Annotated in this window: 45 protein-coding genes (2 of these 45 cut by a window edge); 17 read left to right on the top strand and 28 right to left on the bottom strand. The window is 39.3% G+C overall.

The features are described from left to right. From FRX97_RS02580 to argS, 5 genes are all read right to left on the bottom strand, one after another. Positions 1 to 762: the 5' end (the start) of a GEVED domain-containing protein gene (locus FRX97_RS02580; protein ID WP_147013081.1), read on the bottom strand. Its footprint begins 2,415 nt before the window's first position; 762 of the gene's 3,177 nt are visible here — the first part of the coding sequence; its start codon is at positions 760 to 762; the stop codon falls past the left edge of the window. A gap of 237 nt (positions 763 to 999) precedes the next feature. Then, entirely contained in the window at positions 1,000 to 2,439 is a 1,440-nt protein-coding gene (locus FRX97_RS02575; RefSeq protein WP_147013079.1) for a DUF389 domain-containing protein, read from the bottom strand. Continuing rightward, positions 2,439 to 3,314 (bottom strand): bifunctional methylenetetrahydrofolate dehydrogenase/methenyltetrahydrofolate cyclohydrolase FolD, encoded by an 876-nt coding sequence (gene folD, locus FRX97_RS02570; RefSeq protein WP_147013077.1) that lies wholly within the window; start codon positions 3,312 to 3,314, stop codon positions 2,439 to 2,441. Before folD ends, FRX97_RS02575 begins: the two co-directional genes overlap by 1 nt. 8 nt (positions 3,315 to 3,322) lie before the next feature. Continuing rightward, positions 3,323 to 4,657, bottom strand: a complete 1,335-nt coding sequence (gene ffh / locus FRX97_RS02565) for a signal recognition particle protein (protein WP_147013075.1) — start codon at positions 4,655 to 4,657, stop codon at positions 3,323 to 3,325. Between the two features lie 26 nt (positions 4,658 to 4,683). Then, positions 4,684 to 6,564, bottom strand: a complete 1,881-nt coding sequence (gene argS, locus FRX97_RS02560; RefSeq protein WP_147013073.1) for an arginine--tRNA ligase — start codon at positions 6,562 to 6,564, stop codon at positions 4,684 to 4,686. Positions 6,565 to 6,711: 147 nt separating this feature from the next. Here argS and FRX97_RS02555 point away from each other — a divergent pair, with 147 nt between their 5' ends. The 4 genes from FRX97_RS02555 to FRX97_RS02540 are packed head-to-tail and all read left to right on the top strand — an operon-like array spanning position 6,712 to position 11,321. Continuing rightward, entirely contained in the window at positions 6,712 to 7,491 is a 780-nt protein-coding gene (locus FRX97_RS02555) for an enoyl-CoA hydratase/isomerase family protein (protein WP_147013071.1), read from the top strand. Next, positions 7,485 to 8,117, top strand: coding sequence for a hypothetical protein (locus tag FRX97_RS02550; RefSeq protein ID WP_147013069.1), 633 nt, complete (start codon positions 7,485 to 7,487; stop codon positions 8,115 to 8,117). The genes FRX97_RS02555 and FRX97_RS02550 overlap by 7 nt, the downstream gene beginning before the upstream one ends. Then, the gene (locus FRX97_RS02545) at positions 8,117 to 10,645 is read left to right on the top strand and encodes an FtsK/SpoIIIE family DNA translocase (protein ID WP_147013067.1); all 2,529 of its coding nucleotides are present in this window, start codon (positions 8,117 to 8,119) and stop codon (positions 10,643 to 10,645) included. The genes FRX97_RS02550 and FRX97_RS02545 overlap by 1 nt, the downstream gene beginning before the upstream one ends. Before the next feature lie 7 nt (positions 10,646 to 10,652). After that, entirely contained in the window at positions 10,653 to 11,321 is a 669-nt protein-coding gene (locus tag FRX97_RS02540; protein WP_147013064.1) for a LolA family protein, read from the top strand. 2 nt (positions 11,322 to 11,323) lie between these two features. Here the strand turns inward: FRX97_RS02540 and hemF are convergent, their stop codons facing one another. The 10 genes from hemF to FRX97_RS02490 form a co-directional block, all read right to left on the bottom strand. Further along, complete coding sequence (gene hemF / locus FRX97_RS02535) at positions 11,324 to 12,223, bottom strand: oxygen-dependent coproporphyrinogen oxidase (RefSeq protein WP_147013062.1); 900 nt, start codon at positions 12,221 to 12,223, stop codon at positions 11,324 to 11,326. Beyond that, positions 12,223 to 14,109, bottom strand: a complete 1,887-nt coding sequence (locus FRX97_RS02530; RefSeq protein ID WP_147013060.1) for a PBP1 and LysM peptidoglycan-binding domain-containing protein — start codon at positions 14,107 to 14,109, stop codon at positions 12,223 to 12,225. The genes hemF and FRX97_RS02530 overlap by 1 nt, the downstream gene beginning before the upstream one ends. 11 nt (positions 14,110 to 14,120) lie before the next feature. Beyond that, positions 14,121 to 15,641, bottom strand: a complete 1,521-nt coding sequence (guaA, locus tag FRX97_RS02525; protein ID WP_147013059.1) for a glutamine-hydrolyzing GMP synthase — start codon at positions 15,639 to 15,641, stop codon at positions 14,121 to 14,123. A gap of 67 nt (positions 15,642 to 15,708) precedes the next feature. Then, complete coding sequence (gene bshC, locus FRX97_RS02520) at positions 15,709 to 17,340, bottom strand: bacillithiol biosynthesis cysteine-adding enzyme BshC (RefSeq protein WP_147013057.1); 1,632 nt, start codon at positions 17,338 to 17,340, stop codon at positions 15,709 to 15,711. Then, a complete protein-coding gene (rimO, locus tag FRX97_RS02515; protein WP_147013055.1) occupies positions 17,321 to 18,631 on the bottom strand; it encodes a 30S ribosomal protein S12 methylthiotransferase RimO in 1,311 nt (436 codons plus the stop codon). The genes bshC and rimO overlap by 20 nt, the downstream gene beginning before the upstream one ends. A gap of 10 nt (positions 18,632 to 18,641) precedes the next feature. Continuing rightward, positions 18,642 to 19,586 (bottom strand): signal recognition particle-docking protein FtsY, encoded by a 945-nt coding sequence (gene ftsY / locus FRX97_RS02510; RefSeq protein ID WP_147013053.1) that lies wholly within the window; start codon positions 19,584 to 19,586, stop codon positions 18,642 to 18,644. Positions 19,587 to 19,674: 88 nt separating this feature from the next. After that, positions 19,675 to 19,827 (bottom strand): DUF4295 domain-containing protein, encoded by a 153-nt coding sequence (locus FRX97_RS02505; RefSeq protein ID WP_147013051.1) that lies wholly within the window; start codon positions 19,825 to 19,827, stop codon positions 19,675 to 19,677. Between the two features lie 8 nt (positions 19,828 to 19,835). Then, positions 19,836 to 20,024 carry a 50S ribosomal protein L33 gene (rpmG, locus tag FRX97_RS02500; protein ID WP_147013049.1) on the bottom strand — a complete coding sequence of 63 codons (189 nt, stop codon included), beginning with the start codon at positions 20,022 to 20,024 and terminating at the stop codon, positions 19,836 to 19,838. A gap of 12 nt (positions 20,025 to 20,036) precedes the next feature. Next, the gene (gene rpmB / locus FRX97_RS02495; protein WP_147013047.1) at positions 20,037 to 20,273 is read right to left on the bottom strand and encodes a 50S ribosomal protein L28; all 237 of its coding nucleotides are present in this window, start codon (positions 20,271 to 20,273) and stop codon (positions 20,037 to 20,039) included. A 52-nt stretch (positions 20,274 to 20,325) separates the two neighbouring features. Then, positions 20,326 to 21,582 (bottom strand): competence/damage-inducible protein A, encoded by a 1,257-nt coding sequence (locus tag FRX97_RS02490; RefSeq protein ID WP_147013045.1) that lies wholly within the window; start codon positions 21,580 to 21,582, stop codon positions 20,326 to 20,328. 171 nt (positions 21,583 to 21,753) lie between these two features. Between FRX97_RS02490 and FRX97_RS02485 the strand changes: the two genes are divergently transcribed. The 5 genes from FRX97_RS02485 to FRX97_RS02465 all read left to right on the top strand — a co-directional run bounded on the left by FRX97_RS02485 (position 21,754) and on the right by FRX97_RS02465 (position 25,449). After that, positions 21,754 to 22,452 (top strand): DUF4197 domain-containing protein, encoded by a 699-nt coding sequence (locus FRX97_RS02485; RefSeq protein ID WP_147013043.1) that lies wholly within the window; start codon positions 21,754 to 21,756, stop codon positions 22,450 to 22,452. 69 nt (positions 22,453 to 22,521) lie between these two features. Then, entirely contained in the window at positions 22,522 to 23,070 is a 549-nt protein-coding gene (locus FRX97_RS02480) for a hypothetical protein (protein WP_147013041.1), read from the top strand. 68 nt (positions 23,071 to 23,138) lie between these two features. Next, complete coding sequence (locus FRX97_RS02475; protein ID WP_147013039.1) at positions 23,139 to 23,993, top strand: phosphorylase family protein; 855 nt, start codon at positions 23,139 to 23,141, stop codon at positions 23,991 to 23,993. Positions 23,994 to 24,068: 75 nt separating this feature from the next. Next, complete coding sequence (locus tag FRX97_RS02470; RefSeq protein ID WP_147013037.1) at positions 24,069 to 24,899, top strand: transglutaminase-like domain-containing protein; 831 nt, start codon at positions 24,069 to 24,071, stop codon at positions 24,897 to 24,899. A 25-nt stretch (positions 24,900 to 24,924) separates the two neighbouring features. Beyond that, positions 24,925 to 25,449, top strand: a complete 525-nt coding sequence (locus FRX97_RS02465; RefSeq protein WP_147013035.1) for a hypothetical protein — start codon at positions 24,925 to 24,927, stop codon at positions 25,447 to 25,449. Here FRX97_RS02465 and FRX97_RS02460 read toward each other — a convergent pair. Together FRX97_RS02460 and FRX97_RS02455 are read right to left on the bottom strand one after the other, a co-directional pair. Continuing rightward, on the bottom strand, positions 25,446 to 26,399 hold the full coding sequence (locus tag FRX97_RS02460) for a phosphoribosylaminoimidazolesuccinocarboxamide synthase (protein WP_394348723.1): 954 nt from the start codon (positions 26,397 to 26,399) through the stop codon (positions 25,446 to 25,448). The two genes, FRX97_RS02465 and FRX97_RS02460, sit on opposite strands and share 4 nt — an antisense overlap. Continuing rightward, the gene (locus FRX97_RS02455) at positions 26,389 to 27,333 is read right to left on the bottom strand and encodes a PhoH family protein (protein ID WP_394348722.1); all 945 of its coding nucleotides are present in this window, start codon (positions 27,331 to 27,333) and stop codon (positions 26,389 to 26,391) included. Before FRX97_RS02455 ends, FRX97_RS02460 begins: the two co-directional genes overlap by 11 nt. A 93-nt stretch (positions 27,334 to 27,426) precedes the next feature. Between FRX97_RS02455 and FRX97_RS02450 the strand changes: the two genes are divergently transcribed. From FRX97_RS02450 to dnaN, 6 genes are all read left to right on the top strand, one after another. Next, entirely contained in the window at positions 27,427 to 28,239 is an 813-nt protein-coding gene (locus FRX97_RS02450; RefSeq protein ID WP_147013033.1) for an SAM hydrolase/SAM-dependent halogenase family protein, read from the top strand. Between the two features lies 1 nt (position 28,240). Then, on the top strand, positions 28,241 to 28,516 hold the full coding sequence (locus tag FRX97_RS02445; protein WP_262711303.1) for a putative quinol monooxygenase: 276 nt from the start codon (positions 28,241 to 28,243) through the stop codon (positions 28,514 to 28,516). 3 nt (positions 28,517 to 28,519) lie between these two features. Beyond that, positions 28,520 to 29,251 (top strand): gliding motility-associated ABC transporter permease subunit GldF, encoded by a 732-nt coding sequence (gldF, locus tag FRX97_RS02440; protein WP_147013029.1) that lies wholly within the window; start codon positions 28,520 to 28,522, stop codon positions 29,249 to 29,251. Beyond that, entirely contained in the window at positions 29,251 to 30,948 is a 1,698-nt protein-coding gene (gene gldG / locus FRX97_RS02435; RefSeq protein WP_170226997.1) for a gliding motility-associated ABC transporter substrate-binding protein GldG, read from the top strand. Before gldF ends, gldG begins: the two co-directional genes overlap by 1 nt. Further along, complete coding sequence (locus FRX97_RS02430; protein ID WP_147013025.1) at positions 30,945 to 31,967, top strand: hypothetical protein; 1,023 nt, start codon at positions 30,945 to 30,947, stop codon at positions 31,965 to 31,967. Before gldG ends, FRX97_RS02430 begins: the two co-directional genes overlap by 4 nt. 86 nt (positions 31,968 to 32,053) lie before the next feature. Next, entirely contained in the window at positions 32,054 to 33,175 is a 1,122-nt protein-coding gene (gene dnaN, locus FRX97_RS02425; protein WP_147013023.1) for a DNA polymerase III subunit beta, read from the top strand. 2 nt (positions 33,176 to 33,177) lie between these two features. On the opposite strand, the gene FRX97_RS02420 is transcribed toward dnaN, so the two are convergent. After that, positions 33,178 to 33,939 carry a rhomboid family intramembrane serine protease gene (locus FRX97_RS02420; protein ID WP_147013021.1) on the bottom strand — a complete coding sequence of 254 codons (762 nt, stop codon included), beginning with the start codon at positions 33,937 to 33,939 and terminating at the stop codon, positions 33,178 to 33,180. 35 nt (positions 33,940 to 33,974) lie between these two features. Between FRX97_RS02420 and FRX97_RS02415 the strand changes: the two genes are divergently transcribed. Beyond that, complete coding sequence (locus FRX97_RS02415) at positions 33,975 to 34,247, top strand: hypothetical protein (protein ID WP_147013019.1); 273 nt, start codon at positions 33,975 to 33,977, stop codon at positions 34,245 to 34,247. Here FRX97_RS02415 and FRX97_RS02410 read toward each other — a convergent pair whose 3' ends face one another. The 5 genes from FRX97_RS02410 to htpG are packed head-to-tail and all read right to left on the bottom strand — an operon-like array spanning position 34,248 to position 38,681. Further along, on the bottom strand, positions 34,248 to 35,003 hold the full coding sequence (locus FRX97_RS02410; RefSeq protein WP_147013017.1) for a TerB family tellurite resistance protein: 756 nt from the start codon (positions 35,001 to 35,003) through the stop codon (positions 34,248 to 34,250). A gap of 9 nt (positions 35,004 to 35,012) precedes the next feature. After that, positions 35,013 to 35,801, bottom strand: a complete 789-nt coding sequence (locus tag FRX97_RS02405) for a TPM domain-containing protein (RefSeq protein ID WP_147013015.1) — start codon at positions 35,799 to 35,801, stop codon at positions 35,013 to 35,015. Beyond that, the gene (locus tag FRX97_RS02400) at positions 35,782 to 36,222 is read right to left on the bottom strand and encodes a TPM domain-containing protein (protein WP_147013013.1); all 441 of its coding nucleotides are present in this window, start codon (positions 36,220 to 36,222) and stop codon (positions 35,782 to 35,784) included. Before FRX97_RS02400 ends, FRX97_RS02405 begins: the two co-directional genes overlap by 20 nt. A gap of 3 nt (positions 36,223 to 36,225) precedes the next feature. Continuing rightward, positions 36,226 to 36,801, bottom strand: coding sequence for a LemA family protein (locus tag FRX97_RS02395; protein ID WP_147013011.1), 576 nt, complete (start codon positions 36,799 to 36,801; stop codon positions 36,226 to 36,228). Continuing rightward, positions 36,801 to 38,681, bottom strand: coding sequence for a molecular chaperone HtpG (htpG, locus tag FRX97_RS02390; protein WP_147013009.1), 1,881 nt, complete (start codon positions 38,679 to 38,681; stop codon positions 36,801 to 36,803). The genes FRX97_RS02395 and htpG overlap by 1 nt, the downstream gene beginning before the upstream one ends. A gap of 84 nt (positions 38,682 to 38,765) precedes the next feature. Here htpG and FRX97_RS12245 point away from each other — a divergent pair, with 84 nt between their 5' ends. Further along, complete coding sequence (locus FRX97_RS12245) at positions 38,766 to 39,665, top strand: WD40 repeat domain-containing protein (protein WP_170226996.1); 900 nt, start codon at positions 38,766 to 38,768, stop codon at positions 39,663 to 39,665. A gap of 185 nt (positions 39,666 to 39,850) precedes the next feature. Here FRX97_RS12245 and FRX97_RS02375 read toward each other — a convergent pair whose 3' ends face one another. The 5 genes from FRX97_RS02375 to FRX97_RS02355 all read right to left on the bottom strand — a co-directional run. Further along, positions 39,851 to 53,326 carry a T9SS type B sorting domain-containing protein gene (locus tag FRX97_RS02375; RefSeq protein ID WP_147013007.1) on the bottom strand — a complete coding sequence of 4,492 codons (13,476 nt, stop codon included), beginning with the start codon at positions 53,324 to 53,326 and terminating at the stop codon, positions 39,851 to 39,853. Positions 53,327 to 53,356: 30 nt separating this feature from the next. Further along, positions 53,357 to 55,495 (bottom strand): OmpA family protein, encoded by a 2,139-nt coding sequence (locus FRX97_RS02370; RefSeq protein ID WP_147013005.1) that lies wholly within the window; start codon positions 55,493 to 55,495, stop codon positions 53,357 to 53,359. Then, complete coding sequence (locus FRX97_RS02365; RefSeq protein WP_170226995.1) at positions 55,482 to 56,507, bottom strand: PorP/SprF family type IX secretion system membrane protein; 1,026 nt, start codon at positions 56,505 to 56,507, stop codon at positions 55,482 to 55,484. The genes FRX97_RS02370 and FRX97_RS02365 overlap by 14 nt, the downstream gene beginning before the upstream one ends. A gap of 144 nt (positions 56,508 to 56,651) precedes the next feature. Continuing rightward, a complete protein-coding gene (locus FRX97_RS02360; RefSeq protein ID WP_147013001.1) occupies positions 56,652 to 57,560 on the bottom strand; it encodes a zinc dependent phospholipase C family protein in 909 nt (302 codons plus the stop codon). Continuing rightward, positions 57,560 to 57,671, bottom strand: partial view of a 2-phosphosulfolactate phosphatase gene (locus FRX97_RS02355; protein ID WP_147012999.1) — the 3' portion only. It continues 611 nt past the right edge of the window; only the last 112 of its 723 coding nucleotides appear in the window; its start codon lies off the right edge, out of view; the stop codon is at positions 57,560 to 57,562. Before FRX97_RS02355 ends, FRX97_RS02360 begins: the two co-directional genes overlap by 1 nt.

The raw sequence follows: 57,671 nt of genomic DNA, 5'->3' as shown, positions 1-57,671 counted from the left end.
ATTCCAATCTATGAACACCCAAGACAATACCCCGACAGTGGTGGTTCTATAATTGGTAAGAGTAACATCATAGGTATTTCCAGTACTCCAAAAAATCTCCTTATTTGTAAAATCTCCATAACGCTCACAACCCGAAGAATTATTGAATGTGGGCCCATCGGTTTGTGCCCTTACATTGGCTATCCAGTAAAATCCACAGTAATATGAAGATCCTTTTGCTTCGCAATAGGTTCCTCCACCTCCTGGAGCAGGAATATCTTCGGTAACTTTTAATGTAATATCCACATAGTGATATGCTCCATTATAACATGGTCCACCACCATCTAAGTAGTGATCCAAACTATATATAACCTGCATTCTTAATCGGTAAGTACCTGAGTTTACTCCAGAGGGTGTAGAAAGCAAATACTTATGGCCTGTTGCATCTTGGTAGGAGCCAGTAAGTTCGTAGGTTTCATTTGAAGAGAACGAATTACTCTTATTCCAGTCGACATAGGCAAAGACAAGGACATCCTGATATTTCAAGATTTTAGCAGAAAGCAATCCTCCTTGTGATGGAGATACGTACAAGGTATCCGTTGCCGTTCTGTCGTCCACCCTCCAACTGTAACAATTCGATGGAAGATTAATCTTATGCTGACCCAGACTAATCCATTCAAATTTCGTGTCGCAATAAGTGTAGGGATCGCAGTATTGCGAATACACCAAGACGGAAGACAGGAACAGGGAAAAAAACAGGGAAAGGCGTTTGTTTAAAGGCATAAACAATGAGTTAAGGATTACACATTGCGTTCCTGTAAAATAGATTGGATATTGAAAATTAGTTTAACCCGTGGCAAAAGCCTTGAATTCCTATTAAAGACTCTTAAAACACAAAGTTCCGCGTACTAACTCAATACCCAAACAAGATTACTACAGAACACAGTTTAAACAAAACTATGTATTCTAATACACTTAACAAACGAAACCAAATAAAGCTAGAATTGGCAAGAATTTAATTTAATCCGCCTTGATGAATTTTACTTTAAGGCGAGGCTCCTTCAACCTAGCCCTAACCCACCTATTGTATTTAGTACTATCAATAACTGGATTAAAATTTTTAGTATAATAAGTTATGACCAACGGTAAATTTTTTGAACTGCCCGTTGTGATTCTATTCACATATCCCCCTTCGATGGCTTCCACCCATGGATAGAGTATCTTTGCCTCATTGTACAAGGCTTTTAGCGCCATTGTATCCCGTTTACCGAGCATAACTACCTGATTCTCTAGGAATTCAATTCGCTCGTCTTTTGATGCTAAAAGTGCTTCATTCTTTTCATAAAGATCCTGAATGATTCCACTTTTTACTTGTTCGGAGACTTTACCTGCTATTTCAACCGTTTCGTCTTTACTCTGATGAATAGTAAGCTGTGCATCGGCTAAATCGTAGGTTTCCATTTTCTTGCGCCATCCTTGAATAACCCCTTCTGGCACCCTTTCCCCTATTAGAAAGATGTCTATCGCCTTTTCATCGTCACTATAAACAACCTTTTCATTTATTATTTCAGCTCCTTCGTAATACAGCTCTTGAGCTAAAAAATTTCTTACGTTACGATTGTAAATGGTTTCCTTGATAACATCGTAGAAAATAAAAGCCGAAGGCACCATAACAACGATTACGAAAATGGTAATAGATAATCGGATGCGCTTTTCCTTTTTTGTATCTACAAACTCTACCAGAGGAAATTTTAAAAACCTGATAACTAGAAAAGTAGTAATACAGATAAAAACAGAGTTGAGCAAGAACAAATACATTGCTCCGAAGAAAACGGAGGTTGACCCAATAGCTAAGCCATATCCTGCGGTACAAAGAGGCGGCATTAGTGCCGTTGCTATGGCAACACCTGGCACAACATTGCTCTTTTCTTTTCTAGAACCTGCAACAATTCCAGCTAAACCTCCAAAGGTTGCAACAAAAACATCGAGAATAGTGGGTTTTACCCTTCCCAATAATTCAGAGGTAATTTCCGTTAGAGGAGAAAGAGAAAAATAAAGGGTTGAAGTTGCTAAAGCAATCAGGATCATAATCCCAAAATTCTTCAGCGAACGGGTTAAGGTCTCCCAATCGTTGGTACCCACAGCTAGGCCAAGTCCCAAAATAGGGCCCATTAGCGGCGAAATAAGCATGGCTCCAATTACAACAGGAATACTGTTGACATTAAGACCAATACTGGCAATAAAAATACTGAAGACTAAAATCCAGCTGTTATGTCCTTTAAAAGAAATATCCCTTTTAATTCCGTCGGAAGTCTCTTTGATTTGAGCACCCTCTCGGATATTAAAAGTGCTTTTGAAAAGCTTTATAATTGATACAAGAACTCTTTTTAGGGAAAAATTAATTCGTTTTAATTCTTCCTGAGTTTCTTCTTCTGGGTTCAAATTGCCATTTTCAGCCATTACGCCTTTCTTTTACAGGCAAGTAAGGTATTTTTTAGAAGCGATACACGCGTCATAGGTCCTACTCCACCAGGAACTGGAGTAATAAAGGAAGCTTTTTTCTTAACGCTTTCAAAATGAACATCTCCTGCTACCCTATATCCCTTTTTTCTAGAGCTATCTGTCACACGAGTGATTCCAACATCTATGATAACTGCACCCTCTTTTACCATATCCCCTTTTATGAAGTCTGGTTTTCCAAGAGCTACAATTAAAATATCGGCCGTTTTAATTAAAGCCTCTAGGTTTTGAGTTCTGGAGTGCGCAAGAGTTACCGTTGCATTTCCTGGGTCATTATTACGACTCATTAAAATACTTACCGGTGTTCCCACAATATTGGATCTTCCCACAACCACACAATTTTTACCAGAGGTATCTATGCTGTAGTACTCCAGCAACTGCATAATTCCGTATGGCGTTGCAGGTAAGAAAGTTGGGAGATTTAAAACCATTTTCCCCAAGTTCTCTGGATGGAATCCGTCTACATCCTTAGTAGGAGAAATGGCTTGCGTAATTTTCTTTTCGTTAATGTGCTTTGGCAGAGGTAGCTGAACGATATACCCATCTAGCGATTCGTCGCTATTTAGCTCATCTATTTTTTCGAGTAATTCTTTTTCGGTAATGGTATCGGAAAGCTTGATTAGTGAAGATTTAAAACCTACTTCCTCACAGTCTTTAATCTTAGCGTTAACATAGGTTTGGCTGGCTCCATTGTCACCTACAAGCACCGCTGCAAGGTGTGGAGGTCTGTTTCCTTTATCCACCCAGGTTGCGACCTCTTTTTTAATTTCCTGCCTAACCTGTTCCGCTGTTTTTTTACCGTCTAGAATTCTCATACCCCTTATTATCTGCGCATTCCTTTAAACTGATTCATCATACCCATCATGTTCTTTTTATTAGACATCATGCGCATCATTTTTCTAGTTTCTTCGAACTGCTTTATTAATCTATTTACCTCCTGAATAGTAGTACCACTACCGGATGCGATTCTCTTTTTACGGCTTGAGTTAATTAACTCGGGTTGTACCCTTTCTTGTACCGTCATGGATTGGATAATAGCCTCAACGCCTTTAAATGCGTCATCGTCTATATCCATATTTTTCATGGCCTTACCCATTCCAGGTATCATCCCCATAAGATCTTTAACCGACCCCATTTTCTTGATTTGCTGGATATGATCCATAAAATCTTCGAAATTGAATTGGTTCTTGGCAATTTTCTTTTGGAGTTTTCTAACCTTTTCGGCGTCGTATTGCTCTTGGGCGCGTTCTACAAGCGAAACCACATCTCCCATTCCAAGAATACGGTCGGCCATACGTTCTGGATAAAACACATCCAGCGCGTCCATTTTTTCTCCGGTACCGATAAACTTGATGGGTTTATCTACCACCTTACGAATGGATAAAGCCGCTCCACCACGGGTATCACCATCTAATTTCGTTAATACTACACCATCGAAATTTAATCGGCTATTAAAGGCTTTTGCCGTATTAACAGCATCCTGCCCGGTCATGGAATCCACAACAAAAAGTACCTCTTGTGGATTGATTGCATTTTTGATTTCAGCAATCTCATTCATCATCTTTTCATCCACGGCCAAACGACCAGCGGTATCGATGATAACCATATTTAAGCCTTGCTTCTTTGCAAACTCTATTCCCTCTTGAGCAATTTTTACTGGGTCTTTTTGCTCCTTGTTTGAGTATACCTCTACACCTACCTGCTCACCCACAACGTGAAGCTGATCGATAGCTGCAGGACGGTAAACATCACAGGCAACTAAAAGGGGCTTTTTACCCTTTTTCTTTTTTAGAAAATTAGCAAGCTTACCACTAAATGTAGTTTTACCCGAACCCTGAAGACCCGACATTAAAACTACAGAAGGGTTACCACTGATATTGATATCGGTAGCGTCGCCCCCCATTAATTTGGTAAGCTCGTCTTTGGTAATTTTAATAAGTAATTGACCTGGCGTAACGCTAGTAAGTACATTTTGCCCCAACGCCTTTTCTTTTACCGTGTCAGTAAAGGTCTTTGCAACTTTAAAGTTAACATCGGCATCTAGCAGGGCTCTACGCACTTCCTTTAAGGTCTCAGCAACGTTTACCTCGGTAATTTGACCGTGCCCTTTAAGAACTTTAAACGCCCTATCTAACTTATCACTTATACTTTCGAACATAATTTCTAAATGCTTTTTTACAGGTTTTACATTCTTTCTGGCACCTCAATACCCAATAAATTCATGGCCTGAGCTATCACCTCACTTACCTTCTTACTTAATGCAAGCCTAAAGGATGAAAGAATTTTATTTTCCTCTTTTAATATGCTTTGACTTTGGTAGAAACTGTTATAAGATTTAACCAAGTCGTAAATATAATTTGCAATTAATGCTGGATTGTAATTTTCTCCAGCCTCTTTAACAATGCTTGGGTATTTCAACAACATAACCACACATTGTTTTTCGGTGGCATGTAACTGAATATCTGTGTTGATCTCTTTAAAGTCGAGCTCGGATTTATCCAATAAGGACTTAATTCTGGCGTAAGTATATTGGATAAAAGGCCCAGTATGACCATTAAAATCGATAGACTCCTTTGGATCGAAAAGCATGCGCTTTTTCGGGTCTACTTTTAGTAAAAAGTATTTCAATGCCCCTAAGCCGACTGTATTGTGTAGCTTTTGGTAAGCCTCTTTATCTGCAGCATCAACCTTTCCTAGTTCTTGAGCAATGCGTTCGGCTTCATCTACCATTTCCTTCATCAGGTCGTCGGCATCAACAACGGTACCCTCTCGAGATTTCATTTTTCCGGAAGGCAAATCAACCATCCCATAAGATAAATGGTAGCAGTTTTTCGCCCAACCATAGCCCATTTTCTCTAGGATCTTAAATAAAACTTGAAAGTGGTAATCCTGCTCGTTTCCAACAGTGTAAACAATCTGGTTTAACTCAGGAACATCTTCATAGCGCTGTATTGCTGTTCCAATATCTTGAGTCATATAAACAGCAGTTCCGTCAGATCTAAGCAGCAGTTTTTGATCCAGTCCTTCACCCTCGAGGTCTATCCATATGGAACCATCTTCCTTCTGGTAGAACAACCCTTCTTTAAGTCCTTTAAGCACCACTTCGCGGCCTTTTAGGTAAGTATCAGATTCGTAATATAATTTATCGAAGCTTACCCCCATGGTTTTGTAGGTGTCTTCAAAGCCGTCGTATACCCAACCATTCATTTTAGCCCAAAGCGCTCTTACTTTTGGGTCTTCGCTCTCCCACTTTCTAAGCAATTCTTGGGCACCTAAGAGATATTTATTATTTCTATCGCAAAGCGTTTTTAAAAGCTCCTTATCCTTTTCGTTAATTGACTCTTTTCCGTCTGTTTTAAGCTTAAACAAAAGCTGCTTTTCCTTATCGGATTGCGGAAGGTCATCTGGGTACTTATTTTCCCATTCCGCAATTAGCTTTTCATTTTGCTCTCGGTACTTTTTATCGAATAAAACGTAGTACTTCCCTACCAGCTTATCCCCTTTTAACTCCCCAGGTGCTTCACCTTCTCCAAATAACTGCCAAGCCAACATAGACTTGCAGATATGAATTCCTCTGTCGTTTATGATCTGCACCTTTTTAACCTCATGTCCATTTGCCTTTAGGATATTGGATACGGCATGACCAAGAAAAATATTTCTTAAATGTCCTAGGTGCAGTGGTTTATTGGTATTTGGGGAAGAAAACTCCACCATTACCGATTTGGGGTTTTCGGATTTTACATTCCCAAACTTGTTATCCGAAATAGAATCATTTAAAGATTCCAACCAGTATTCATCGTTAATTACAAGATTTAGAAAACCTTTAACCACATTAAAATCTTGTACTAACGCGTTATTCTCCTTAAGATAAGTACCAATTTTCTCACCTATATCCTCGGGTTTTCCTTTAAGGGGCTTGGTTAAAGGAAAGGTCACTAAAGTAATTTCACCATCAAACTCTTTCCTAGTCTCTTGAAAAGACAGTTTTACATTCTCCTCTACTTGGAATATATCACTTATGGCTTTTAAGACCTCCTTTTCGAGGAGTTGGGAAAGTTGTTGCATGCAGAAATTTTTGGCAAAAATAGGTAATTCAGCAGCTTTATTAAATCTCAATTAACAAAGTATGCATTCATAACTGTGGAAAATTAAAAAAGTATAGTCCTCTGAGGCTTGGATAATGGGTTATTTTTGTAGCAAAGCCAACCAATAATGTACAATTTCATAGAGATAGAAATAGCCAACAGAATTGCTGAAATTAAACTCAATAGGCCGGAAAAACGAAATGCTTTAAACCAAAATTTAGTAATTGAACTTACTACGGCTTTTAAATCTTTGGAATCGGATCCCTCGGTTAAGGTTATAATTCTGAGTGGTAACGGACCAGCATTTTGTGCAGGAGCTGATTTATCTTACCTCCAAGATTTACAGAAAAACACATTTGAAGAGAATTTAGCGGACTCGAAAACCCTTATGAATTTGTTCGAGACCATGTATAATTTAAAAAAGGTAATAATCGCCAAGATTACGGGGCATGCAATTGCGGGTGGCGCCGGATTAGCAACCGTTTGTGACTTGGTGTATTCGGTTCCAGAAGCGATGTATGGGTACACCGAAGTTAAAATAGGGTTCATACCTGCCCTTGTTTCCGTTTTTCTAGTTCGCAAAATCGGAGAGGCTAAAGCTAAAGACCTTTTGCTTACAGGGAGGCTAATCCCAGCAGAAGAGGCTCGTGAAATGGGAATATTCAATGCTGTATTCAGCAATCACGACATACATGATCAGGTTAAAAAGGTAGCGAGTAAACTATGTACTGGAGCTTCTGGTGCATCCTTATTTTTAACCAAACAACTTATCGCGAAGGCTCAGGATACGTCCAACTTGAACGAGGCATTAGAATTGGCAGCGAAAATGAATGCTGAGGCAAGGGCAACAGAAGATTGCCAGAATGGAATTGCAGCATTTTTAAATAAAGAAAAAATACTGTGGTAAAAACTGTAGTTTTCTTTGTTAATCTGCTCGTTTTAACGGTTTTAAGTTTCGCTCAGGATCAATCCTTTGCAGTGGAGCTACAATACAGCTACTCCAAAACCGACTCGTTAAACCTCATCCAGCAGCAATTCCTACCTAAAGGGTGCATTCTCTACGGGAATGATAAACGCGTGGTTCAAAAAATAAATTTCGGTATGGTTTCAATGATTAGAATCGCAGATGCTGGTTCGGATTCCATCTTAAATTATGTAAGCGCCATGGGAAATAAAGTATGGTACAAAAGCCCTACCCCAGTTGAAGAAAAGCCCTTTGAAATAAAGCTAACCGACAAAAAAATAACCAAAGAAGCTTACACTTTAGACCTGGCAATTGGCGTTAACAAGGGGAAAAAGTTCCCCATTTACTATTTAAAAGGGATAAACACCCCCCTTTTCCCAAGGTTTAAACACTTAGCAGGAGTACCTTTGCAATATAAATTGGAGGGTATTGAAATGGGTATGGATATTTTGGTTCACATTCTTTGGTATAAGAACAATATTCCAAACGATTTAAATACTGAGTTACCTTCGGGCTACCGAAAGGCAACTAAAGAAGATTTTGAGAATTTCAGTGGATTTTTCAATTAATGGCACGGAAAAAGCAAGCACCTAAAAAGAGAACCCGGGGAGGAAGACAACCGGTGGATAAGAAAAAATTTAGCCTAACCTTTTTTAAAGATCCCAAATTTAAAAAGGTAGTTGGAGCGTTTTTTGTTATCGCAAGCGCAATTTTATTCCTTTCCTTCACCTCCTACCTTTTTTCTTGGCAGGATGATCAATCGGTTGTCGCCTCGAAATCGTTCTGGGAATTGATGAACCCAGAAATTACCGTTAGCAATTGGCTAGGAAAAATTGGAGCTTGGTTATCACATCATTTTATCCACCAATCATTTGGAATTGCATCCTTTGGTTTTGTCCTATTGTTATTTGTTCTGGGAGTTAAAATCGGGCTTGGATTTAGTCTTACCCCCTTGCCAAAGCTGGTTAAAAACCTCATTTTCAACCTTATTTTCCTTCCTTTTTTACTTGGATTTTTCTTTAGTGCCAACCTTCCCTTTTTAGGTGGATCAATTGGTTATTTCCTAAGTGAATTTTTTATTGGGTTGCTTGGTAGTGTTGGCTCCGCCCTACTACTTACATTGATGGCATTTGCCTATGTGGTATATACCTTCAATCCCAATCTGGATGTATTGTTCGAAAAGAAAGCAAAATTGGCAACTGGGAATGCCTCGAAAATGGATGAAACCCTTCAATCCGAGTCAAATACTACTTCAGCTCAGGATGAGGAAGACTTCTACACCAAACTTACCAAAGCTGAATTGGTACCCGACGAAGGCGAAGAAGAAGATTCCAAACCTGCGGCAAGTACTTCAAATGAAGATGTAGACCAGGCTGAAAGTGAAATAAACCTTAAATACAGCGACGAACAATTTGAGGTTATAGATACTAGCAATGCTGAAGAAAGTCCCGAGGATGAAAATTCCAATTTGGAAGAAAGTGAGGATACCGAGCTAGAGATTGATGAGCAATCGAACAATGTTGAGGAAGAATTATCAAACAGAGAGGTAAATAAGCGCCTCAAAGATTTTGGTCCTTACGACCCCAAATTAGATTTATCTAGTTTTAAACTACCACCTATAGACCTGCTCGAAGACCATGGAAGTGGACACCTAACTCTGGAAGAGCGGATGGATAAAACCACTCTTGAAGAGAATAAGCAAAAGATTATCACCACCCTTCAAAATTATAAGATTGGAATTTCTAAAATAAAAGCCACCATTGGGCCTACGGTTACTTTATACGAAATAGTACCAGAAGCGGGAGTGAGAATTTCCAAGATTAAAAACCTAGAGGATGATATCGCCCTGAGCCTAGCAGCACTGGGAATTAGAATTATTGCCCCTATTCCAGGAAAAGGTACCATTGGTATTGAGGTTCCCAATACCCACCCGGATATGGTAGCCATGAAAACCTTAATTAAAGGGGAGAAATTTCAACACAGTAAATACGATCTGCCGGTAGCACTAGGTAAAACCATTAGCAACGAGACCTTTATTGCAGATTTGGCAAAAATGCCTCACCTTCTTATGGCTGGTGCAACGGGTCAGGGTAAATCTGTTGGATTAAATGCTATCCTGGTATCGCTGATGTACAAAAAGCATCCAGCCCAGATTAAATTTGTACTTGTTGACCCTAAGAAGGTAGAGCTTAACCTATTTAACAAGATAGAGCGCCATTACCTAGCGAAGCTACCCGATGAAGAAGAGGCGATTATCACCGACACTTCTAAGGTGGTAAAGACACTTAATTCACTTTGCGTGGAGATGGACCACCGTTATGAGCTATTAAAAGATGCTCAGGTTAGGAACATTAAAGAATACAACAAGAAGTTTATAAACAGAAAACTCAACCCAGAAAAAGGACATAAATACCTTCCTTACATTGTTTTAGTAGTAGATGAGTTTGCAGATTTAATTATGACTGCTGGTAAGGAAGTTGAAATGCCAATAGCTCGTTTAGCACAGTTAGCTAGAGCAATTGGAATTCACTTAATCATTGCGACTCAAAGACCATCGGTAAACATTATAACGGGTATTATTAAAGCGAATTTCCCGGCTCGTATTGCGTTTAGAGTTACCTCTAAAGTAGATTCTAGAACCATATTAGATTCAGGGGGTGCTGAGCAATTAATAGGACGGGGAGATATGCTTTTCTCCACTGGAAACGATCTAGTAAGGCTACAATGTGGATTTGTAGACACCCCAGAGGTAGAGGAAATTTGTGAATATGTTGGAGAACAGAGGGGATATCCAAGCGCTTTCCTTTTACCTGAGGTAGCGGACGAAAGTGACAATGGGCCTTCTGAAATTTTAGACGGAGAGCAAGACGAATTGTTCGAAGAAGCTGCAAGAGTTATAGTGGCGCATCAACAAGGGTCTACCTCCCTGCTGCAACGAAAATTAAAATTGGGATACAACCGAGCTGGGAGAATCGTAGATCAATTGGAGGCTGCGGGAATAGTTGGGCCATTTGAAGGATCGAAAGCCAGGAAGGTTTTAATTCCTGATGAACTATCTTTGGAACAGTTTTTGAGTAATCAACAACAACAAAATTAACCTAAGCATGAAATACGCAGTTAAGACATTGCTGCTCCTTGTAAGCTGTATAAGCTTTATTACAAGCACATTAGCCCAAGAGTCTAGCGACCCAAAGGCGAAAAAAATCCTAGATGAATTAAGTGGGAAAACCAAAGGTTACGCTACCATTACCGCCTCTTTTAATTCTACTTTGGAGAATAAGCAGGCCAATATGAAAGTGGACCAAGAAGGTGTGATAAAATTAAAAGGCACCAAGTTTAATCTGGTTTTAGACGATTACATCATCCTTTCCGATGGTGAAAGTACTTGGACAGTTGTAGAGTCGGATAACGAGGTTTATATCGACGATTTATCTGCACTAACAGGTGGTGACATTAACCCGAGTGAGATTTTCACCTTGTGGGAAAAAGGGTTTAAATACAACTACAAGGGAGAAGAGACCGTGAATGGAAAAGCTTGTCATCACATAAACTTATATCCCAAAAACCCATCTGAGAAGAATTATCACACCATCAAATTATATGTGGATAAGGCTGCAATGGAGATTTCAAAGGTTGTTGTAATGGGTAAGGGTGGAGATATTTACACCTATCAAATTAAATCCTTTAAGCCCAACGAGGGATTAAGTGATGCGCTTTTTGTATTTGACAAGAAAAAATATCCTGGAATTTCGGTAGTAGATAATCGCTTTTAGTTTTAAGCGACCCAATCGATATCCTTTTTAAGTAGCTCCAAGGTTTGTGCCTCGGGGCTATTTTTTTGGGGTTTAAAGTCGTACTCCCACGAAGCAAGTTTGGGCAAGCTCATCAATATAGATTCTATCCTCCCCCCTGTTTTTAAACCGAATTGAGTTCCTCTATCGTAAACCAAATTAAACTCCACATACCTACCTCTTCGCAATAATTGCCATTGTTTTTCTTCCTCGTTAAAAGGCAAATCTTTATTGGCATTTGCAATCGGTAAATAACAGTTTAAAAAGCTGTTTCCAACACCTAACACAAATTGCTCTATATCTTGCTTAGAAATTTGCTCAGTATGCTTTAGCTGGTCAAAAAATATCCCCCCAACTCCTCTGGTTTCATTCCGGTGTGGATTAAAGAAATAATTATCAGCCCAGGTTTTATATTCTTGATATGCTTCTGGTTTAAACTTATCGCAAACCGATTTAAGGGTTTGATGAAACTGCTTGGCCTGGTCTTTTACTATATAATGTGGAGTTAGATCTATTCCTCCACCAAACCAATAGGTCTCCGTTCCCGGTAACTCGAAATACCGAATATTCATGTGAATGATAGGAACGTGCGGATTATTCGGGTGAAGAACAATACTTACCCCAGTAGCGAAAAACTCTTCAGCATCTGTCTTAAATTCCTTTTTAATCAGATCGGGGATAGGACCAAAAACTTTAGAGAAGTTTACTCCACCCTTTTCTAAAACCTTACCACCCTGAATTATTCGGGTAGCTCCACCTCCACCACCTGGACGCTGCCAAAGATCCTCCTGAAATTTAGATTTTCCATCTAGATCCTCTAGACCCCTACAGATGTTATTTTGTATTTGCTGAAACTTCTCTGCAATCGAATCTCTAAACTCCATTAATTAAGGACCTTAATTTTATAATTGTCGTAGGATAAAATGTATGCTGCCTTGTTTTCAAACCCAGAAGTATTAGAAATGCGAAGCATACTAAACTTGGTAGAGGTAGTGTTGGTATCACTATTAAGTTCTTCTAAAAAAAGCGTTCCATTTTGCAACATCCCTTTTAGATAATAGAAAGTAACATCAAATCCCAAGTGGGTAAATTCTCCCGGGTCGGATTTAAATTTTTTGCGATGCCCCTTAATAAATTGTAATGTAGACCTATCCTCGTAGTTAATGTAATGACTAGAACTTACGGTAAGCGAAAGATCATTTTTGTTTCTCGTGTCTATTTCATCCATTCCCAGCCATGGTTCTAATCCCATTACCTGAATTTTATACTCCTTAGAATAACCTTTAAGGTGGGTAAGTAATCCCGAGGCTAAAACTGGATCAGATGAGGGTGTAAAAACGATATTTGGACGGGTATTATCCAGGAATGATTCCATCTCTGGAAACTCATAACCATTGGTTACGAGTGTAGCTAGGGTGTCAGTTCCAAAAATATTTCCACCCGGTAGAAACTTAAAATACGTTTTCTTAAAATTTTGAGCTAAGCGATTGGCTTTGGCATCCTGTCCTTCCTTATTAATCACGATAACCTTTGCATTGGAGTGCTGGGTTGCAGTATACTTTCCAAGTAAACTCGCTTGTGTAAATACATTTACATGGATTTTACTCACATTGGGGTGATTGAACAAGACCTTATTACTTTGAGGGACAGGACAAACCACGTGAGCTCCTATTCGCTCAGCATGTTCAACAACTTGCTCCAAAGGAGAACGAAACATAGGTCCGATAAATAGATTTACATCAGACAGCGCTGGATTCTCCAATAAGCGCTTTACATGCATGGCATCCTTTTTTGTATCGTATACCAATACCTGCGTATTCAACCCTAGTCTTTCTAATGAATCTAGCGCTAACACCGCACCTTGATAAAACTCCAACGCAATTTTGTTTCTGGAAAAATCAGATTGATCTCCCTCTTCGCTTGCCAGAAAAGGAAGTAATATGGCCACTTTAAAGGAACCTGTAGACTTATTTAGGCCAGGTTTATAGCCCGAAAAACCCGGCTGTACCGGGTTTTCGTAATAACTTGAGCTTTTATCTGATTTGGGATACTCTTCCCTTTGATTATTTAGATCGTTTTGAGGCAATGAACTTTCATCGTCATCATCCGCTTCCTTATTGGGAATAATTATTGAGGTTCCCGCCTTTATTCCATCAATTAATCCGCTATTTGCATCGATGATGGCCTGCATGGTAACACCATACCGCTTAGCAAGGCTATAAAGTGTTTCACCTTGCTCCACCTGGTGGATAATTTTGGTTGGCTTGCTAGGTTTAGCAGCTGCTTTTATTGCATCAATTGCAGGCTTTAAATGATCTTTATCTGCCGCGGTTGATTTGTTCGTAGGGATTTTCAACTGTTGCCCTACTTTAATTCCTTGCGCAGCTTGAGGGTTGTTGTCAATTACATCCTTAATCTCAATCCCGTATTTCTTAGAAAGCGAATAAAGTGTTTCCTTCTTTTGCACCTCATGGATTAGGTAATCTCCACGTAATTCAGGTGCAAATTTGGATTCACTTTTTGACTGACGAGCAAGGGGGATTTTAAGCTCCTGGCCAACCTTTAATCCTTCTTTAAGAAATTGGTTTTCCTGGATGATAAAGTATGTATCCACCGCATAAGTCTTAGAGATAGAATACAAAGTGTTTCCTGGCTCTACGGTATGGATGATGTATTTCTTACCATTAATGGTAGTAATACGCTCGGCCTGCCCAAAAGAGCTTATAGCCAAACATAAAACTGCAATGAGGGTTAGTAGTACGTTTTTCATGAAAAATAATTTTATTCCCACTCAATGGTTGCAGGTGGCTTAGAAGAAATGTCATACACCACTCTATTTATACCTTTAACGCGGTTTATTATTTTATTGGATATCTCACCTAAAAATTCGTAAGGTAAATGACACCAATCTGCGGTCATTCCATCTGTTGAGGTAACGGCTCTTAAAGCTACGCAGTTTTCGTAAGTTCTTTCATCTCCCATTACTCCAACACTTTGAACTGGAAGAAGAATAGCACCGGCCTGCCAAACCTGATCATAAAGACCTGCCTCTTTAAGTCCGTTGATATAAATAGCATCTGCTTCTTGAAGCATGGCTACCTTTTCTGGAGTAATATCTCCTAGAATTCTAATGGCAAGTCCAGGTCCTGGGAATGGGTGTCTTCCGATAATTTTATCGCTAATCCCCAATGTTTTTCCTACTCGCCTTACCTCATCTTTAAAAAGCAATCTAAGTGGCTCTACGATTTTCAATTTCATGAAGTCTGGCAGTCCACCTACATTGTGGTGAGATTTTATGGTAGCTGATGGTCCATTAACAGATACCGACTCAATTACGTCAGGATATATGGTTCCTTGAGCAAGGAATGTAGCACCTTCCACCTTTTTAGCTTCTGCATCAAAAACATCGATAAATACTTTACCAATATTCTTACGCTTTTGTTCTGGGTCTTTAATTCCTTTTAGGGCATCGTAGAATTGTTGAGAAGCGTTGACTCCCCTTACATTTAAGCCCATGCCTTTGTATGCTTCAAGCACTTCCTCGAATTCATTTTTACGAAGGAGGCCATTATCTACGAAGATGCAGTGCAAGTTTTCTCCAATGGCTTTATGCAAAAGCACAGCCGCAACAGAGGAATCTACCCCTCCAGAAAGTCCAAGAATTACTTTTTCATTCCCAACTTCCTTTTTTAGTTTATCTATTGTTTCCTCGGCAAAGGAAGCTGCGGTATAATCTTGTTGAGCGCCGCAAATATCCACACAGAAATTTCGGAGGATGGTTGCTCCGTTAGTGGTATGGTAAACCTCTGGATGAAATTGCAAACCGTAAATATTTCCTTTACAGTAAGCTGCAACAGGAATATCCTTTGTCTTTGCAATCACAGAGAATCCATCTGGCAATTCTTTGATACTGTCTCCATGCGACATCCATACTTGCTCTCCGTCAACAAGCCCTTTCGTCAACTCGTTTTGAGTAACCGAAGAAAGGTTGGCTCTTCCGTACTCTCTAATTTCGGAGCGAACTACAGATCCACCATGATGTTGCGCCAAAAACTGCGCACCAAAACAAATACCTAAAACAGGATATTTACCAAGGATACCTTCAAGGTTTGGAATCGGAGCTTCTGGCTCGTGCACGGAGCTTGGACTTCCAGATAAAATTACCCCCTTGAGGTTTTCGTCTAATTCTGGAATCTTGTTGTATGGATGAATTTCACAATAGATATTCAGTTCTCTTACTCTGCGAGCAATTAGCTGGGTGTACTGAGAACCGAAATCTAGGATTAAAATGGACCTTTGCATGGCGCAAATATATTTAGCTTAATTCTTCTATAGTATAGTATGCATCGTATTTTTCAACAACGCTTGGTTAGGGGAGATAAATCAAATTAAACTCCGATTTAATATCTCCCGACTCTTCTTTAATTATGTCAAAAAATTCATTGCCGTGCTTAGCGAGGTAATGCAATACGTTTTCGCTTCTTTCCTGCAAACCGCCATCTGGAAATAGCCTCGATTTGATATTCTTAACCTGGTTGATTTCGGTTTCCTGTCTTTCCTTCAATCTTTTCTTCAGCTTCTTCTGTATGGAATCCAGAGCTTTTTCGAAGCCTTTTTCTTGGGCTTCTACCGAATTCCCAAGGGTTGGATCAACCTGTTCTACCTTAGCTTTTAGTAATTGAAATAAACTGGATTTCACTTCGGTCAACTCCCGAAAATCAAGAACATCAGTATTTTCTCCTTCAGCCAGTAATTGATCGATGAGCAAATTTTCCTCCAAAAATAAATCCTTGGGGCTTAATCCTAGTTTTTCGATTTTTTTCGCAACGCCAGAATCGACTAGCTGAAAGGAATTACGCAACATTACCTGTGGAAAGGGAATGTTCGCCATTTCGAATAAATCGGCCAACTGCACCCAATAGGCCAACTCTCCTCCCCCTCCAATATAGGCGATATTGGGTAGTATGGTTTCTTGATACAGCGGTCGCAAAATAACATTGGGACTAAATCGTTCGGGATGATCCTCAATTTCGTCTTCCATTTCGCGAAGACTATAACTGTAATCCGTTTTATACAGATTAAAGCTATCGTCCGTAATCTTATCCAAACGATATCGCTTACCGTCTTTGATGTAAAATAAATTACAAGACTTTGGGGGAGCCTGGATTTTAAAATGTTCTGGAAAACGCTTCAAAGTATGTTCCACTGCATCCTGAGAAAAGCTATGCTTAACTTCCTTTCTAAGAGTATCTCGGAATAACTTTTTAAGCACTTTATTATCGGGTTCCAAAACCAATAAGCCTTGGTCTCCAAACCAGCGATTGAGTAACTTGAAAGTAAACTGACTGAGATTTTCGGATCCCTCCCAACAAGAGGTAATCATTTCATTTATCTCCTTCTCACTATCAAAACCCTGAAAAAAGCTTAAAGCAAAATCTTTTAATTGCTTGAATTCCTGAAGATTAAACCTACCTACTGGAACTAGATTATCTTCCTTTTTTAATGCTTTTTTCTTTCCAAACAGTGTAATTTGAGCTACCTCATCGAAATCGTGATCCTCTGAGGCTAACCAAAACACGGGTACCACTTTTCTGGCTAAATCCGCACTTAGCTTCTCGGCCAATTTAATGGTGTGAATAGCTTTGTACACAAAATACATGGGACCTCCCAAAAAGCACAATTGATGCCCAGTAGTTACCGTAACGGTTCTATCGTTACTGAGCGCCTCAATATTTACCTTTTGAGCGGTAGTTTCAATTCCCTTATAACTCGCTTCCAATACAGAAACGAGTTCTTTTCTATGTTTAAATTGTTCCTGTCTATTTTCAGCGAGTGCCTTAAAATTCTGGACAGATGGAAAATGCTTTATAAAAGGTTTAAGGACATCGCTTTGCTCCTGGTAAAGGCGCACCATGTTACCAAACATCCCTGTTTGCTGAAATGGTAGTCCAAAAACCGTATAATTTGCTTTCACTTCTTCTTTAGGATACGGGTGAGGCATATAAATCGAAGGCTTCGGTTTTATCGACCACAACCTTACAAAAATCTCCTACCCTCAAATAGTGTTTTTTATTAATTAACACCTCGTTATCAACTTCTGGAGAGTCGTATTCTGTTCTACCTACAAAGTAATCTCCTTCTACTCTATCGATAAGCACATTAAATTCCTGTCCTACCTTCTCTCGGTTTAGTTCCATGGAAATTTCTTCTTGAACTTCCATTATTTCCGCCACTCTTTGCTCCTTTACCTCAGCTGGAACATCGTCCTCGAAATTGTAAGCGTGCGTATTTTCTTCGTGAGAATAAGTAAAAACACCTAAACGCTCGAATCTGGTTTCCTTAACCCAGTTCAACATTTCTTGATGATCTTCCTCGGTCTCGCCTGGGTACCCAGAGATAAGGGTTGTACGGATGGCTATGTTTGGAATTTGTTCCCTGATATCAGAGATCAATTTGGTCGTCTTCTCCCTAGTAATCCCCCTGCGCATAGCTTTCAACATATTATTAGAAGCATGCTGTAAAGGCATATCCAAATAATTACAAACTTTTGGTTCGCTCTTAATTACTTCCAAGACATCCATTGGAAAACCACTTGGATAGGCGTAGTGTAATCTAATCCAGTCTATTCCCTCCACCTTGCATAACTCGGTTAATAGGGCAGCCAACTTTCTTTCTTTGTAAAGATCTAAACCGTAATAAGTAAGATCTTGGGCTATTAGAATAAGCTCCTTAACACCTTTACTTGCCAGTCTCTCGGCACTTTTCACCAAATCCTCTATGGGTGTAGATTTATGCTTTCCTCGCATGAGGGGAATAGCACAAAAAGAGCAGGGTCTATCGCAACCTTCTGCAATTTTCAAATAGGCAAAATGCGCAGGAGTGGTTAAAATACGCTCACCCACCAATTCCTTTTTATAATCAGCCTTTAGAGTCTTAAGGAGTCTAGGTAAATCTCTAGTTCCAAAAAATGCATCTACTTCAGGTATTTCTGCTTCCAATTCAGGCTGATAACGTTGCGAAAGACACCCCGTAACATACAGCTTTTCTATCCAACCTTCTTTTTTGGCGTGCGCGTATTGTAAAATGGTATTCACCGACTCTTCCTTAGCGTTATCGATAAACCCACAAGTATTTACTATTACAATTGCAGAATCTTCTTCTTTAGACTCGTGTTCCACCTCGAAATTATTAGCCTTTAGTTGGCCCATAATAATTTCTGAATCGTATAAATTTTTGGAACATCCTAAGGTTACAACATTAACCTTATTCTTCTTTAACCCCTTGGTTTTCATCTAATTGATCCTAATTTTCGAAAAGGGAATCTACAAAGGCTTCTGGCTCAAACAATCGTAAATCGTTCATTTGCTCTCCAATTCCGATGTACTTAACTGGAATATCAAATTGGTGGGAAATTCCTATTACCACGCCACCTTTTGCCGTACCATCTAATTTGGTAAGTGCCATAGCATTAACATTGGTAACCTCGGTAAATTGCTTGGCTTGCTCTATAGCATTTTGCCCTGTACTGGCATCCAAAACCAATAGCGTTTCGTGAGGAGCATCGGGAAGCACCTTTGAAATTACGCGCTTAATTTTGCCGAGCTCACTCATTAATCCCGCCTTATTGTGTAGCCTACCCGCAGTATCTATGATAACCACATCGGCATTTTTAGCCACTGCGGAACTAACGGTGTCAAAGGCAACCGAAGCAGGATCTGACCCCATTTTCTGCGCCACTACGGGAACCCCAACGCGTTCACCCCAAATTTGCAACTGATGCACGGCAGCAGCTCTAAAGGTATCTGCCGCTCCAAGTACTACATCTTTGCCAGCGGCTTTAAATTGGTGGGCTATTTTTCCTATGGTAGTTGTTTTACCAACACCATTCACTCCAACTACAAGGATAACATAAGGGGTAGCCGTTGGTTCGGCAGCGAAATCCACCTTATCACCCTTTCTTACAAGAGCGGCGATTTCATCTTTCAAGATGGCTTTAAGTTCGCCTTCACCTAGGTATTTATCCTTGGCTACGCGCGACTCAATTCTTTCGATTATTTCCAGTGTAGTTTCAACCGAAACATCAGCACTTATTAATGCTTCTTCCAAATCGTCGAGAACAAGTGCATCTACTTTAGATTTACCTGCTACGGCACGAGTAATTTTCCCAAGGAAGGAAGATTTGGTTTGCTCTAAGCCTTTATCTAAGCTCTCTTTTTCGGCTTTTTTGAAAATGCTAAATAAGCCCATGGTGGAAAATTATATCCCGAAATAAAACAAAAAAAGGCCCATTTCGCGAGAAACGAGCCTACTAAATATATAGTTGATCAACCAAAGATTAGTTATCGAAAAACTCTTTAACCTTATCGTTAGTTACAATCTCTTCTTTAAACGTGTAAGCTCCAGTTACAGGAGACTTCACCATTTTAATCGCCTTCGTTAAGTTCTTACTCTCGGCTTTCTGAAGCGATGCTACTGTTTTCTTAGCCATATCTTAAATTATTTAATCTCTTTATGAACAGTTACTTTCTTAAGAACAGGGTTGTACTTTCTTAACTCCAATCTATCTGGAGTATTTTTTCTGTTCTTTACAGTGATATACCTAGAAGTACCTGGCATTCCACTCTCTTTGTGCTCAGTACACTCTAGTATTACCTGCACTACATTCCCTTTACCTTTCTTTGCCATGGTTGATATATTCTAAAGTTGGATACCTGCTTTTTCTGCTCTTCTCAACGCTGCAGCAACACCAATCTTATTGATTGTTTTCAATGCTGAGGTTGACACCTTTAAAGTAACCCAGTCATTAGTCTCTGGGTTGAAAAATTTCTTAGTTACCAAGTTAGGATAAAACCTTCTTTTAGTTCTTCTTTTAGAGTGAGAAACATTATTCCCTACTAAAAAACGCTTACCTGTTAACTGACACACTCTTGCCATCGCTTCTGCCTATTCGTTAAAGTGGGCGCAAATATAATGTTTTTAATCTTAACTACGCAATATCAGATTGCAACATTTTTAAAAGTTCATTCAAAAGCCCAATCGAAGCCCGCTCTACAATTCTATTTCTTGTGCCTCCATAATTATTTTTGAAAACTCTAGTTCCCTGAGGCCCAGAAACTGATGTATAAACCAAGCCCACCGGCTTCTCATTTGTGCCTCCTGTTGGACCCGCAACTCCGGTTGTTGCAATACAGTAATCTACACCTAATTTTATTCTTCCTTTTTCGGCTAATTGCTCGGCAACACTTTCGCTAACGGCTCCAAATTCTTTAATGGCATGCGCATCTACACCTATTAATTTCTCCTTTAACTCGTTGCTATAAACTACCATTCCGCCTTTGAAATATTGCGAACAGCCCTCCTCTTTGGTAAATTGATGGGCAATGTATCCTCCGCTACAAGATTCCACCACCCCTACGGTAAGTTGATGCGCTACCAGCTGCTTTCCAATTAACTTAGTAATGGCCTTTTCACCCTCTCCCACATAATATTGTGCAACACGCGTAGCGATACGCTTTGCAAATTGATTTAACCTTTGCTCTACGGACTCGGGGTTCTCTTTGCCGTTATATGAAATCCTTAATTTTACCGACCCTGGGTTTGGTAAATACGCCAAACGAAAGCCAGAATTGTAGATATCATCCTCGATATCTTTTATTTCCTCAGCCAAGCTAGACTCGCCAATGCCCACTGTAAGTAGGTTTTTGTGGCGGACAATAATTTCCGAAGTTTTATTGGATTGGAGATATGGAACCAACTGATCTGAAAAGATTTTTTTCATCTCATAAGGCACTCCAGGCATAGAAACTACCGTAGTACCATCTATTTCCCAAAGCATACCCGGTGCAGTACCAAGCAAATTGGGCAACATGGTGCAATTACTTGGTAAATCTGCCTGCATGCGGTTTACCTCTAAAACAGGCCTATTTAGTTTGGTAAAAAAACTAACAATGCGCTCCTCAACTTCCTGGTTGCGAATCAATTTTCCGCCGAACAACTCACATAAGGTCACCTTGGTTATGTCATCCCTAGTTGGCCCTAGTCCTCCGGTCAATATCAGAAGGTTACAGGAACCTAATGCCCATTTAACATGGGTTTCGATCGCTTCTCTGTCATCCGAGATGGTCGTGATTTTATCCACCAAGTAGCCCATTTCATTTAGCCGTGTACCCATCCAGGCTGAGTTGGTATCTATGGTCTGACCAATTAATATTTCATCTCCTATGGTGATAATCTGCGCTTTCATCTACCTCACATTCAAAATCTATGTCAATGATAAAATTATTAAACCAGTAATTGTTCCCCGCGCAATATAGATTCACAAAATTTCTCACCCCTACTGGCATCATCTACCCTCGTGACATCCATTATCTCCAATTCGGCATTCTTTTTGTATAATCCCAACAAAATAGATCTCATGAATAATAAAATACTTTTTTCAATTGGAGCTTTACTTCTTTCTACCGCAGTATTTGGCCAATTAGGAAACCTTTCTGGAGCAGCCGACAAAGCGCGGAATTGGTTCAATCAAAATAATTATGGGGTAGAAAATTTACACGCTGCTCTCAATGAATTTTCTGATGCTACCATTAGTAAGTTGGCTGTAGAAAATGCGTTTAAGGGAGACAGTAAAATATACATCCCACTCCCCTCTCAGTACAACAACTTAAAAAAAACCGTTACCCGTTTTGGTGGAGAACAAATGGTTAGCCGTATTGAGGACCAGTTAAATGCCGCTGCCGAAAAAACCATTGAATTAGCTAAGCCCCATTTAGTTTCAGCCATTTCGAAAATGGAATTAAATGATGCAATTGGGCTAGCTGGAAAGCAAAAAGGATTCACCAATTACTTAGAAGGTAAAAGCGCACTTGGTATTTCAAATTCGCTAGAGCCAGAGGTAAAAGCATATTTAGAAAGCACTGGGACCTATAACTTACTCAATGAATTTTTCGCTTACTACAAAAAGTTTGCGGGCTTTTTTGGACGAAGAATTCCTAACGGCCCAACTCTGGAGTCGTATGTAGCCGAAAAAGCTGTAGACGGACTATTCTTAAAACTGGGTCAAAAGGAGGCTAAGTTTAGAGAAGAAAAACTCCCACCCGTATTTAATAAATAGTACTACGTTTTAATAAACAGATAATTATTCATTTCTTTTGCGGATCAAGTTTTTACAAACAGTCAAATAATGAAAAATTTTATCCTCTATTCCCTTATTGGTCTTTTTTTGTGTACAGCATGTAAAAAGGAAGAAAATAACCAGAAAGTAGACACAACCAATTCCATACAATATGATAACAAAGTACGCAAGATTGGTTACACGAAAGTTACAACGCTAGGAAGACCAGATAGTACTAGTTCTCTTTACGAATTTGAAATTTTACTTGCCGATAATCGGATTAAGCAGTTGGAAGAAGATTCATTTGCTGGTATTGGGGACTTTGTTAATCTCCATCTGTATGCTTCAGAATTAAATGCACCTGATATTGGCGTGTATAAATTCGATGATCCCATAGATAGCATTCATACATTTTACGCCGAATATGTAGTCGATTACAATGTTGAAACCGATCAAAGCGTTTCAACTTTGGCCTTTATATCTGGAACTATGGAAATTAAATCCATTACCGAAAACACTTTTTCGATTCAAATCGATGGACTACTCAGCAATAATAAAACCCTTTCCTTAAACTACTTTGGTGTATATGATGAAAATTCGGATGTAGTTTACTGGTAAGCCATTATCTCCCCACCTCGTGTGGGGAACTGATATCCCCGGATTATAATACTCAAGATCCTCTGCAAATGAGTCCTAACGACCAATGGGTAAAAACGCAAAGCCAAACTGCTGCGTACCATATTAACCTTACAGGAGAAGAAATCTCCAACGATATTATCATTGTTGGAGATCCCGAAAGAGTTGGCACCATTGGTGAGCGCTTCGATGAGATCCATTACCAAAAAAGCAATCGCGAATTTTCTTCTTTAGGTGGAAGACTTAATAACAAACAGCTTACGGTAGTTTCCTCCGGGATTGGGGTCGACAACATAGACATCCTGCTTAATGAAATTGAACATGTTGTTAATGGTAACTCCCAAGCTAAGCGCACCTTAAATTTTTACCGGCTAGGAACTACGGGAGGATTGCAAAGGGAATTATCACCCGGTAGCGTTTTGATATCGGAGTATGCTATTGGAATTGAAGGCTTAATGCATTACTATCCTATTAAGTATTCTGATGAGGAAAAAAACTTGGCCTTGAGCTTTAAACAAGAAAACTTTCTTCCAACAGAAATAGCAGCTCCATATGCTGTCAGGAAAGGGTCCAAGATACTTCCTCAATTCCCAAAAGCATGGATTAAGGGCATTACCTTAACTGCAAATGGTTTCTATGGCCCCCAATTAAGGGATGGAGCCCACGGCTTATCGAAAAAACGCCACAGCATAGAAGAATTATCGCAATTTTCGTTTCAGAACCTTGCTTTAACCAACATTGAGATGGAGTGCAGCGGGATTTATGGGATGGCAAAACTATTTAATCACCAGGCCGTAACCATTTGCACTGTTATCGCTAACAGAATTACCGGAGAAATTGCTTCAGACATTAAGGGAGCCACCAACAACCTTATAGACCACGCACTGGAAGTAATCACCACCTAACTGTTGAAAAACACAGGTTCCTCTGGAGTTTTTAATAAGAAAAGCTCCGTAAATTAATCTGCACAAAGAGGAATTATGAAAAGACTTAACGCTTTAATTCAGCTTCTTGACGACCCCGACCAACAAATTGCTGACCAAGTAACCCAAGAGATAATTGCTATTGGCGACAAAGCCATTCCGCAACTCGAGAAATTTTGGGAAGAAAATTCTTTTGAACCCAATTTTCGCGATCGCGTGGAAGACCTAGTACATACCATTCAGTTTAATGGTGTGGTAGACGGATTAAAAAACTGGATCTCTGATGATTCTGACCTTTTAGAAGGCGCTTTCTGGATATCTAAATATCTATATCCAGACCTTGAGTTAAAGGACCTGAAATCATCCATTAAAGCCATTGCAGATTTAGCCGCGGTAAACATAACCGAGGATATGACCTCCAGGCATTTAATTGGTGCCATAAACGAGGTGTTGTACGATAAGCTTGGATACAGAAGCAACAAAAAACATTTCCACGCTCCCCAAAACAACATGATTTCTGAAGTAATAAACAGTAGAAAAGGTAATCCTCTGTTATTATCTGTTATGTACATTTTGGTAGCAACCGAACTTAAAGTACCGGTTTGCGGAGTTAATCTTCCCAACCACTTTGTAACAGGTTATCTAAGCTCAGAGGGGAAAATTCTTTTTTATATCAATCCATTTAACAAGGGAAGTCTACTTACACGTCAGGATTTAGTAATCTTTTTGAAGGAGATGAAAATCCCAATGAGCGATCAGTTTTTAGATCCATGTTCTAACAAGGATATGGTTAAAAGAATGGTGGTGAATTTGATTTACTCGTACACCAAATTAGGGCACGATGAAAAGGTTGAAGAACTAAGGGTTTTGGAAACCCTATTTGATTAGTACTTTTGCAAGCCAAATTTTGAGCATGAATACCAAGCAAAAGGAAATTCTTAAGAATTTAAGTTCACCCATAGAAAAGGATGTTTTAAAGGCCTTAACCGATGTTAAACAACATGGTAGCGCCGCGATGATTCCTGCTATTATGAAACACATAATGGAAGAGGAAGAATCTACTGAAGCATCTGACAAAGCAAAGGAGGTACTGTCTAGTCTTAAGGACAGCGAAGCTCAAAATGCATATTTAGACGAGTTAATAAAACCAGAATACCAGGAAAAAAGCGCCACATATCTAGGATTAATTTGGCAAGCAGGAATTAAGGCCGAAAACCATGTATCCAACCTGGTTAAATGTGCCCTTAAAGGAGATTTCAACTCCGTTTTTGAAGTAATTACGATAATTGAAAATTCGGAAAATGAAATTCCGGAACCCGAGATTCTTGAATCGCAAATAGCGTGTAAATTATACCTAGATAATAACGCTAAGAGCCAAAAAAAGGAGATTGTAGAAAATCTCCTTCAACTTTTGGATCAAACTGATACTTACAATTAATTCAATTCTTTTTGAACCAGGGCCTCGATAGTATCTACCGAAGTATCGGGTTCTGGTTTAAAAGTCTCTCCAGTAATGTTTTCGTATAATTCAATGTATCTGTTGGTAACAGAATTAACGAATTCATCAGTCATTTCTGGCATTACATCGCCTTCTTTCCCTTGAAATCCATTTTCCATTAACCACTCTCTAACAAACTCTTTACTCAATTGCTTTTGAGGTTTGTTTGCCGCTAGGTTTTCATCGTAAACATCAGCATAAAAATATCTCGATGAATCAGGGGTATGGATTTCATCAATCAAAACTACCTCATCGTTCACCAAACCAAATTCATATTTGGTATCCACTAGTATCAAACCTCTATTAGCTGCCATTTCGGTTCCTCTAGCAAATAAAGCTCTGGTGTATTTTTCAAGCTGTAGGTAGTGTTTTTCGGAAACTATTCCCTGAGCCAATATTTCTTCTCTAGATATATCCTCGTCGTGGCCTTCTTCTGCTTTAGTAGCTGGAGTTATAATCGGCTCGGGAAATTTTTGATTTTCACGCATCCCATCGGGCATGACTACCCCACATAATATTCTTTTTCCTGCTTTATATTCTCTCCAGGCGTGACCCGCTAGGTAACCTCTAATCACCATTTCTACCTTAAATGGGTTAGCCTTTTTTCCTATACTAACATTAGGATGCGGACTTTTTTCGAACCAATTCGGGCAAATATCTTCAGTAGCCTTCAAAAAATGGATAGCAGTCGCATTAAGAACTTGTCCTTTATAGGGAATTGGTCTTGGGAGAATTACATCAAAAGCTGAAATTCTATCACTAGCAACCATCACTAACTTATCGTTGGGGAGACTGTAAACATCTCTCACCTTTCCATTGTAAACGCTTTGCTCTGGATGAAAATTGAAATTAGAATTTTTAATTGCTGTATCCATCATATTATTCTTCATCTTGGTCCTTTTCGTATGCCTTAACTATTTTATCCACCAGCGGATGTCTAATGATATCCCGGCTATCCAACTTTATAATTTTCACACCATCAACCGCATCTAATATTTTAAGGGAGGAGAACAACCCACTTTGACTTTTCTTTGGAAGATCAATTTGGGTTACGTCGCCCGTTACCACAAATTTGGCCGATGCTCCCATACGAGTTAAGAACATTTTTAATTGGCTTTTGGTAGCGTTTTGGGCTTCATCTAAAATCACAAAAGCCTTATCCAAAGTTCTACCGCGCATAAACGCAAGGGGAGCTATTTGAATTACCCCGTCTTCTATAAATTCTGCCAATCTAGCACCAGGAATCATGTCCCTCAAGGCATCGTAGAGCGGTTGAAGGTAGGGGTCTAACTTTTCTTTTAAATCCCCAGGTAAAAAACCTAAATGCTCACCAGCTTCTACCGCAGGACGTGTTAAAATAATTCGTTTTACCTCTTTGTTTTTAAGTGCACGTACTGCTAATGCAACAGCAGTATAGGTTTTTCCAGTACCGGCCGGGCCAATAGCAAATACCATATCGTACTTTCCACAGGCTTCAACAATCTTCTTTTGGTTAACCGTTTTGGCTTTTATCTGGTTACCATTATTTCCGTAGAGGAGAATTTCGCCGCCTTTGTTCGATTTCCATTCCTGGGTATTGCTATCCAGGATATCGGCAAAGTCTTTTTCGCTTATACGATTGTACTTACCGTAAAAGGATTCGAATTCGATGATTTTCTTTTGTAAGGATTCAATCTCTGAAGCCTCACCAGCCGCTTTAATTACGGCACCTCGGGCCATTATTTTAAGCTTTGGAAAAGCCGATTGAATTTGCGATAACCTATCGTTATTAACCCCTAAAATAAGTAGAGGATCTACCCCGCTTAATGTAATTTCTATCTCCAAATAACAAGGATTTTACTCTATGTTGTTATAATGCTAATTTTGGGCGCAAATTACCAAATAAAAACGGCACACCTTTAGTTTCTCTCGCAATATATGGGCGTAATAACACTAACTTCAGACATGGGACTGAAAGATCACTATGTGGCCTCTGTTAAAGGTGCCATTTTAACGCAGTTTCCCGAAGCCGTTATTTTCGATATTACCCACAACATAGAGCCTTTCGACATCCTCCACGCATCTTTTGTATTGAGGAATTGTTGGCAGGATTTTCCAGCGGGAACCGTACATATGGTTTGCGTAGATGACTTTTCCTCTCCAAAACCACGATTTTTAGGAGCGAAACACAAGGGGCAATTTTTCATTGCCAGTGACTGTGGGATTTTAAATTTAATTATCAGAGAGCAGCCAGATCAATTAGTAGAAATAGCTATTTCCCAAGAAAGCGAAGATGCTGTTTTTGTAGCCAAAGATATTTTTGCGAAAGCAGCAGCCTTCCTAGCACGGGGAGGAACCATGGAGTTTTTGGGGCAACCCACTTCCGAAATGGTTACTCGAGGAACCTTGGCTCCTACCACCTTTGAAAGAGAAATATCCGGGAGTTTCGTACATATTGATTCATACGGAAATGCCATTAGTAATATAGATAGACATTTGTTCTCCCTTATTGGTAAGAACCGTCCCTTTAGAATTATTTTTAGCAAGGGTGAGTTCGAAATCACCCAAATATCGAATGCATACAATGAGGTTCCTACGGGTGAAAAAGTTGCTTTGTTTGGTGGTTCAGGATTTTTGGAGATCGCAGTAAATCAAGGAACGGCCCAAACTGGCGGAGGAGCCTCCCAATTATTTGGAATAAAAAAAGGAAACTCAATAACAATAGAATTCGAGGATGTTACGAATCGTTAAAATGGAATTTAAGCCCGAATGTGTTCAGGATTTTTTGGAGATGTTTGCCGCTAAGAAATCTGCCATTCGATCAAGTAAGGGTTGTATGGGTTTAAAGCTCCTACAAGAAAAGTCTGAGGGCAACACTTTCTTCACCTACAGTGAGTGGAAAAGTGAAGACGATTTGGAGCGCTATAGAAACTCCGAATTGTTCAAGTCCACTTGGGCACAAACCAAGCAATGGTTTAATGCTAAACCCGCCGCATGGTCAGTAGAAATTAATCAAGAAGCGAACTAAGATATGTTCCCATTATTTAAAAAAGAATTAAGAACATTTTTGAGTTCGGTAATTGGCTTTATCGTACTCAGCGTGTTTCTGGTACTTACGGCACTTTTTAACTGGGTTTTTCTAGGAGATTTAAACATTATAAATAGCGGATATGCCGATTACCGCCCCTTCTTTGTAATTGCTCCATGGATGTTTTTATTCCTTATTCCCGCAATTACAATGCGCTTTTTTTCAGAGGAAAAAAGAACAGGTACAATAGAGCTGCTACTCACCAAACCCATATCGGAGTTACAAATTGTAATGGGAAAATTTCTGGCCGGAGTGGTTTTGGTAATCTGTGCCCTACTCCCAACTTTAGTTTTTTATTTCAGTCTTAGCTCACTAGCTATTCCTGAGGGTAATGTTGACAATGGTGCTATTCTGGGGTCTTATATTGGGCTGCTATTTTTGGCTTCTTCCTTTGTTGCAATTGGAACCTTTGCAAGCTCTTTAAGCGACAGTCAGATCATCTCATTTTTAATTGCAGTTTTCCTGTGTTTTTTCTGTTACACAGGGTTCGGATCTATAGCCTCCTTTAAATGGTTCGGCGCCCTAGACTCTGTTATTTTAAATCTAGGCATGGAAATTCATTACGAATCTATTAGCAAAGGAGTTATTGACACCCGAGATGTAGTTTATTTCTTTAGTGTAAGCTTCATTTTTATCATGTTAACCAGATTTGTTTTAGAGGGGAGGAAATGGTAATGAGTAGAAGAAAAACAAAAGTAAACGCGCTGCTCTCCGTACTAATTAGTTTGGGGATATTGATCTTTATTAACGTGTTAAACCAATCCTTTTTCAAGCGATTTGATTTAACCTCAGATCAAAGGCACTCCCTTCGCGATGCTTCGGTAGAGATTGTAGAGGAGTTAGAGGATCCGGTTTTTGTTAGAGTATACTTAGAAGGTGAGTTCCCTGCGGATTTTAAACGACTTAGAAATGCGGTAAAGCAAATACTAGACGAGTTAAGAGCTTACGCAGGTGAAAATATCCAATATGAGTTCATTAACCCATCGGCATCAAATGATCCGGTTAAAAAGAAGGAGATGTACACCAAACTCTCCGAATCTGGATTAACCTACACCAATCTTACCATCAGAACCAAAGACGGTGTGGAGGAAAAAATCCTTTTCCCAGGTGCGCTTATTACGTATAGAAATAAAGAAATCCCTTTGCAGCTGCTTAAAAGCACCAATAGAGTACCGAGTCCAGAGATGATGCAGAACTCCATCAATAACCTGGAGTACAACCTTTTAAGCGCAATCCACCAAGTAACTCAAACCAGAAAAAAGAAAATTGCCTGGATTGGTGGACATGGCGAAATTACCGGTTTAGATGCCTACGATATGGTTGAGCACTTGGCTGAGCGCTACACCATTTTCGACGTTAATATCAATGAAAAATTAAATGCCCTAATTGGCTACGACTTAATCATAATAGCGGGTCCGAAAGAAGCTATATCCGAGAAGGATAAATTCATTATCGACCAGTTTATTATGAAGGGTGGAGCGGCCATGTTTTTGGTAGATGGTCTCCAGGCGGATATGGATTCGCTTCAAAGCCAAAATAACATGATGGCATTAGCATCCAATCACAACTTGTGGGATATGCTTTTTAATTACGGCGTTCGTTTAAAGCGCGATGTACTTATGGATGCAGCCTGTGCAATGATTCCTATAAACGTTGGAAAATTCGGGGATCAGGCAAACTTAAAGATGTTCCCTTGGTACTTCCACCCTACGCTAATCACCACTAAAAATCACCCCATTTCGGCCAATGTAAACCCCGTATTTACGCAGTTTCTTTCTAGTTTAGATACGGTTGGAAATGATAAAGACATAAAAAAGACCATCCTTCTAGAAACTTCTCCTCTTACCCTAAGAAGAATGGCTCCCGCTAGGATAAACCTTAACACGGTAAGTATAGACCCTGGATTTGAGAAAAATAGCATTGGTAAAACTCCAGTTGCTGTTCTGCTCGAAGGGAAATTTAAATCTCTATACGCCAACAGGTTAACTCCAAACATAGAACAAGATACCCTAATTGCATTCCAGGAAAAGGCCCTATTGGATACTCGAATTATGGTGGTTGGAGATGGCGAAATCACTAAAAACTATTCCAATAGACAAACTGGGACCGTTTATCCACTGGGTTACGATAAGTTTCTTCGAAAAATTGTTTACGGAAACAAAGATTTCCTTGCCAATGCGGTTGATTACCTCTTAAACGATGAACGCCTTATAAAAATTAGGGCTAAAGAAATTGAGGTTAGAAAATTAAACGACAGAAAAATTTTAGCCAAGGAGAGCGAAATTCAACTTGCTAACCTTGCGTTGCCCATCATTATTGTGGGTGTATTTGTATTTATCATACTTATTATTAAACGAAGAAAATTTTCATGAAAAAGAAGGTAATTATTGTTCTACTGCTTCTTATTTCCGCTTTTGTTATTTTTAAAATTAGCAGCAATAAAACCAGCACTCTTACAGGTTTTGAAACCAATTTTTCAGTTGAAAATTCTGAGGAATTAACCCGCATTTTCATTTCTACCACTGGAGGAAATGTAGCTGATCTAAAAAAGGATAAATCGGGAACGTGGTATATAAACGACAAGTACGAGACTCAGAAGTATGCCATAGATTTTATTCTGGAGTCATTAGAAAAATTTAAAGTGCATTCTGCCGTACCCAAAAATGGGATTGAGGGCTTAACCAAGGAGCTTGCGGCTAGGCACAAAAAGGTTGAGTTGTACAAAAACAATGAGGACACTCCCTTTAAAACACTGTACATCGGTACCCCCAACCAGTCGTTATCCGCAAACCTGGCCATTGTCGAAACGCGAAAGCACGGAATGGCAGATAAGCCATACTACGTAATGAAAATCGGTCATAAAGGAATTATTGGACCTATGTTTTTCACCAAGGAGGCGGAATGGATGACCACTAGAATTTTCGAATATCCTCAATTAAATTTCAAACAGATTACCATACGTTACCCTCAGGATACTGCGAAATCTTTTGCCGTTTTAAAGCAAGGTCAAGAGTATTTAGTAGCTAACCCCAACAGCAAGTTGGTATACAACAAGAAGAATACGAACAACCTTGTTCTGGATGAATACTTGGAGAAGTACAAAAAAATCCACTTTGAATCGCTAAATGAATCACTGGTGCCTTACCAGGTGGACTCGCTAATAAACACCACGCCCATCGCGGTAATATCTGTTACTCCAATGGCTGGAAAAACAGACAGCGTGCAGGTTTATCAGAGAAAGGGACAACAGTACGACCTAGATAGAAATATGCTGGGAACTGGTCAGGATTTAGATTACTACTACGGCTATTTCCAAGGTAAGGTGGTAAACCTTCAGCGCTTCAATTTCGATCCAGTATTGTTCGAAAGAAGTGATTTTATAACCTTATAGGAAAAACTTGTTTAAAAGTTTGTAGTCGATATGCTTTTAACACTTTTCCAAGCGATTATATTTGCCAAAACCAATCATTCTCGGTAATGAACTTTGTAATATCCAGTTCTAAGCTTTTAAAGCAGTTAGTTCAACTGAATGGAGTTATCAACAGCTCGAATACACTTCCTATTCTCGACAATTTCTATTTCGAGATAAAGAAAGATGAAATAATCATTTCTGCATCCGACCTAGAAACTACTGTTAGCAGTAAGGTTGAGGCGAAGTCAGAGAGCGAAGGTAAAGTTTGTATCCCTGCTAAGATGTTAGTGGATGCGCTTAAATCCTTTCCAGACCAGCCGCTAAGTTTTTCTGTAAACCCAGATGATTTTGGGGTTGAGATTTCTTCGGATCTTGGAAAATATAAACTGAATGGGTACAATGGAGAGGAATTTCCAAAAACTCCAGTGATTGAGGCAGCGTCTTCGGTTAAGATTTCCTCAGACATTTTGGCCAGGGCAATCAACAAAACGCTTTTTGCAACTGGAAACGACGATCTACGCCCTATAATGAGCGGGATTTACTTCGATTTCACCGAGGAAGGTTTAACTTTTGTAGCAACCGATGCACACAAGCTAGTTCGTTACAAAAGAGCGGATGCCAAGGCAGAAGGTGCTAGTAATTTTGTGGTACCTAAGAAGCCTTTGAACTTATTAAAGTCGATTCTTGCTTCTTCTGCTGAGGATGTAACAATTACCTACAACGAGAATAATGCCCATTTTAATTTAGGGGATGCAACGGTAATTTGTAGGCTAATCGATGGAAATTACCCGAATTACGAAGCGGTAATTCCAAAAGAAAACCCAAATAAACTAACCATTTCTAGAACGGCACTTCAGAACTCCATCAAAAGGGTTTCGATTTTTGCTAATAAAACAACGCATCAGGTTAGACTTAAAATTTCTGGGAACGAGTTATCCATTTTTGCTGAGGATTTAGACTTTTCAAACGAGGCCCAAGAAAAGCTTTCTTGCCAGTATACAGGTGAGGATATGGAAATTGGATTTAATAGCCGATTCCTAAATGAAATGCTTAACAACCTCGATGCAGATGATGTAATAATAGAGCTTAGTGCTCCATCGAGAGCGGGTATTTTATTGCCGGTATCAAAGGATATTGAAGAGGAAGATATTTTAATGCTTGTAATGCCTGTTATGTTGAATAACTAGGATTAATTTAATGTATTGCTATCCCCACTATCTGATGATGGTGGGGATTTTTTTTGCTCTTTAAAATGGTAGATAATCTGCGTTTCTTGGCTTGGCGTGTTATCACTGGAATTTCCTTCCCAATAGCGGTAACCGAATCGGTCTTCGGCCTCTCTTATATATTGTTCCTCTCCTATCAGTTCCCATGGTTTAACCGGTTTTTCTTCTTCCTCGTGGCGATAATAGAATGCCAGGGAAATTCCGGCCATCAAACCAAACATATGAGCCTCCCAGCTTATGTGTTCTTCAACCGGGAAAATTCCCCAAATCATACCACCATACATAAAGCCCACCAATAGACAAATTCCCATCAGTTTCTTTCTTTTGCTCAACAGACCTCGTACAAAAAGAAATCCAAATAAGGCATAAACCACACCAGATGCACCTATATGGTAATTTGGACGGGCGGCTAACCAAACCCAAAATCCAGTAAATAAAGTGGCATATAACCATACTCTAAAAGCAATTCTAGGATAGGCATAATGAAGTGCTGCCCCCAGAAATAACAAAGGCGCAGTATTACTCGAGGCATGTGCTATATCTCCATGAATTAATGGGGACAAAATAATGCCTGGAATCCCCTTTATATGCAAAGGATAAATCCCTAAAAATGAAAAGCTATAACCCTCTAAAAATGAGGTAAACTGAATCGCCCATATAACAATCAACAGACTGATTGGAAACCAAATACTCCTTAAAATAGTATTTAAATCTTGCTTCGACATGGACTTTATAAAATCTAGTTTTTTAAATTTAAGGCATGAAAGCGCTTAAATTTCTTTTGATTCTATCCATTTGCTATTCTGGCAATATGTTCGCTTCAGCCAAAGGAGCCAACAAACCAAAGACCAATAAGGATAATTCTATAGAGAAAACGCTTCCGAGCACACCAAACGTGGTACGCATGTTAATCTTTAACACCTCGCGCCTTACTAACAAGCCAGACACGGCAATTACCAATAAAATTAAGCCAGATTTTAATGGTGTTGTGCTTCCAGAAAACACATTATGGTTTAAGCCTAGGGAATTATAATTATTTTATTCCCCGCTGCTTACAAATGCGCTCATAGGCCTCCTGTACTTTTATAAACTTCTCTTTTGCATTTTTTTGATGCTCTGGACCTAAATGAGCCAGTTTATCTGGATGATATTTAATGGCCATTTTTCTATAGGCCTTTTTAACCTCCTGATCCGTTGCTTGATCCGAGATTTCAAGGATTTTATAAGCAGCTTCCAGATTATTCTGGTACATATTGCTTACACTTTCCTCGTCTTTGAAAGAAATACCTAGGTAAGAAGCAATTTGATGCAACAAACGCTTTTCAGCGTCATCGTAATGGCCATCGGCTTGAGCAATACCGTGGAGGTAATGTAAGAGCTGCAAACGGCTTGCATGCTCCATGTGATAGCGAATTTGATCACAAACAGCACGTAGTTGAATATCCTCTTTAAGAACTTCTTTTAAAACCAGTATTAGTTCCTTTGCCTGTGCTTCGCCAAAAGCCCGAGTGAAATAGTCCTTAACGTAATTAAGTTCACTTTTAAGCACCTTCCCATCCGCTTTCATAACAGCTGCGGAAAGAATTACCAATGCTTTTGCAAAATCTGCCGGTGAGGTTCTATATCTATTTCTCGGATCTCTATATCCTGCTCTTCGCTGCGCACGCTCTTGCGCTGTTTCGGAAGGGGTATTATCGAAGATGGATCCAACTGCTGCTCCAATTATTGCTCCAATAGGACCACCTACTGCCCATCCCGCAATACCACCAATCCACTTACCGTATTTCATAAAATAACATTACCAGCTCCCACCGGCTCCACCACCTCCGAAGCCTCCACCACCGAAGCCTCCGAATCCGCCAGAACCCGAGCTAAAATCATTAAAAAATCCCCTGTGCGACTGTCGAGATGAGTTCATCATCCCCAAAGCTATCCATAGCGGTAAATCATTATTTCTAGCGTAACGTCCAGCTCCTCTTACCCTCGAGAAGAACACGTAGATAAAGATGATGAGGATAATAATAGCAACAGGCCACCCATCATTTTTTTTAGCGTACTTCTTTTTATACTGATCCGTTGAAATTTCTCCCCTACAGAGCTTTTCAATAACGTTTAATCCGCTAACAATTCCACCCAAGTAATCACCCTGCTTAAAGTGTGGGATAAATTGGTTTTCAACAATCTGCTTGGCAATTGCATCAGGGATTGCACCTTCTAAACCATAACCAGAAGCAATAAACATTTGCCCTCTAGAAATAGAAGTTTTCGGTTTGATAACAATGGCTACTCCATTGTCCAAATCTTTTTGACCCAATCCATTTTTATGACCAAAGGCAATTGTAAAATCAGCGATTTCATAATCACCGATATCGTTGGTAATTAAAATGGCTATTTGGTTTGAAGTTTGATCAGAAAAGCTTTGCAGGCGTCTATTTAAGGCATTCACTTCCTGAGGAGAAAGAATACCCGAATTATCGGTTACAAAAGCGTTAACCTTGGGAATGAAAGCATCGTTTGCAAAGCTAATGCCACTACCCAAGAAAAGAAAAGCCAATAAGAGAACCAGCTTAACCGTACGAAATATCATCAGAAAGCTCGTTTTTATCGTCGCGTTTTACGGGAAAGAATTTTCTTAGTTTATCACCTGCTAGCTCTATCCCCTTGCACAGGCCATTGGAGTAGTTCCCCAATACAAATTCTTGAAGGACCGTTGTTTTCACCGCATCCCAAAAATTGTTTGGAACTTTCTCGTTTATCCCCTTATCTCCAAGTATTGCAAATTGCTTATCCTTAACCGATACATAAAACAAAACACCATTACGCTGCTCGGTTTCGTGCATTTTAAGCTTTTGGAAAAGGTAGGCAGCGTGGTCTAATACATCCTCGTTGCAATAATCCTCTAAATGCAATCGAATTTCACCCGAGGTTTTAGACTCCGCTTCTTGAATAGCCTTAACAATCTGTTTTTTCTCTTCGGGACTTAAAAGTTCCTTGGCACTCGCAACCATAAATTAAAAGTTTACTTCAGGAGCTTTCTCCGTTCCAGCTTCAGATTCGAAGTAGGCTTTCTTTTCAAAATCAAACCAACCGGCATAAATTACCCTTGGAAATTGTCTGATGTATGAATTGTAATCCTTTACTCCGTCGTTAAAACGCTGTCTTGCCACTGAAATTCTATTTTCCGTTCCCTCTAATTGGGCTTGAAAATCACGAAAATTTTGGTTGGCCTTTAGGTCTGGATAACGCTCAATGGTTACCAGTAATCTAGAAAGCGCTCCACTTAATTGTCCCTGAGCAGCCTGAAACTTGTTTAAATCCTCCTGGGTCAAGTTACTTGGATCCACGTTTACCGAGGTGGCCTTGGCTCGTGCCTCAATTACAGCAGTCAGAGTTTCCTTTTCAAAATCTGCATAGCCCTTTACGGTATTTACGAGATTAGGTATAAGGTCGGCTCTTCTTTGGTATTGAGTTTCTACCTGAGCCCAGAGTTGAGCAACGCTTTCGTCTTTCTCAACCATAGAGTTATAACCACAAGAGCTTAAAAGCCCCGTGGTTATAACTACGATTAATAAATTAATTATTCTCATTAGTTTTTAATTAATTCTACGCTTCTTTTGATAAACTTACTTAAGTCTTCACCTTTCAGCAAATTCTGACTTAACAATGCTAAATCTACCACTTGTTTAGCTAAATCTTTCTGCTCCTCCTCTTTTTCTTTTGCTAGGATAGAGGAAATAATAGGATGGTTTCCATTTACCTTAACCGAATACATTTCTGGAAGTGTTCCATAGAAGCCTGCTCCACCCCCCATCATTTGTTGCTCCTTCATACGGCGCATAAACTCTGGTTGAGAAATAATAACCGGTTGGTCTTGCTCTTCAAGACTACCTATCTCCACGGTAAACTTATCTTTGCTCAGAACGCCTTCAAAAATTGGCTTTAATTTCTCTTCTTCCTCTTTAGAAAGTTTCGATGGGATTTCTTCGTCCTTTTCAATTAGCTTATCTATAGAATCGGCGTCTATTCTGCTAAACGTTACATTCTCCAGTTTCTGCTCCATGAAAGAAACAACATGAGAAGTTAATGGTGAATCCATTACCACCACCTTGTAACCTTTGTTTTTTGCAGCTTCTATCTGGATGTGGTGCTCATTAGGCTCATGGGTATATAACACCACGGTCTTTTTGTTCTTATTGGTTTGTGTGGCCTTTATTTCTTCGATAAAATCTTGAATCGGGCTGTGCTTACCTTCAGTATCCTTTACTAGGAAAATTTTCTTAATCCTATCATAGAATTTATCCTCAGAAAGCATTCCATACTCAATAAAGACTTTGATATCTTCCCATTTAGACTCAAAATCTTCCTTGCTGTTTTTATAGATTTCATTCAGCTTATCCGCCACCTTTTTAGTAATGTGGTTGGATATTTTTTTCACGTTGCTATCGCTTTGCAAGTACGATCTAGAAACGTTTAATGGAATATCGGGAGAATCTAAAACCCCTTGTAATAAGGTTAAAAATTCTGGAACAACCCCCTCAACTGAATCGGTAACAAAAACCTGGTTACAGTAAAGCTGAATTTTATTTTTCTGTACCTCGACCGAGTTTTTAAGCTTCGGGAAATAAAGTACCCCTGTTAAGTTAAACGGGTAATCTACATTAAGGTGTATGTGGAATAACGGCTCTTCGGCAAAAGGATATAATTCTCTGAAAAAAGATTTGTAATCCTCCTCTTTTAAGTCCGCAGGTGCCTTAACCCAAGCTGGATTGGGGTTGTTTATAATGTTGTCAACAGTAACCTTAGTTTCTTTTTCTTTATCCCCGTCCTTCTCTTTTTTAGTTTCTTCTTTGGTACCGAATTTTATTTCAACCGGTAGAAACTTACAATACTTTTCTAGGATGCCAGAAATTCTGTGATCCTCTAAAAACTCTTCAGAGTCCTTGTCAACGAACAAAGTTATCTCAGTTCCTCTTTCTTTTTTATCTCCCTTATCGATGCTATAGGATGTAGAACCGTCGCAAGTCCACTTTACAGCGTCTGCTCCGGTATGAGATTTGGTATGAATTTCTACTTTCTCTGCAACCATAAAGGCCGAGTAAAATCCAAGACCAAAATGCCCGATAATTCCCGTTTTCTCGGTTTTGTCTTTGTATTTGTTTACAAACTCTTCGGCACCTGAAAATGCAATCTGGTTGATGTACTTATCCACCTCTTCAGCGGTCATACCTATACCATTATCCGAAATGGTAATCGTCTTTTTCTTTTTATCAACCGCAACCTCTACACGCAGTTTATCAATTTCGGAAGTAGTTTCTCCTAAACCGGCTAAAGTTTTTAGTTTTTGGCAAGCATCTACACCATTAGAAACCAACTCTCTAAGGAAGATTTCATGATCTGAGTATAGCGCCTTTTTAATAATTGGAAATATATTTTCCGTTTGTACACTTATGTTTCCAGTCTGCTGCATCGTTAATTACATTTATTTACGTCCTTAGTGGGCAAGTTATATGCCAATTGCGGCAGGGTGACAATCTGACAATATTTACAGACAATGCGTACCAATTTTGAACTTATCGGAACATTAATCGGTCACAAAGGCCCTATTTACAATCTTTGTGCTGACGAACATGGAAATCTATACAGCTCTGGTTCCGACAAGCTAATAGCAAAGTGGTCATTAACCGACTTAAAAAATATATCAGGCAACATTAAGTTAGATTATAATGCCTATAGTCTATGCTACTCTCATTCTCACCTATGGATTGGTAGTATTACGGGGAACATTCACGTAATTGACGTTATCCAAAAGAAGGAGCTAAAAAACTTTGCCTTTCATAGAAAATCGGTTTACCAATGCATCAATATTCCGGCTAAAAATCTCATTGCCACTTCTGACGCCGAGGGCTACATAGCCTTTTGGGACAGCGAAAACCTGAAAAACCTTGCATTCATTAAGGTTCATGGCGATAAGATTAGATCTATAGCCTACGATACTGATCGCGAATGGCTTCTGTGCGGATTTAGCAATGGTGTAATAGAAGCCATAAACGTAAACACGCTCAACAGAGAATCTTTAATTAACCCAACATCACAATCCGACTCCATCTTTAGCATGCTTAAAATGAGTACTAAGGACGTTTGGTTGGTGGCAGGTAAAAATGGTCACCTAGGTTGTTTCCATCCCTTAAAACCAATAAAAGACGTAAATATTCCAGCCCATAACTTCGGAATTTACTCGCTCATTGAACTACAGGATGGAAATCTTATTGTTTCAGCAAGCAGGGACAAGACCATAAAAATTTGGAATAGTAACTCCCTAGAGGTGGTTCAGAAAATTGGCGTTAAGGAAAATGGCCACAGCCGTTCGGTAAACCATTTATTAAAACTAAGTGAAGACAGCTTTGCATCTGCCGGAGATGACGGAGCTATTAAAGTGTGGCGCCTAGGATAGTTGTTGATCCGCAACAGAGATTACAAAATCCCATAGAGTTATTTGTTGTTTTCAATTTGAATGATTACAACTACAGATTTATTTACACAACAGCATAAAAAGGCTGCAACCGTAACTACATATTAGACCAAAAAAAAGACCGACTTAAAGCCGGTCTTTTTACTATTAGATATTGTTACTGTTTCCTATCGAATCAGGCTGAACTCTCCTCTACCTACTTCTTCAGTACCGAGTAAGGTCTTAACCGTAACGGTGTAGTAGTAGGTATCAGCTGGTTGGTTTTGGCCCTTGTAGGTTCCATCCCAAGAAGCCTCTTCTTTAGTACCCGTACCAAACCACACTAGCTCTCCATTTCTGTTGTACACCCTAAACTCTTGTACTTGATCTAGCGCCCAACCATCTGGATAAATAACATCATTTATTCCATCACCGTTAGGTGTAAATGCATCTGGTACATCTATACTAGATTCTCTCATCAGAAGGATATCAACAAACACTCTTCTTTCAGGGAAACATCCATAGATGTCACTTACTGCTAACCTGTATGTTTCATCTTCTAGGGTTAATATCTCAGTAATTCCAAAGTCAGGATTACTAACCCCATCCGTTGGTGTCCATTCGTACACATAAGCTGGGTTACCTAGGGCATAGTCTACTGGTAATTCGTAACCAATAGCGAAAGACGTATCTAGATCCTTGAATTTACTGAATGTATTAGGATCTACAAGGTTGAATGAGCTAATCTCTTTGGTTACTGTAGCATAACAGTAATTTTCATCCCTAGCAGTTAAGGTGTAAGTATACACCCCTTCCGCAAGTGGAGCAAGCGTTACACTAGCCTTAGAAGTATCCGTAATAATGGTAGTACTATCCGGCATATCATCCCAAGCAAACAGTGCTGCAGGTGCTGCTGGATCAATACCAGTTGCAGTAAGAACAATAGGACCATTACCAGAACAAACCGTATCCTGATCTAAATTGGTTTCGAACCCAAGATTAGGAAGATCGAAGATTCTAATTTGAAGCGAATCTACATCCACACATCCGTTCTCGTCCGTTGCAGTCACAGATATACTAGTTTGACCCGACTGGCTTATAACTGCAGTTTGAGGTGCACCACCATTAAGGATTACATCTCCCCTACCGAAATTCCATTGGAATGTAAGACCAGATCCAACCGGAGGAGTTGCAAAGAATGCAGAGTCTAACAATCCAAGACAATATTGTGCAGGAGCATTTGGATCTTCAGAAAGTGGAATAATGTGATCCAATTCTACCGATACATCAAACACCGTAGCAATTGCTGTTCTGGTCGTTGTACAACCCTCAGCTGATTCTAATACTGCAGTAACTTCAACCTGATCATTCGATGGGAATAACTCTGGAATCGTTACCGAAACATTAAACGGACTAGTATTGCTAATTCTGTTAATCGATCCACCAATTTGGTTTGTAAAATTCCAGGTTACACGATTAACATCATCGATGTTGTTTAATTGAACCTGTAGGTCAGTATCTGAACAGATGTTATCATTTACAAGAACAACATCAGCTTCTGGTCCAATTACACTGAACACAAATGTATCTCTTGCTGTACAGTTATTGAATTGGTTTTCCACAACCACAGTGTACTGACGCTTTTCATCAATAGCAACAGGACCAAAAGTTGTTTGTGCACCTTGCTGCTGGAATACACCGTCTAAGAACCATCTGGTTTGATCCGAGTTTTGACCAGGACCAGGAGTCGTGTTAAGGTTGGTTGCTTCGAATGTCATTACAGTATCCAAGCAAATTCTCTTGATTAAACCATCATTAAGAATTGGCTTCTCTGCAATCGTTACATCTACCGTTTTATCTACACTATCTCTACAACCAAATTGGTTGGTAACTCTTAATGTAGTGATACTTGGTCCAGCAACATTGTACTGTGCTTGCTCAATTTGTTCATCACCTGTAGCTGGAGTTCCATTTTCAAATGTCCATTCATACTGGAAGTTTCCAACTGCATTTGCAGTAAAGGTTCTTGTATCTGAGTCTGCCACCAATTCATCTCCACAAACCGCAAGAGCATCCGCTGTGAAATCAGCATCTGGAAGAGATGCTAGATTATATGGCTCGTTATCGTTAACAACCGTATAACAGCTATTGGCATTATCGGTATCGATAAAGCTAATGATGTCTATATCGTTATCTACCGTTACAGGAGCGTCGGTTGATAAGATTCCCGATTCGAATACACCATTAAACGTAGCCGATTTATCTGGCCCTATGCCATCATTCCATACTACCGAGTAATTTCCTGGAGTACCGCCTGGAGACGTAAATCTAAATCTGTAATTCAACACATTTTGCTCACAAACAAAACCGGAGTCGTTTGGTATTAACTCAATTTCTAATGTTGAACGATCTAACCACATAATCGGTACACCAATAGATACAGATAGACAAGGATCGGTTGGATCAAATCCGTTTGCAATGGTAGCATCAGCATCTGCAACAACAGCTGAGATGTAATAAACCGTATTGGTTAATAAACCAGCCTTAGTAAAGGTTGGCAGGTTATTCACTGCCAACACAGTTCCTAGTGAACTATTACCCTTATTTTCTCTAAGAACAAATAAAGCTGTATCATTCGCATCAAGCGATTCATTCGTGTTATCGAATAGAGATCTTGCATCTGCAACTAAATCTTCACAAACCTGAATAACATCAACAGTGTTGGTAAAGGAACCTGCCTGAGATATACAATCACACTCGTGAGTACCCACAAACTCAACTGGTGGACATCCGCTACCATCTCTGATATCAAAATCGTAAACACCGTTTGGAAGTTCAGGAAGTGTATCCTGTGGCCCTTTTAGGCTTACAACCTGACCATTAAAGTTTACAAACTCGTATGAATCATCTTTACCTCCAGTAATGTCTACCACAAACCTGTATCCAGTAGCTATATCATTACATAAAGTTTCAACTATTTCTACTTCTAATGTATCGTTTACAAAAATAGTTAGTGAATCTACATCTTCGGCTACACATTGTGGAATATCCCTGTAAACCAATGACTTAACCACTAACTCTGTTGTATCCGGTGCATTCGGTACGGTTACTTTAAATCCGTCATCTACGTCTACTTCTGTTTGTGAAGGAGCACCATTAATGCTATACGACAGGTTATATGGACCATCGAATGGGAAGTTAAACTCATACACAACATCATCGAACTTACATAAGTTCATAGATGGCGAAGTGATTCTAACTTCAGGTGAAGGTCTCACATCAATCTTAGCGGTATCTACCACTACAAATTCGTCTGCCCTCACTACACATCCAAAGTTCTTGTATTGAATAGAATCGATAGTGATATAAGAGGTAGTATCTACCCCCGTTAGTAATACACCATATGATCCTGCATAGTTTTCATACTGTCCAGATAATCCATTTCCAGAAGGATCAAACTTATCTGAATAGTAAACTATAAGGCTATCATCGGCCTGACCGTTAAGAATCAAGTTAATTGCTGCATTTCCACCTTCACAGATTTCAAAGTCTCCACTAATTCTAGCAGATGGTCTTCTGAATACCGTGATATCAGTGAATCCTCTTCCGTTGCCTTCAACACATTTTGGATTAGACTGATCGTCGATAGAAATAACCTGCCATCTGGCTGTTGTTCCAGATCCCTGAGAAACAGGAATAAAGTAGGTTCCAGCAAAGTTGGTATAGGTCTGGATAGTTCCGGTAGGCATTCTTCTGTACAATACAGTGATGGCGCCCTGCCCTTCTAATTTCAATCTAAATCCAGGCTGTTCACCTTCACAGAATGCAGTATCTGCAGCTAAGAAGGTTGCTTTAGCTTTAGGATTAACATTGATTCTCTTACCAATAGAATCTAAGTTGAAACACTTAGGAGTTTGTCTACGAATAATAGAGTCTACGTAAACTACTGTTGTATCAGTTAAAGTAAGGTATTCAATTACATTAGAATTTACTGAGAAGAATTCTCTGGTATCTGTTCCGTTAGGACCTTGTACCGTTCTAACAAAATCAAATGGTCCTTGACCAGATATTGAATATGTAACCTCTACTTGCTCATTTTCACAAATAGTTTCTCTATCAACAGAGATCGTTACTCTTGGGGTATTTCTAACCGTTACAGTTTTGCTATTACCAGCAATACCTGGACATTTAACACCACCAGTTTCACTGTAAACCTCGTTAATCTCGTAACGAACAGTATTTAGAGGCGTATCCGTGTACCCCACTATACCAACTGAAGCTAGTTCGGAAATGGTATCCTTTCTAAGTAGTGTATTGTTGCTAACATTGAACACATCAATAACAACAAACACTTCTCCAGACCCAGTAATGTTAATCGGGTACTGTACTTCATCACCTTCGCAAATTACCGTAGTAGATGCATCAGCGAAATTAGCAGTTGCTTGTGGATTAACTCTAAAGAAGGCTGTATCTGTAGGGTTGACCGTACAGTTATTAATTGTGTTGTTAACCGCCTGAGAGTTATCTCTTACGTTTCTAATCGTAACAAAAGATCTATTAAATCCTGCCAGTGGTAATGGAGCATTAAACAAGGTTATAGACCTCGCGTAAACCTCTGAACCTGGTGCCGTTTCGTCGGCAACAGAAACCGCTTCGGTTCTTAAGAAACTTCCATTAACAAAAATGTCGAAGAATATGTTTGGTGTTCCTGTAAGGGATACATCCAAGTTGTAATTATCTCCAACACAAACGTTAGAAGGATTAACTTGATATGTAATCGTTGGGTTTTCGTAAACCTCTACATTTTCAACAAACGGATTGTTTGCTGGATAGATACTATCACAACCTGTAGGGATACTCTTAATTCCAACAAAACGATAATCTGTTGTTACCGAAGGCGTAAGCGTAATAAAGCTATTAGCCTGAGTAATGGTGTCTACAATGGTATTTCCATTCGCTAATAAGGTAACTTGATATGGATATCCACCACTAAAATTACCTGGAGTAATGTTAATGTTTATAGACTCTCCTTTACAAATTCCTTTTCCGGTGTTTGTTCTTACAAAGTCTGTTATAGTTGGAATTGGATTAACCGTAACCTCTGCAAATCCAAGCGTTGCACCAGAAGTACAAGTAGGTACATTGCTATCTGCAATACTATCAATTACAATAATGTAATCTCTAGCAAAAGGCAGTTGCCAGGTTAGCGTATTTAAACCAGTTTTAAGATTTTCAACAAGCGTATCACCGCTTACATTGAAAGCACCACCCGTACCATTATATCTAAATCTTACATCTAATGGTGCTTTACCTCTTAGGAAGAAGTTAAGTGTTACTGTTTCACCCAAGCATAGTTCATCGTTTCCATTAAACAATTCAGCTTCTGGCTGTTGTTTCACAGAAATAGTCTTACAGTTTGCTCCGGTATTAACACATGCCATTGGATTAGTTGCATCTGCAATACGCGTAACACAGTAAGTTGTAGTAGTTCCTGGCGCTACGGTTACAACAACATCTAATCTACCGTCATTATCGCTATCTACACTGGCTGTTCTAGTGAAAGTGTTCGTTCCATCAGTGTAATCGAATACAAAGGGTCCGTTACCAGTAAAATTGAATGTAATCTTAGATGAAGGACCATTTAAACAACGCGGGTTGTTGGTTGTAGTAATTTCCACTGTTGGTGTTGGAGATACGGTTACAGTAACCGTATCCATACCTGCCGCACTACATTGTGTTCCGTTATCGCTCTGTACTTGAGTAATATAGTACTTAATCACTCCAGTATTTGCTCCAGTATTTACATTTATCGTCTTCTGAGTAGATCCAGCTGGAATGGTTACAAATCCTTGTTTTCCATTAGAATTCTCATAGAAAACTGTTTTAGTTCCAGAACCTGTCGCTACGAAATTAAGTGGAATGTTTTTCCCCTGACAAATCGTAGTATCCTTTTGGTTACCATTAACAAAAACGTTTGCCGTTGGTGTTGGATACACATTAAATGGAGTTACCTGAACATCCTCACTAATACATCCACCTCTTGGATTTTTGTACTGAACTGTTTCTACGGTAACCACAACAGGCTCTCCAGCTTGGGTTGGTTTTAAATACACAAACTGAAGTCCTGGAACCAATTCGAAGGTTGTATCTATACCACCAGCTGCGAAATTAGGGTCTCTAAAGTTTGCCAAAACCGTATCCTCTGCGCTAACATTTACCCTTAGTCTGATACTGTCTCCTAAGCATAACTGGGTTTTATTAGGAACATAGCTAAGTGTTGGGTTTTGTATAACCTGAGTTTCCTCTGTTTGGTTATACACCTTTTCACAGTTAAAGTTATCTACAATTCTGTCTAGTCTTAGGCTTAAATCTCCATTAGGGGTAATAGTAAATACATTAGCTCCTGTTGAGTTTAGTGTTTTAGAGAAGGGGCCTTCAGAACCGCTGAAGAATGCAGTCATAGGAAGATCTCCGTTCACATCAACAATATAATTTACCGACTGCCCGTCGCAAATCGTATCATCAACCAGTCTAAATTCGTTAAGAATTAATGGAGATCCTACCGTTACGGTTACATCTTCCTCACCTATAGCAACAGATCCTGAACAAGAAGGTAAGTTACCATCAGTAACTGAAACTAAAGTATAAGTGGTTGTTGTGGTTGGAGCTACAGTAATAATGGTGTCCTGTAGGTTATTTGGATTCGCGAATACTAGAGTAGAATCCTTGGTACCATCGTTATAAGTAAATGTTACAGGATACTTATTCACGTTGGTAAAGCGTACCAAAATATCATAGGCCTGACCGTTACAAATTTGAGCATCGGCAGATTTAAATGCCACCACAGGCGCTTGTTTAACCTTAAGCGTCTTTTGAACTACAGTATTGTTAGCACATCCAGGAGCATCCGAATAACTAATTGATAATGAGTTGAATCTAATATCAGAAGTAGCTGTAAAGGAAGTTAACAATCCATTGTCTTGAACGCCACTTACCGATTTAGTAACACCATCTTGGCTATAAGTAAAGTCGAATAGAGAATCTGGGCTAGCGTCAAGGAAAACATTTACGTTGGTTCCTTCACAAGGCTCTGTAGGATTGAAAATAAAGTCTGCCGTTGGAGTAGGCTTCACAAAGATACGAGCCGTACCTTTTTGTTCAATTGGACATTGATTGTTAAGCGAATTAGTAACTGTTCCTGAGAAATCAATGATGTTTTCTCCTAGTCTTAATTCACTTGCTAATACAGATCTTTGTGAAGGTGAATCATTTTCAGAAGCGGTAAATAATCGCTTAGATCCACTTGGTGTTATCTCGAAAGGAACAGTAAATTCTCCAGAACCTTCCAGTTGCACAGTAAAGAATCCTGGTTGTCCCTCACAGATAATGTTATCACCTACTAAGGTTACCACTTTCGATTCTGACACTTCAATAGTAGCACGACCGGCAAACTCATTGGGATCGTCGGTTACATTGTTGTTATCATCAGTAATTTTAAAGATGGTAAACTCTAATGAACCCGATCTCTTTGGAGTATAAGCCACGGGAGTATTATCAGATACATTAAACAGGGTATCTAAGTTTCCAGTTGTTCCTGCCCCAACATCTTCAATGATTACATCGTAGTTAGGAGCTGGATTTGCGAATGAGAAGAATAACTCAACTGACTCACCCAAACAAACATTGTCGTCACCACTAATTGCAGCGGTCACATTATCTACAACAGTTACCGTTACTTCATCCGTAGAGCTTACAGCACATGATCCGTTAACCGCTCCACTGTTTTGTCTAATTTGAGTAATACGATAAGTTGTCGTTACGTTTGGTTGAACCGTTACTAAAGCAGTATCTGGATACTGAGGAGCTCCATCAAGGCTAACACTTGGGTTAACGGGAGTTCCATTTGCGGTATAATCGATAATTACATTACCAGCACCAGGACCTACATATCCTTCACCACTGAATACCAGTTGGGTCTCACCACCATTTACAATTGTAAATTGGTTTGCGTTGATTTCACCTGATGGATTCGGGCGAATACCATAACTTATATCCGCTGGAAGGGTAACTGTATTTTGACAAATGTTTCCAGTATTAGAAACAGAGGTTACAGAAATTACACCTAGATCAATAGTACCGGTATCATTTGGAGTCCAGGTGTATTGAACAGAAGCACCTTGAACATCTTGTTGATTGATTACCTGCCCCGTAGAATCTGATCTTAATTTCACAAAGATATCTCCATCTCCGGCCGTGTAATTAATAGTAAATGGTACCGCTGCACCCTGACAGAATACATTTCCACCAATTAAATCAACTGTAGGAGTTGGATTAACGTTAATAGCAACGGATTCACCAGCATTAGAACAAGCAGGAGACAAATCCTGATATTCTAGCGTAGTAACCGTGTAATTTTTATCCGTTGCTAAAGCAGTTTGTTGAGGCAATGAAATAGTTGCTCCAGTTGGTGAAACACCAGCTTGAATAACATTAGAAAGTTCATCTTGTACTTCGTACTGAACTTGTTTTCCAACTGCACCTTGAATGGTAAGGCTTAATTGAATGTCCTCACCTTCACAAATCTCAGTTCTATTAGCGGTTAAGGTAGCAATAAGACTATCCCTAACTGTTAAAGTAGCTTTTTGATTTTCGTTGAAGACACAAGATGGATTGCTATCATCAGTAACAGTAAGAATTTCTATGTCTTTGGTTTGGAATTGTGCAGGAAGACTAATAACCATATTTCCACCTACCGAAGCTTGTGGATGAGTAGTTGCACTTCCATTTCCTAACCTATATTGTACAGTATATTCAGGTGCTGTTCCTCCAGTAAAGGTCAATTCAACATCTACTGTTTCACCCTCACAAATTGGGTTATCAGAAAAACTGATTGCTACATTAGGCTTCTCTGTAATAGCTATTGTAACACTTGTAGATGACACTGATGAGGCACAACCTGCCCCAGATGCATCTGTTAAGCTATTAAGCGTATAAGTAGTTGTAGCTGATGGACTTACAGTAATAACTGTATCACCGTTAGCAATAAACACCCCAATATTCTGAATATCTACATTAAATGGAGCAGTCCCCTCAAAGTCTAAATTTATGTCCGTTGGCTGCTGTTCACAAATAGTAGTATCGCCAGACATCGCCAAAGTAGGTCTTTGGTTAACCGAGATGTTAAAGGTTTGCCCTATTCCATTTGAACAGTTTGTACCATTTCCATCTACTTCTGTAATGGACTTAAATTCGATGGTATAGCTACCTACTCTGGAAACAACTATCTCGTCATTTCCAATACCTGGTTCAAGAATCGCTGTTTGATCTCCTTCTCCATTAATTTCATAGGTAATTTCAAACTTAGTAGCACCAGAACCTGCCGCAATGTTAAATGATCCCTTGTAAACAACTGGTTCAGAATCACATGCAGTTGTTTTATTTGGAATAAAACTAACTTGAGGTAAGTCTCTTACAGTAATATTAGCAGTATTTGCACTAACTGCACTACCCTCACATTCGCCAGCATCAGACAAAGTATAAACCTTCACTTTGTTTATAGCATAAGATCCAACCGCTAATCCTGAAATGGTTTCAATTACAGTATTTCCAGCTGTTCCTTGTACCGTACCACTTACCGATGCATCACCATTTTCATAATCAACAAAAACAGTTCCTGTACCTTGTGTAATATCAAAACTTACTTGAACATCTTCACCAACACAAGCTTGGATATCATTCTGATTTATAGATACTTCCGCTTCAGGTACCGCTTGTTCAAATACATTTAACGTGTCATTAATCTGGGTTAAACAAGCAAGGCCATTTTGATAAGCTGCAGAAACCAAAATAATTTCATCTGTATTTGCACCACCACCAGTAGAGAAGGTTAGCACATCTTGGTCTTGTACATTGGTTCTTACTTCTGTACCACCATTAACTTCAAAAGTTAATTCATACTCTAATCCAGCTGGAAGTGAAACCAACACCTCTGCATCCGAACCATTACAAATGGTATCATTTCCACTTATAGAAGCCGTAATTTCATCAGTAACGTCAACATTTAGAACTTGTCCCGTTGCTCCGGTACATCCAAATGTTGCATCTGCAATTGCAGTTAAAACAAAGGAAGTATCCTGTGTTAAGGTAAAGTTTTCAGGTGTAGATCTGTTTTGGAAATTAACTCCAATAGAACTAAAAGTACCTGAGCTGAATACTCCACCATTTACATATGAAATAGTATAATCAACATCTATTTCCTTGCTCAGTCCAAAGTCATTATTGTTCCCCCCTAGCACTAGAGAAGTTAATGGGCTAGACTGATTGAAGCACACAAGAGTAGGGCTATTAAGTACTATGCGTGGATTTTTATTAACTACAATAACTACCCTTTGATTGTCAGAACTTGGAGTAGTATTGTCGCAAACTGCATCTTCTACTGATAATACCGTAAAGGCAGAATCCATTCCTGCATCTATATTAGAAACTGGAATAAACACCTCCCTGTTATTAACATAATTACCCGCCTCTGCAGTTAGTAATTCGATCACTTGATTCGCGCCAGTACCTGGAGCAGATTCTGACAAGAAAGTAACTTTTATAGGTGCTACCCCTGTTAAGGCAACTCTAAATCCAGCAGTTTCGCCTTCACAAATAAATGTATCACCAGTTAACAACTCAACGTCTGGCTGCTGATTTACATTGATGAAAATGGAGTCATCCTTTCCAGCACACATAGGCGCTGTCTGTCCTACCAGGTTTCTTAAATAGATGTATGAGCTATCAGTCAATGTCAGGGTTTCAGTTACCTGATTCCCAATTACATTTCCAACTGAAGTAGAGACAGTATTTCCATTATTTACAAAATCAAGGTTAAAACCACTGTTATCGTCGCCACCTGTAAGGGTAAAGGTTACATCCACCGTATTGTTTACCCCATCATTACATAATTCTGAAGTATTGAAAGTTAGATCACCTGATGGAAGGTCGTTTACATTAAGTGGTTTTGCAGCAAAAGCAACGGTTCTTGAACAAGTTACCGTTCCAATGCTAGAACTGATGGTTACTAAATCATATTCTACCGAATCTAGGGGGCTTACTAAAAATTCTTGATCGCTGTAAGCAACTGCACCTGGCCCATTATCTAAATTCTCGAATTGAATATTTACAGTTCCATTAAGTGCAGGATTTACGGTTGATGATCTGTTTACATCTAAAGTGGTATTTCCGAAGGCAGTAATATCAAACAGTAATTTTGCATCGTCACCAAAACAAATGGTATTAATAGGATTACCAATATTGTTGGATTCTACTATATCGAAGGTTGACACATTTGGTAGTTCAAACACATTGATACTAAACTGGTTAGATAAACTAACAGTACAATCGTCATCGGTATCAACGGTGTTGCGGGTATCTTTAAGTGAAGTGAAATTAACCGTGTAAGTTCTTCCTGGAACCAACGCTGGAACCGCTTCTGCACTTAAATCAAAAGTAAAAGGAGAGCCTGAGTTGTTGTTATCGAACTCAAAAGTATAATTTCCACCTTGGTCATCTGAAATGGTTCCTGAAATGGTATAATCCCCAGTTCCATTTGCGTTTACAGTGAAATTCAAACTATTTAAGTTATCCTCACACACGCTATCCTCTTGTAGTGTAATGCTTACCAAACTAGGATTTGGATATGCAGTTAGGGTATCGGTAACTACAGAATCAACTGGATATGTATTCCCACAGGCATCATTATCCTGAATTTCTCGAATGTGGTAGAAGAATTCAGTAACTGTAGAAACAGTTGGACTTAAAACAATGCTACCGTTATTAGTAGGAACCGTATAAGAAACTTGTCCTCTATTTTGCGCACCAGCTCCATTAATATTAGATATACTATCAAGAGTTATAGTAAATGGAGCTGCCCCCGTAAGGGTAAAGTCTAACTCGATGGATCCATCAGAACAAACCTTCTTTGGATTGGCAAAGCTAGCAGTTGCTGTAGGTCTAGTTTTATAAAGGAAGTTTACCGATTGGTTAAGATCAGCTTCTCCGGAGGTACAACCCTTATTATCGGAAAGACTTATCGCAATAATTTCGTAATTGGTCCCTCCTACCAATTTACCACCGTTGCCATCGTAGTTATTTGGATCTATAGAAATAGTAGGTTGTGTAGTACTGGTGATAGTTGAGTCGTATGAGAAAGCTCCTCCATCTTTTATTCTAAATGTAAAATCGAAAGGCGCAGTACCGTTGTACTGTACATTCAATTGGTATACATCATTTTCACAAAGTGCATTATCTCCTGAAAGTGCTATGGAAGGCTTTGGATTAACGTAAACGGCGTCGGTATTAGTGGTAGTTGGAGAATAGGTACAAACGTCATCCTCTATAGAAGTAACTTCTATAGTATTAAAGCCAGCTACCGTGTAATTAGCAAAGTTTTGAACGTTAAACAATTCATCACCAGCTGCTTCATTTACCCCTCCCGGTACGTTATTAAATTCGTATGAAATTTGAACCGTTCCCTGGGTATTTGCTGTAATAAAATCAATGTTTAAAACCTCTTCTTCGCAGATTTCAGTTATAAATACATCTGATGCATCATTGAACTGAGTTTGCGTTAAAATTCTTTCCTGATAGATATCGGGTTTTCCAACTGAAAAATCTGTGGAGTCTTTTGGATTATTATTTTCCACGGTTGTCCCACCTCCAAGGTCCGAAACCACCTGCGAGAAATCAATACGAACCGAGTCGATATCATTTGAAATAGTATTTGTTGGAGAAACAATGGTTGCAATAAGCTTCCCTCCAACATTCATGGCATTAGCAGTTGCATCATCTACAACGGTGGTTGGAGCTCCAGCAACATAATAAATCACATCATAAGTTCCTGAAATAGAACCATTTCCTGAAAATTCTACGTCAACTTTATAATCGTCTCCCTCACAGTATGTATTAGATTCTACAAGACCACCATTAGGTCCATTTTTTCTGGTATAGGCAACAACTTCTGGCTTGGGGTTCACCGTTACATTACCCACAAACTCTTGTCCGCCTGTTGACTCACATCCATTATCATCAACGATCTTAACATAATCAACCTGATATGTACCAACCACATCATTTATCCCTGCCTCGTTAAAAGCAAGAGATCCGCTATTTGTATTTGCAATTAGATTTTTAACAACATTATCTATCTCTATAGTAACGTTGTAGGGCGCTGTACCCGTAAAGGTGTAGTTAAACACAAAATTATCTCCTTCAGCAACATTGGTCTTGTCAATTGTAAAAGAAGACTTAGTTGGGGTTGGATTAACCTGTCCAGCAGTAATACTAGCAGATTCGGTTGATAAAAACTTGTTACTGTTATTATCAATAATAGAGTCTACCGTTAAAGTTCTTGCTCCAGTAACATTCGTTACTGTAATATTTTGCGAACCATAAGCGGTATAACTTTTGGAGAGAGCTGGGCCATTATTAACGTTGTAATAAACAGTGAAAGGAGTTACTAAAGAACTCCCATTTTTTGTTACATCTACGGTAAAAACTGCATTTTCTCCACTACAAATATCACCCCCCGAATAGGTGGCAGTGACATTAGGGTTTTGCGCATATAATACTCCGGTTAAGAGTACGGCCAAAACGGTTAAAAAACGGTGATAAAACTTGTGCATGCCTTATGCGTATAATTAATTTCCTACTAATTATTTTACTTTGATTAGGTAACGTGGGTTATCCATTACTTCGAATTCCACACGTCTGTTCTTCTCTCTTGCTACCTCAGTTGGAATTTCGCCAGTTTTTGGATTTACAGCTGGCTTAGACTCACCAACTCCAACCACCTCGAAACGTTCTTTTTCAAGATCCTCCCCAACTAAGAATTTATAAACAGCTGTGGCTCTTCTTTCAGAAAGCTTATCGTTGTATTTAGACGAGCCAACATCATCCGAGTTCCCTACGATACGTAGCTTTAGGTCTGGATGCATTCTCAAAAATGGAATTAACCCAGATTTTAAATCTTCCTGTTGCTCCTTACTAATTGTTGCTTTGTTTGTTGCAAAATAAATTGTTGGAACCTCAAATTCTATAGGTGGAATTTTCTTTAAACCGATATCCTGAATTAGGGTATCAGAATAAGCGATTTTTTTAGTTGAAATAGGAATGTATCTAGGCTCATAATTATCAGCCTCTGCTTTTAGCAAATAAGTTTTGCCATGCTGAAGGGTAAAGTAGTACTCCTCTCCTGCCGCAGGAAAAACTTCTTGCAACATAGCAGTGTCAGCTCCAGCTACATCGCGAGCTAGAAGAGAAACCGTAACATCCTCTAATAAATTGGTCGCATTGGGAAGATCATTTGGTGACTCCATCTCAAACACTACCCCTTTAATTCCAATTTTAATAAAGTCCGTAAAAATAAATGTGAAGATATCATCACAACAGGTCTCGTTAATTGTACTGTTTGTACCTATTCTATTTGAAACAAAGAAACCTTCGTCGTGCTCCTTAGTTAACGTATAAAATAAATCGTCAGCAGGTGAATTCAACGGGAAACCAATATTTACCGGTGGTAAAAACTTATCCTTTGGATTTCCTTCCGATTTGAAAATATCGAAACCTCCCAGGTTAGGGAATCCATTAGATGAGAAATACAAAGTACCGGTCTCGGTATCGTAAAATGGAGTTATCTCATCTCCAGGTGAATTTACTTTAGACCCTAAGTTCTTCACCTTTTTAAAGTCGTTAATTCTAGGGTCAAACTCCGAGTAGTAAAGATCGTACCCCCCTCTGTTTCTATCCTCGCGGTCGGAAACAAAATAAAGTACGTCTACCTTTTTCTTCGACTTTTTATCAATTGCAAAACCAACAGCAGGTTGAGTAGAGTTGTACGAAGGATCGTTAATTACTTCGTTTAGCTTCTCCGGGAATTGCCATTCACCATCTTTGAAATTGGAAACATAGATAGCACACTTATTCTTGTTCTTAATTCTCTTAGGACAAAGCGTGAAGTAAAATCTTGCTCCATCATAGCTGTACGCACCCGAGTTCACATTAAATCCTTCGGTATTAAAAGGCCCAGGAAGTTCACCTACCTTTTCCCAGTTGTTACCTTTTACCCTATGCGCTAGATATAACTTTCTTTCTGGTCTATCTTCTCCTGCCAAAGAATAGTATTCCTCAACATCAGCGATTAAAGAACCATAGGCGATGTAATCTCTATTAATAATAATAGGAGAAGACTCCATAGTTTCCCTATTAATATTATTATCCAGCCTAGTGATTGCTACCTTAACTGGGTTATCGATAAGGGACTTAGCCATTTCAGCACCAGCCGCTTCGGATTTTACCAGCTTCTTATAAATACGAGCATCACTTTTGTCGTATTCTTTCCTGAAGGCATTTAATAATGAAGGAGCTTCTTCGTAAAAGCCATTCGACTTTTGCATTAAAGCTTGGTAGAAAGATGATTTAGGATACTTCCCAGGCTTGTTTGCTGCAACTCTGGCGTACCAATCTTCAGCATTTTTATAATCTCTTGCCTTTCTATATGACTCTGCAAGCATCCAAGCATATTTCCAATTTTCTGGATTTTCCTCACAGTAACGCGCGAGGTAATCGATGCTTGAATAGTAGTCTCCAAGTTTAAAAGCCTTTTTCGCCAGCTTTTTCGCCCTACCCATGCTTACCGCATCGGGATCATATTTAGCGTCACCATAGTTACGCTCTAATATATTCAACTCTGCTTCTCGTTGAACCGGAGTTGGTTTTTGGGCACACAACAAAGTTGGAAATATCGTTATTAACATAACGTATTTCACAAGAGAAGAAAGATTATAGCCTTTCACTATCGATCTTGGTTTTAATTAAACGAGTACTAGGTGCGGTGTAACTAATTGAAATTTCGAAAGAACCATTATTAGACAGGCCCTCTTTCAATTGAGAGATATTAAAATCGTAGCTAATTCCTGCGTCAAAATTAGAGATACCTAATCCTGCAAGAACAATAAACGCATCTGGGTTATCTGTAAAACCGTTACGAAGTAAGAAACCAAATGACGCGTCGTTAACACCTGCATTATTCGGATCAAATCTCATACCGGCCGACAAACCTGCAAGCATGTTTCTGGCTTTCGATTGTGAAAGCACCATGAAGTTAGGATCTAGGTAAAAGTTTTTGTTGAAAAAATACTTGAACGACGCATTTGCCGCTACCTGGGTTTCTCTTTTATTTCCTGTACCATAGAAACTTTCAGTTGGTTTGTTCAGGTGGAACATCGCTAAACCAACCTCGGGTCTGAAGTTCTCGAAATACATACCCCAACTAACACCAAAGTTTACATCCAAGTAACTCACCTGATCTCTAGCCAAGGGCTCCAGCTCGGTAAGTTCAGGATCGAACTCTCCGGTAACACGATTAAAACCTTCGGGAAACGACAAGTTCTTATCGATGGTTTTGGTGGTGTAAGCCAACTGAACTCCAAATCTTAATTCGGAATAATCTACAAGCTTGTGATAGGCCCCTGACACAGCTACCCTTGTGGTAGAAAAGCCTTTATCTCCACCTGCCTCATCTTTCATGGCAAAAACACCAACTGCTACCTTGTCAATATCAAGGTAGATTGGCTTTTCGAAACCAAGACCGATAGTAGTTACAGGCTTACTCAATAGAGAACTCCATTGAGAGCGATAGTTATTACTCACCTTCCAATCACCAAAGAATGCTCCGGTTAATGCGGGGTTTAACTGTAGGGGTGCGCGGTTGTACTGGGAGAAATGAGCCTCCTGACCAAATGCCAATGAGCTAACACTCAATAGACTAAGCAGTAAAACGCTTGTTTTAAAAAGTTTCGAAACCATTGTATAATGCGTAAACACAGCTGTTTTCAACATCGACAAATCTATAAAAAAACACAAGAAAAGCAAGATGAATTGTTGGCTACAAGAATAATCTAAGCCCCTACATTTCAAGTAATTCGAATCTTTTGAACTGCATAGGACAACTTATTCAAACTCTTTTAAACTAGGCTGTCCCGCGTCTACCCACGCGGTATACCACAGCGATGCTAGGCAGGATACAGCACAGCGCATCCTTTGTTCCACCATGCCATTTAAGTTATCATGATATAATTGTGAAAAACTTTTAGCATATGAAGTAGTGGTTCTCTCCCCTCTTTCTTCGAATGTATATTTTGAAGAAGAATTGGCTTTAGATAGCATCATTTCCTTGTGTAAAACCTCAGGCATAAGGCGGTGTGATTCCAATACCACAGACCAAATTAATTCCTGAACATCATCTATATATTTCACTTCCTCAACTAGTAAATCATATTCATCGAAAAACAATTCGGGTAAGCGTGTTTCCCACAAACCATGAATTCCTTTTTGCCCAGTGAGCTGCCCATTATAATTCATTGTCGTATGTAAGGGCACGTGTATATCCCCTACATAATGCCCGTAATCGGCCATGGTTTTCAGCAACTTGCTTAAGTCTCTCCCCTGAAACTGTTTTACAAGCCGATAGTGATATTGTTGCAGGTTCCATGGAGCTATTCCATAGGTTCGCAGTGTGTCTTCGGGGTAACAGCTAAGGGCCATTTCCCAGCTTTTGGGAAAGCTATCTGCTAATTGTTTTATATCGTAGGGATAATAATCTAAATCTATGTAATGTTTTTCGGCTTCCCCTTTTGTAGAATGCCTTCTTCGATCAGGATCTACTGCGTGTTCACTTAAATATTCAATATGAGAACGCAGATATATATGCATTGAATCGGGCAGTGCATAAACCGCCAATTCATTAATTTTTCTGTGCGCAAAAAAGCCCCAAACATTTACTTTGTTCAGGGCTTGTACTGAAATACATAATATAAAAACTGCTAAAAGCGTAAAAGAATAGCGTTGGGTGGAGGTCATTACCCCAATTTAATCAATTCTCCTTCTTTTAAAAATGGTATTACTGAAGTTTTGTTTGGTGTAAGGCTATATTTAATGTCTTCTTGAAGGTTTAACTTTTTCAATCGCCTT

Source organism: Luteibaculum oceani (assembly GCF_007995015.1).
Classification (GTDB): domain Bacteria; phylum Bacteroidota; class Bacteroidia; order Flavobacteriales_D; family Luteibaculaceae; genus Luteibaculum; species Luteibaculum oceani.
This window is presented reverse-complemented; position numbering and strand designations above follow the sequence as displayed.

Excerpts from the sequence above, each read along its gene's own strand:
- FRX97_RS02575 (WP_147013079.1), bottom strand. The coding sequence starts at position 2,439 with ATGGCTGAAAATGGCAATTTGAACCCAGAAGAAGAAACTCAGGAAGAA.
- folD (WP_147013077.1), bottom strand. The coding sequence starts at position 3,314 with ATGAGAATTCTAGACGGTAAAAAAACAGCGGAACAGGTTAGGCAGGAA.
- ffh (WP_147013075.1), bottom strand. The coding sequence starts at position 4,657 with ATGTTCGAAAGTATAAGTGATAAGTTAGATAGGGCGTTTAAAGTTCTT.
- argS (WP_147013073.1), bottom strand. The coding sequence starts at position 6,564 with ATGCAACAACTTTCCCAACTCCTCGAAAAGGAGGTCTTAAAAGCCATA.
- FRX97_RS02555 (WP_147013071.1), top strand. The coding sequence starts at position 6,712 with ATGTACAATTTCATAGAGATAGAAATAGCCAACAGAATTGCTGAAATT.
- FRX97_RS02545 (WP_147013067.1), top strand. The coding sequence starts at position 8,117 with ATGGCACGGAAAAAGCAAGCACCTAAAAAGAGAACCCGGGGAGGAAGA.
- FRX97_RS02540 (WP_147013064.1), top strand. The coding sequence starts at position 10,653 with ATGAAATACGCAGTTAAGACATTGCTGCTCCTTGTAAGCTGTATAAGC.
- hemF (WP_147013062.1), bottom strand. The coding sequence starts at position 12,223 with ATGGAGTTTAGAGATTCGATTGCAGAGAAGTTTCAGCAAATACAAAAT.
- FRX97_RS02530 (WP_147013060.1), bottom strand. The coding sequence starts at position 14,109 with ATGAAAAACGTACTACTAACCCTCATTGCAGTTTTATGTTTGGCTATA.
- guaA (WP_147013059.1), bottom strand. The coding sequence starts at position 15,641 with ATGCAAAGGTCCATTTTAATCCTAGATTTCGGTTCTCAGTACACCCAG.
- bshC (WP_147013057.1), bottom strand. The coding sequence starts at position 17,340 with ATGCCTCACCCGTATCCTAAAGAAGAAGTGAAAGCAAATTATACGGTT.
- rimO (WP_147013055.1), bottom strand. The coding sequence starts at position 18,631 with ATGAAAACCAAGGGGTTAAAGAAGAATAAGGTTAATGTTGTAACCTTA.
- ftsY (WP_147013053.1), bottom strand. The coding sequence starts at position 19,586 with ATGGGCTTATTTAGCATTTTCAAAAAAGCCGAAAAAGAGAGCTTAGAT.
- FRX97_RS02505 (WP_147013051.1), bottom strand. The coding sequence starts at position 19,827 with ATGGCTAAGAAAACAGTAGCATCGCTTCAGAAAGCCGAGAGTAAGAAC.
- rpmG (WP_147013049.1), bottom strand. The coding sequence starts at position 20,024 with ATGGCAAAGAAAGGTAAAGGGAATGTAGTGCAGGTAATACTAGAGTGT.
- rpmB (WP_147013047.1), bottom strand. The coding sequence starts at position 20,273 with ATGGCAAGAGTGTGTCAGTTAACAGGTAAGCGTTTTTTAGTAGGGAAT.
- FRX97_RS02490 (WP_147013045.1), bottom strand. The coding sequence starts at position 21,582 with ATGAAAGCGCAGATTATCACCATAGGAGATGAAATATTAATTGGTCAG.
- FRX97_RS02485 (WP_147013043.1), top strand. The coding sequence starts at position 21,754 with ATGAATAATAAAATACTTTTTTCAATTGGAGCTTTACTTCTTTCTACC.
- FRX97_RS02480 (WP_147013041.1), top strand. The coding sequence starts at position 22,522 with ATGAAAAATTTTATCCTCTATTCCCTTATTGGTCTTTTTTTGTGTACA.
- FRX97_RS02475 (WP_147013039.1), top strand. The coding sequence starts at position 23,139 with ATGAGTCCTAACGACCAATGGGTAAAAACGCAAAGCCAAACTGCTGCG.
- FRX97_RS02470 (WP_147013037.1), top strand. The coding sequence starts at position 24,069 with ATGAAAAGACTTAACGCTTTAATTCAGCTTCTTGACGACCCCGACCAA.
- FRX97_RS02465 (WP_147013035.1), top strand. The coding sequence starts at position 24,925 with ATGAATACCAAGCAAAAGGAAATTCTTAAGAATTTAAGTTCACCCATA.
- FRX97_RS02460 (WP_394348723.1), bottom strand. The coding sequence starts at position 26,399 with ATGAAGAATAATATGATGGATACAGCAATTAAAAATTCTAATTTCAAT.
- FRX97_RS02450 (WP_147013033.1), top strand. The coding sequence starts at position 27,427 with ATGGGCGTAATAACACTAACTTCAGACATGGGACTGAAAGATCACTAT.
- FRX97_RS02445 (WP_262711303.1), top strand. The coding sequence starts at position 28,241 with ATGGAATTTAAGCCCGAATGTGTTCAGGATTTTTTGGAGATGTTTGCC.
- gldF (WP_147013029.1), top strand. The coding sequence starts at position 28,520 with ATGTTCCCATTATTTAAAAAAGAATTAAGAACATTTTTGAGTTCGGTA.
- gldG (WP_170226997.1), top strand. The coding sequence starts at position 29,251 with ATGAGTAGAAGAAAAACAAAAGTAAACGCGCTGCTCTCCGTACTAATT.
- FRX97_RS02430 (WP_147013025.1), top strand. The coding sequence starts at position 30,945 with ATGAAAAAGAAGGTAATTATTGTTCTACTGCTTCTTATTTCCGCTTTT.
- dnaN (WP_147013023.1), top strand. The coding sequence starts at position 32,054 with ATGAACTTTGTAATATCCAGTTCTAAGCTTTTAAAGCAGTTAGTTCAA.
- FRX97_RS02420 (WP_147013021.1), bottom strand. The coding sequence starts at position 33,939 with ATGTCGAAGCAAGATTTAAATACTATTTTAAGGAGTATTTGGTTTCCA.
- FRX97_RS02415 (WP_147013019.1), top strand. The coding sequence starts at position 33,975 with ATGAAAGCGCTTAAATTTCTTTTGATTCTATCCATTTGCTATTCTGGC.
- FRX97_RS02410 (WP_147013017.1), bottom strand. The coding sequence starts at position 35,003 with ATGAAATACGGTAAGTGGATTGGTGGTATTGCGGGATGGGCAGTAGGT.
- FRX97_RS02405 (WP_147013015.1), bottom strand. The coding sequence starts at position 35,801 with ATGATATTTCGTACGGTTAAGCTGGTTCTCTTATTGGCTTTTCTTTTC.
- FRX97_RS02400 (WP_147013013.1), bottom strand. The coding sequence starts at position 36,222 with ATGGTTGCGAGTGCCAAGGAACTTTTAAGTCCCGAAGAGAAAAAACAG.
- FRX97_RS02395 (WP_147013011.1), bottom strand. The coding sequence starts at position 36,801 with ATGAGAATAATTAATTTATTAATCGTAGTTATAACCACGGGGCTTTTA.
- htpG (WP_147013009.1), bottom strand. The coding sequence starts at position 38,681 with ATGCAGCAGACTGGAAACATAAGTGTACAAACGGAAAATATATTTCCA.
- FRX97_RS12245 (WP_170226996.1), top strand. The coding sequence starts at position 38,766 with ATGCGTACCAATTTTGAACTTATCGGAACATTAATCGGTCACAAAGGC.
- FRX97_RS02375 (WP_147013007.1), bottom strand. The coding sequence starts at position 53,326 with ATGCACAAGTTTTATCACCGTTTTTTAACCGTTTTGGCCGTACTCTTA.
- FRX97_RS02365 (WP_170226995.1), bottom strand. The coding sequence starts at position 56,507 with ATGGTTTCGAAACTTTTTAAAACAAGCGTTTTACTGCTTAGTCTATTG.
- FRX97_RS02360 (WP_147013001.1), bottom strand. The coding sequence starts at position 57,560 with ATGACCTCCACCCAACGCTATTCTTTTACGCTTTTAGCAGTTTTTATA.